This window comes from Streptomyces sp. NBC_00459, assembly GCF_036013955.1.
Lineage (GTDB): Bacteria > Actinomycetota > Actinomycetes > Streptomycetales > Streptomycetaceae > Streptomyces.
Window position 1 is genome coordinate 6,238,794 of record NZ_CP107903.1, and the last position, 56,937, is coordinate 6,295,730.

The following is a 56,937-nucleotide window of genomic DNA, read 5'->3' on the forward strand; positions in this document are numbered from 1 at the left end:
GGGAACGCGGGTCTCCCTCTTCGGGGTCGGGGTAGGGGTCGGTTTCGGCGCCGGAGTGGCCGTGTCGCCGGGTCTGTCGTCGGCGGGCGGGTGCGAGACCTGGATGTGCACGGGCGACCGGGGGTCGCCGTCCGGGTCCGTGGTCTGCACCGTGCAGCCGCCCAGGGCGAGAGCCGTGAGAACGGCGAACATCACCTTTCGCATGCCCGTAGTACGCAAGCCGGACCCCCCGAAGCTCATCACCTGACCCCCAAGCAAGTTACGCCGAGGCACACACCATGACGCGTGAATCGGCGTCGGGACTACCCGTCGAACCGCTGTGCAGTCCCGCCGCGCCTTCCGATGCCCTCTGAGCTGGGCGATTCATCCGAATTGGTGATCGGAAGGGGAAAGTGCACGCCCCCGGTTACGCTCGTGAAGTGTGAGCCCTGAAAAGGAGGATGCCGTGGCCGTACTGCAGCACGAGCTGACGTTGGGCGAAGCCGCCGACCAGCTCTCCCGTGCACTGCCTGGGCACCGCGTGGAGATTCTCCAGGGGAGACTCACTGTGACACCACCGCCGGACGGCTCTCACGCGCTGTCTTTGACTTGGCTTGTCGAAGCATTTGGAGGGGCTGGAGCCCGGAAGGCCGGGCTCAGGTATGTCCAGGGCATCGGCCTGTGGCTTCCTACTGCGGCCGACGACTACTCGATCCCCGACTTCTCCGTCGTCGACGAGGACTTCCGGGACGCCCTCGTCCAGAAGAACTGCTACGCCCCGAATGTCTTCCGCCTGGTTGTGGAAGTGACGTCCTCGAACTGGTCCGACGACCTCGGCCCCAAGGTCGAGTGCTACGCCGAAGCCGGGATTCCCGTCTACATCGTGGTCAACCGCAAACACGACGAGGTGCTGCTCTACCAGGACCCGGTGAACGGGAAGTACGACGTGCCCCAGCGTTTCAAACGCGGCCAGGACTTCCTCGTCCCCGAATCTGTCGGCGTCACCCTCGGCCTTTGCGTGGACACCCTCCTTGACGGCGACTGACCGAAATCTCAACCCGGAGCGTCGTACCCCCGTGCGACACTCCCCCCATGTTCGGCATAACCGACCTCCCCACGTATCTGACCGGCCTGGTCCTGATCGTCCTGCTCCCCGGCCCCAACTCGCTCTACGTCCTTTCCGTCGCCGCCCGCCGAGGCGTCCGCGTCGGATACACGGCCGCTGCGGGCGTCTGGTGCGGGGACGCCGTGCTGATGACCCTCTCCGCGGCCGGCGTCGCTTCTCTGCTCCAGACGAACGCCCTGCTGTTCGGGATCGTGAAGTTCGCGGGCGCCGGCTATCTGCTGTGGCTCGCGATCGGCATGCTGCGAGCCGCCCGGGGCATGTGGCGCACCCGGCGGGAAGAGGCCGAGGTCCAGGACGCGCCCACCGGCGCCGACGAGCAGCCCTATCGCCGTGCCCTCGTCATCAGCCTCTTCAACCCGAAGGCGATCCTCTTCTTCGTCGCCTTCTTCGTTCAGTTCGTCGACCCCGGATACGCCTACCCGGCCGTCTCCTTCGTCGTCCTCGGCGCCTTCGCCCAGCTCGCCAGCTTCCTCTATCTCACCGCGCTGATATTTGGCGGGACCAGGCTGGCCGCCGTCTTCCGGCGCCGTCGGCGTCTGTCTGCGGGGGCAACCTCGGCGGCGGGCGCGCTGTTCGTCGGCTTCGCCGTGAAACTGTCGCTGGCCGGCAGCGTCTAGTTGAGGGCGCCCACGCCCACCGCGTACTCCCGCAGCCCCTCCGCCGTCGCCCCCGCCCAGCCGACGTAGCCGTCCGGGCGGACGAGGAACACGCCGGTGCCGTATGCCTCGTACGAGAGGAGGCGGACCGTGGGGACGGGGAGCGGCGGCAGGGAGGTGGCCGTGCCCACCGTCAGGAGGGTCCAGTGCGGGCCGCGGAACGTGTCGAAGAGGCGTACGCCGTCCACCGTGCCGTCCGGGGCGCGGTCGCCGGCGTGGACCGGGCCCGGGGCCGGGCGGGTCTCCACCGTCAGTGACGAGTCGCGGTAGCCGACGGAGAGCTGCCGGGTCGCCTCACCGCGCCCGATCTCGCCCCGGTGGACGCCCGTCGAGATGCCGAGCATCCGCGCGGCGATCGGTCGCCGCTCCTCCTCGTACGTGGCCAGTAGGTGTTCCGGCGCATCACCCCTCAGGACTACGCCCAGCTTCCAACCCAGGTTGTACGCGTCCTGGACACTGGTGTTCAGTCCCTGGCCCCCGGCGGGGGAGTGGACGTGCGCGGCGTCCCCGGCGAGGAACACCCGGCCGGAGCGGAAGCTGTCCGCCAGGGCGGCGCGCGGGCGGAAGTCCGAGACCCAGCGGACCTCGGTCACGTCCTCGGGGGCAAGGTGCGTGCGGGCCGCGGCGACCTTGCGGATGCCCTCCAGGGACAGGTCCAGGTGGTCCCCGTCCAGGAACTGGGCCACCAGCTGGAAGTCCTCCGTCCCGGCCAGGGGGCAGATCGCGAGGAAGCCCGTGCCGTCCGCCCGGGGCGGGAAGACATGCCAGTTGTCTCGGTCCAGGCCGGTGATCCGCACGTCCGCCACGAGGATCGGGTTCGGGTCGACCGTCTCGCCCGTCATCCCGATCCCCAGCGCCCGGCGGACCGTCGAGCGGCCACCGTCGGCCGCGACGACGTACCGCGCCCGGACCGGCGCACCGGCGGCGAAGCCGACCGTCACACCCTCCGTGTCCTGCTCGAACCCCACGACCTCGCGGCCGAACTCCACCCGACCGCCCAGCTCCGTCAGCCGGGCGGACAGGATCTCCTGAGTCCTCCACTGCGGCACCATCCACGGCTCGGCGCCGTACGGCGAGACCCCGCCCTCCTCCGTCTCCTCCGCCGGGTCGAACATCCGGTGCTCGCCCGCCCGCCTGCCGTCCTGCCAGATCATCCCGACCGGGTACGGGCCACCGGCTGCCCGGATCGCGTCCACCACCCCCAGATCGTCGAAGACCTCCATCGTGCGCGGCTGGACGCCCTTGCCCCGCGACCCGGGGAACAGCGACTCGGACCGCTCCACGACCACCGCGTCCACCCCACGCCGTGCGAGGTCCACGGCGAGCGCCAGTCCGGTGGGACCCGCGCCCACCACCAGTACGTCAGTCCGTACGTCAGCCAGTACGTCAGTCATCACGACCATCTCCTTAACGTCGTTAAGTTGCCCTGCCCTCCGAGAGTGGGCTTAACGGTGTTAAGTTGTCAAGTGTGAGTACGGAAACACCGGGACGACCCGAACGCCGAGCCCCCCTCGACCGCAAACGCGTCGCGGACACCGCCCTCAGACTCCTGGGCGAGGTCGGCCTCGACGGGCTCACCCTGCGTGCCATCGCCAAGGAGCTGGACGTCAAGGCGCCCGCCCTGTACTGGCACTTCAAGGACAAACAGGCCCTGCTCGACGAGATGGCCACCGAGATGTACCGGCGCATGGTCGCCGGCCCGCCCCCCGGTCCCGACGTCCCCTGGGACGAGCGCCTGCTCGCCACCAGCCGCGGGCTGCGCGACGCCCTGCTCGGCTATCGCGACGGCGCCAAGGTGTTCAGCGGCTCCCGTTTCACCGGTGTCGAGCACGCCGTCCAGATGGAGGCGAACCTCCGCTGCTTCGTCGAGGCGGGCTTCACCCCGGCCCAGGCGGTGCGCGCGAACATGACGGCGTACGTCTATACGATTGGCTTCGTCACGGAGGAACAGGGCGTGCAACCACTGCCCGGCGAGCGCCGGGAAGGGTACGACGTCGAGGAGCGGGCCCGGCGGATGGCAGACTTTCCCCTGTCGGCCGCGGCCGGCGCCGAGGTCTTCCAGGACTACGACCGACAGTTCGAGGAAGGGCTGGAGCTGGTGCTCGCAGGGATCAGGGCGACGTACGCGATGACGTACGGCAAGTCGTCCTGATGCGCTGGGAGTTCGGCCGGGCCCTCATCCTCCGGGTGCTGTCCGGTCAGGACCGAGTTGACTTCCGGTGCCGAATAACTCTTACTGTCGCGGAATCTGCAGCTGAGAGAGCCCAGGTGTGCGCGTGACCAATCGTCCCCCGATACTGTCCGTTATCGTCCCTTGTTACAACATCGAGACCTATGTCTCGGACACAGTGACGAGTCTCGTCAACAACGACCAGGACGACTTCGAGTTCATCTTCGTCGAGGACCGCTCGACGAAGGACAAGACCTACGAGGCGTTGCTGGAGCTGACGAAGCGGCTGAAGCACGGCAGGGTGATCCAGCACGAGCAGAACGGCGGCCTGGCCACCGCCCGCAACACCGGCATCGACGCGGCCGAAGGCACCTACCTCACCTTCCTCGACGGTGACGACTGGCTGGCCCCGGGCTATCTGAAGGACCTCGTGGACGCCGTCCAGCGCCACGACGTCGACTTCGTGCGCACCGACCACGTCCAGGTCAACGGCATCGAGCGGGCCGTCCACCGGGCACCCGAGGGCCGCCGGAACGTCCCGCTGGACCCGCGCACCTCGATCCTCCCGGTCGACGACACCACGATGGTCGACTACCCCTACGCCTGGGCCGGCGTCTACCACCGCCGCCTCCTCGACAAGGGCCTGCTGCGCTTCCACGACGGTCTCAAGACCGCCGAGGACCGCCCCTGGATCTGGGACCTGCACCGCAGGGCCGAGTCCTACGCGGTCGCCAGCCTGCGCGGAGTCTTCTACCGCCGGGGCGTCACGACCTCCCTCACCCAGATCGGCGACGTCCGCCAGCTGGACTTCTTCCGCTCCTTCGACCTCGTACTCGCCGAACTGGCTAACGACCCCGAGGTCGGGCTGCTGCGCAAGAAGGCGCTGCGCAACTACTGCGTCGTCATCGCCCACCAGCTGCTCCAGCGCAGCCGGTTCGACCGGCCCACCGCCGCCAAGCTGCGGCAGATGAGCGCCGACGCACTGAACAAGATGTCCGAGGACGAGCTCCAGGCCGCCCTCATCGGGATGGGCGAGCAACGCGTCCATCTGCTGCGGCGCGTGCGCGGCGGCATGAAGGGAATCGCGGCATGATCCAGATCTTCTTCTCGGCGACGCAGTACGCCGCGGCGACCGTCACGGCCGCGATCCGCGCCGGCCTCTTCGGCCCGCGCGAGGACCACCGCCGCATCCTGGTCGTCAGCAACACGGCCGCCATCCCGGAGGTCGGCACCCCGCTCGACAGGATGGCCGGCTTCGAGAAGCTGCGGCCCGAGTTCGACGAGGTGCGCTCCTGGAACGAGTTCATCTCCCCGCACCACCCGGCCGGCTGGTCCCCCCGCGCGCAGGACGCCATCATGTGGGAGAAGGCCGTACGCCTGGCCTGGAACCTCGGTGACGAGCCCGTCGAGATCGCCTGCGAGTCGATCCAGGCGAACCCCTCACGCGCGGTCGCCGAGATCTTCGCCGACAGCCCGATCCACGTGTACGCGGACGGCCTGATGAGCTACGGCCCCACCCGCAACCGCGTCCCGCACGGCATGAGCAGCCGCATCGCCCGCGTGCTGCACCTCGACCTCATACCGGGCCTTCGGCCCCTGCTCCTCGCCGAGTACGGCGTGGAGCCGGTGCCGATCCCCAACGAGCCGATCGTCGACGTGCTCAACGAGATCGGGGAGCAGGGGGCCGACATCCTGGCCGCCCGCATCCCGGCCGAGAACCCCCCGACGGCCGTGCTCCTCGGCCAGTACCTGTCCGCCATCAACCTCATCACCCAGGAGGAAGAGGAGGAGCTGCACGTCCGGATGCTCCGGGCCGCGGCCAAGGCCGGTCACACGGCCGTCCTGTTCAAGCCGCACCCGAGCGCCCCGGCCGCGTACTCCACCTCCCTGCAGAGCGCCGCCACGGAACTCGGCGTGCACCTGAGCGTGCTGAACGAACCGGTGCTCGCCGAGACGGTGTTCGCGTACCTGAAGCCGCAGCTCGTCGTCGGCTGCTTCTCCACCGCGCTGATGACCGCCGCCACCTTCTACGGCATCCCGGTCGCCCGCGTCGGCACGGAGACGCTCCTCGACCGCATCACGCCGTACGAGAACAGCAACCGCATCCCGCTCACCATCATCGACGCGGCCCTGCCCGACGCCGAACGCGACCTCGCGTCCAGCATCGGCACGCCGTCCGACGATCCCGGGCTCGTCGAGCGGCTGTCGCCGCTGGTGAAGGCGGTCGGGTACTGCATGCAGTCCCGTAAGCACCCGCAGCTGCGCGACGAGGTCGCCGCCTGGCTGGCGGTCCATCTGTCGGAGAACGCCCACTACTTCAAGCGCCGCCGCCTGACCAGCCTCCGCCTCCCCGGCGGCAGCACGGTCCGCGCGGAGACGCTGCGGCGCAACCCGACGGTCCGCAAGGTCGTGAAGAGGATCAGGGCCGCGCAGTCCTGACGGGCATGAACAACGAGGAGGCCCGGGGTCGGTGTCCGACCCCGGGCCTCCTCGTGTGCGCTGTCCGCTACGCCTGCTTCAGCTTCTCGCCCAGCTTCTTCGACTGGAGCGTCATCGTCCGCTTGAGCCGGGAGCCGAACGGCCTCTCGATGAACCTGTGCATCAGCCAGGCCAGTGACAGCAGGCCCGCCACCGACGCGAGGATCGTCAGGTACGGGTCGAGGCCCCAGCCGCGGTGCAGGACCCGGATGAAGAACCAGCCCAGGTGCTCGTGGATCAGGTAGAAGGGGTACGTCAACGCCCCCGCGATCGTCAGCCAGTTCCAGTTCGCCCAGCGTGTCCAGCCCAGTGCCACCACCGCCACGGAGGCGAAGGCGAGCAGCACGATCAGCTGGATCACGTACGGGTTGCGGGAGAAGTCGCCCTGCGCGCCCGGGTGCCACAGCGCCGTCACCGAGTAGCGCTGGCCCAGCAGGTACGACATGCCGACGATGCCCCACAGGAGCAGGTCGCTGCCGTAACGGTGGATCAGGTAGAGGGCCAGGCCGCCGATGAAGAAGGGGGCGTGGTCACGGAAGGTGAGTTCCGAGATCAGCGGGTTGTCCGCGACGCGGGCGAAGGCGCCGGCCAGCGTCCACAGGATGCAGAAGGTCACCACACGGCGGTAGGTGACGCCCTTCCAGACCACGAACAGGGCGAACAGCACGTAGAACTTGAGCTCCACCCACAGGGTCCAGCACACGCCCAGGACACGCGAGCTGCCCAGCGGCTGCTGCATCATCGTGAAGTTGAGCAGGAACTCGTCGGCGCGCACATGGTGAACGACCACCGGCATCAGGAACGAGGCGGCGGTGACCATGACGAGCGCGACCCAGTACGCCGGGTAGAGGCGCGCGATGCGCGAGCGGAAGAAGTCGCCCAGCGTCTTGCCCCAGCTGCTCATACAGATCACGAAGCCGCTGATGACGAAGAAGAACTGGACCCCGAGGCTGCCGTAGGTGGCGAACTGGGACAGGGTCGGGAACATCACACCGGGCGACTGGTTCCAGGACTCGGCGACCGTGCCGTTCTTACCGGCGAAGTGGTACATGCAGACCATCAGCGCGGCCACCAGCCGCAGCCCGTCCAGCGCCCTCAGCCGGCTGACCGGGCGGGCCTTCTTGCCCTCGGCGGAGGGCGGAACGGCCGGTTCGGCACTCCCGGACCGCGGGCCCGGCGGCGGGCCCGGTAGCGGGGGGGCCATGGTCTGATCGGCCGCGGTCATCGGGTGGCCTTTCGCAGCTGGGACAAGAGAAACAAGAGAAACTGACTCATCGACGGCAACCAGGAGAGTCAGGGGCAAGCCAAAGAGGTAGCACAGAACTCTCACGGATGAACAACCGGTCAGCTCATTGACGTATGCATGCACGCGTACGGGCAGGGACGCCCGCGCGTACACACACCTACGCGTCGCCACCCGTCCGTATACGAAACGGGGGCGACGCGTTCGGCAGATTAAATCTTCGCAGTGTCCGTTGTCACAGATTCACCGGTTCGCGGATTCGTGACTCGCCGGTTCACCGCTTGACGGTCCTGCTGAGCGCCCGTGCCCTGCGCGCGATCCGGCGTACGGTCGCGTTGCGCGGGATGAACGACAGCTGGGACGGCAGGGCGCCGGGCAGCGCCAGCGAGGTCAGACGGCGGCGCTTGAAGTAGCGCCAGGTCTGCTCGGTGAGGTGCTTGGAGAGGTAGGTCTCCGCCTCCGGGCGCAGCCGCGGATAGATCCGGGGCTGCATGCAGAAGCCGATCGCCTTGACGAGGCCGGCCAGGTTCTTGCCGACCTGCTTCTCCGACGGCATCGACCACTTCTTGACGGCCTTGGTGTCCGCGAGGTCCGGCAGCAGCAGGTCCACGATGGTCAGGGGCACGCGGTTGCTGTTCTGGTACGGCGTGATCTTCTCCAGCACGGTGTCCGTGCCGACCCGGGCGACCGGGATGCCGTACAGACCGGCGGCCGTGAACAGGCCGGTCGAGAAGCAGCCGACGACCAGCGCGGGGCGCAGCCGCTGGAAGAGGACCTCGGCGAGCACGGGCCGGTCCAGGACGGTGAGTTCCGCGCCGAGCTTCTTCGCCTCCGTCTCCAGGGACCGAGACCAGGCCGTGGGCGCGGTCGGGTGCGGCTTGAAGACGAGCGAGAGGTGTCCGGCCTTCACCGCACCGCGCACCATGCGCAGATGCAGTTCCTCCTCCTCGTGCGGGGTGAGGATGCCCAGCGCGGAGAGGTACTGGCCCAGCAGCAGCGCGGGCTGGCCCTTCGGGAGGCTCTCCCGGTTCACCGTCTCGTCCCCGGCCTCGGCGAGTTCGCCGAGCACCTTCAGGAACGCCTCGGACGGCACCAGTTCGGCGGGTACGCCGAACTCGGTGAGCAGCAGCGGGGTGAGGCCCGGGACGAGGTCGAGGTGCAGCAGGCGCCCGACGCGGGTGCCGACCAGCGCGTCGATCTTGTCGCGCGTGGGGCCATAACTTATGAGGCCGTCCGCGTAGACGTCGACGGGAGCGCCCGTGAACAACTGGCACAGCGCGAGGGCCGGGTTGACCTGCACGGACTCGACAGTCAGCTCGATGTTGTCGTCACCGAGGTTCCACAGCAGCCGCAGATGCCGCTCCCACAGCGGGACATCGTCGGCGCGCGGGCCCCAGCCGCTGGGGTGGAAGGGGGCGATCGTGTCGTTCCAGGACAGGACCTCGTCGAACCGCCCGCTCACCCGGTCGAAGCCGGACATCGCGTCGAGCCCGGGGGTGATCTCGGGGTTGGCCGCGTTGTTGGTGATCAGCAGCAGCCTGCGGTCGGCCGGCCCGAAGAGCCCGGCGTCGAGGGCGGCGGCCAGTGTGGCGGCGCCGTACAGCGTCGACGCACAGAAGATCTGCGTGGTGCGGGTCTTTTTGCTGCCGGACATCAGACGGACACCGTCCCGGCGGACGCGGAGACGGGCCTGCGCCGCACCTTCCGCAGTCGGTTGGCCCGCTGGGCGTCCATCGAGTCGATGGCCTCCGCGAGGACGTCCTGTGGCATCCGCTTCAGCGCGGCGGCGCTCAGCGAGCGCAGTTTTCGGGCCACGGCGGGTTCGAACCTCTCGATCGCTCCGAGATGATGAGCCATGATCGCGCAGTAGGTGCGCACTGCTTTCGGCAGCAGCCTATCCGCCTCGGGGTCCCGGGCCGTCTCCTCGATGACCTGGTCGAAGGCCCGGATGAAGTCGAGTTGGCGAACATCACCGATTTGGGTGAGCGAGGAGGCGACCCCACGACGGTAGAAGACGCCGAGCAGCCCCACCGCGGCGAACGACTCCGCCTCCCGGTGCAGCTTCCAGATCCACGGCCGGTCCTCCGCCGTACGCAGCCCGTCGGTGAAGTGCAGGATGCCGCGGTCGACGAGTCGGCGGTGGTAGATGCCCGCCCAGGCGTAGGCGTAGTCGACGGAGGTGGTGCGGTCGGTGGGCAGGATCGCGTCCCGCGGCGACATCACGACCCCGCGCCGGCCGTGCGGGACCCGATGGATCGCGCGCGCCCGACCGGTGCACTGGACATGGTCCGTACGAACGAAATCGCAGCCCAACTCCTCAATAGATTGGAGGAGTTGGGGGAAATAGTCGGGCGCGAGCCAGTCGTCGCCGTCGAGGAACGTGAGGTATTCGCCACGCGCTTTGTCGATACCGGTGTTGCGGGCGGTGGCCAGGCCTCCGTTCTTCTCGTGGCTGACCAGCACGGCGCCCGGCAGCTCGCGCTCTGCGCGCGCGAGGATGTCCGGAGTCTCGTCGCGAGAACAGTCGTCGACGAGGATGAACTCGAAGTCCTCGCGCGCGTTGGCGCGCAGGCTCTTCAGAGTGTCGGGCGCGTATTGCTGCACGTTGTAGAACGGCACGATGACGGAGAGCTTGACCACGAGTCCGAGGTTAGAGCCTCTCCGGCGGTCTCACTTTACCCGGGGTTTGATGTCGGGTGAACTACATGTGTCTGCCCGGTGAATCAAGGGGGTTTCTGCACGTTTGGCGTCTTGATTCAAGTCGACGCGACCCTTTGTTAACCCTTTGTTGCCTTGGGATTGGGTGGAAGCACCCCATGTCGGCTTAAGGTCTTGGGCGTGCCAGCCAGTACCACGAGCCCCATGAGGGTCGCCGTCCTCGCCGATTCCGACACTCGGTGGAAATGGGGTGCGCTCACAGCCAGCCGTATTTCTCCTGATAATTCCGACATTCATCTTGACGGCTACCTCCTCAGAGGCAGGTCCACCCCCACCGCCCGACAGCTCCAGGAGGTCGGCGTCAAGGCGGACTCGCTCCGCGAGGTGACCGCCCTGGAGTTCCTGCGGGCCATGGGCCAGGAGGAGCCGTACGACATCCTTGTGCTCGCCCTCGTCGGCGGCGGCGTCCAGGCGATGCTGCACGGTCTGGCGCAGGTGTGGGACGACACGGCCCTGCGCCCCGTCGTCGTCACCGGCTATGTCGGGGTCGTCTACGAAAAGCTCGCCGACGGGCTGCTGCTGCGGCACGGCGCCGACCTCGTTCTCGCGAACTCCCGCCAGGACGCCGACCGCTTCAAGGCCGTGTACGACGGAGTCGGTGCCGATTCGTCCTCTGTGACCGAAGTCGCACTTCCGTTCCTGGGTGGTGCGACTTACACAGGTGAGCATGGTCACCCGTACACCGTGGTGTTCGCCGCTCAGCCCTCCGTCCCGGAGAGCCGCAAGGACCGTACGTATCTCCTCGACCGGCTCGTGCAGCACGCCAGGCTGCACCCCGAGCGCGAGGTGCTGCTCAAGCTGCGCTCCAAGCCCGGCGAGCACACCACGCACATCGAGGAACTGCCCTACCAGAAACTGGCCCAGCGCGCCGACCTTCCGCCCAACTTCAAGCTCGTGTACGGGCACATGGGCGAGGTCCTGGACCGCACGGACCTGCTGGTCACCATCAGCTCCACGGCCGCGCTGGAGTCCCTGCACCGCAGCATCCCGACCGTCGTGCTGAGCGACCTGGGAGTGCGCGAGGCGCTCGGCAACCACCACTTCATCGGCTCCGGCTGCCTCGCCTCCTGGGAGCAGCTCGACGCCGGTCACCAGCCTGTTCCCGACGCCGGGTGGGTGGCCCGTCAAGGTGTCGCCGCAGATGGCTCGTACGAGACGGCCTTCGACGCCGCACGCGACAGGATCGACCGTCTTCTGGGATCCTCGAAGCTTCCGCCGCTGGCCCCGTACTACACACCGATGACGGCTCCCGGATATTTGCCGGGTATTCTCGCTCGGCACCACCTCGGCCCCGACGGCGTTCCGCTCCCCGGGGCGCCGGCCGCCGACAAGGAGCCGGGAGCGGTGCGGCAGATCGTGCGTCGCGCGGCCCGCGGCGCCTACCGGCACGGCGTGCAGCGCGTCGCGCCCGTGATCCGGCGGATGGGGGAGCTGTGACCCACCGGATACCCCGTCAAGCACGCGAAGAGCGTCAAGGAGTACAGGCAATGTCCAACCCGGAGTCCAACCCGGAAGCGGGCCGAGCGACCGCGCGGCCCCGCGTGCTCGCGGTGATTCCCGCGCGCGGCGGCTCCAAGGGCGTGCCCGCGAAGAACCTGCTGCCTGTCGGCGGGGTCCCGCTGGTCGCCCGTGCGGTACGCGAGTGCCTCGCCGCCAAGCTGGTCACGGACGTCGTCGTCTCCACCGACGACCAGGCGATCGCCGCCGCCGCCCGCCAGGCCGGCGCCGAGGTCGTACTGCGCCCGGCCGCCATCGCCGGTGACACCGCGACCTCCGAGGCTGCCGTCCTGCACGCCCTGGACGCCCACGAGACGCTGCACGACACCAAGGTCGACGTGGTCCTGCTCGTGCAGTGCACCAGCCCGTTCATCATCCGCGAGGACGTCGACGGCGTCGTCAACGCGGTCGTGCACAACGGCGCCGACAGCGCGCTGACCGTCGCCCCCTTCCACGGCTTCATCTGGCGCGACGCCGCCGACGACCCGCAGCCGGTACCCGGCGAGCACACGGCCGTCGAGGGCGGCACCGGCTCCGTGGCCACCGAAACGGTGACCGTCGGCGGCGGCTATGGCGTAAATCACGACAAGTCCTTCCGGCCCCGCCGCCAAGACCGCCCCCAGGACCTCCTGGAGACCGGCGCCGTCTACGCCATGGACGCGACCGGCTTCCGCCGGTCGAAGCACCGTTTCTTCGGTCACACCGAACCCGTGCGCACCGACCCGGCCCGCGTGCTGGAGATCGACGACCCGCACGACCTCGCCCGCGCCCGGGCCCTCGCGACGCTCTTCGACGCGGAACGCCCCGGCGCCCTCCCGACCGCCGACGACATCGACGCGGTCGTACTCGACTTCGACGGCACCCAGACAGACGACAGGGTGCTGATCGACTCCGAGGGACAGGAATTCGTCTCCGTGCACCGCGGTGACGGCCTCGGCATCGCCGCTCTGCGCAAGAGCGGCCTCAACATGCTGATCCTTTCCTCGGAGCAGAACCCGGTCGTCGCCGCCCGCGCACGGAAGCTACAGCTGCCCGTGCTGCACGGCATCGACCGGAAAGACCTCGCGCTGAAGCAGTGGTGCGAGGAGCAGGGCATCGCGCCGGAGCGCGTGCTCTACGTCGGAAACGACGTCAACGACCTCCCGTGCTTCGCCCTCGTGGGCTGGCCCGTGGCGGTCGCAAGCGCCCACGACGTTGTGCGCGGCGCCGCACGCGCGGTCACCACCGTTCCCGGCGGCGACGGCGCGATCCGAGAGATCGCCAGCTGGATCCTCGGCCCCTCTCTCGACCCCCTCAACAAGAAGTAAGGAACCCCCAGAATGACCTCCACCCGCTTGCGCTCGTTCGGCTCGAAGACCGCCGGCCCCGGCCAGCCCGTCTACATCTGCGGCGAGATCGGCATCAACCACAACGGTGACCTTGAGAACGCCTTCAAGCTGATCGACGTGGCCGCCGAAGCCGGCTGCGACGCGGTCAAGTTCCAGAAGCGCACCCCGGAGATCTGCACCCCGCGCGACCAGTGGGACATCGAGCGCGACACCCCCTGGGGCCGCATGACCTACATCGACTACCGCCACCGTGTGGAGTTCGGTGAGGACGACTACCGCCAGATCGACGAGCACTGCAAGAAGCGCGGCATCGACTGGTTCGCCTCCCCGTGGGACACCGAGGCCGTCGCGTTCCTGGAGAAGTTCGACGTCCCGGCCCACAAGGTCGCCTCCGCGTCCCTGACGGACGACGAGCTGCTCGTCGCCCTGCGCAAGACCGGCCGTACGGTCATCCTGTCGACGGGTATGTCCACCCCGAAGCAGATCCGTCACGCGGTCGAGGTGCTGGGCAGCGACAACATCCTGCTCTGCCACGCGACGTCGACCTACCCGGCGAAGGCCGAGGAGCTCAACCTCCGCGTGATCAACACGCTGGAGAAGGAGTACCCGAACGTCCCGATCGGCTACTCCGGCCACGAGACGGGCCTGCAGACCACGCTGGCCGCGGTCGCCCTCGGTGCCACCTTCGTCGAGCGTCACATCACCCTCGACCGCGCGATGTGGGGCTCCGACCAGGCTGCCTCCGTCGAGCCGCAGGGCCTGGTCCGCCTCGTCCGTGACATCCGCACCATCTCCGAGTCCCTCGGCGACGGCGTCAAGAAGGTCTACGAGTCCGAGATCGGCCCGATGAAGAAGCTCCGTCGCGTCACCGGTGTCATCGCCGACGCCGAGGTCGCGGCTGCGGCGGGCGAGCCCGTCACCGCCTGATCCGCACCACTCAGCGGCTTCACCGGCGCCAGCCGGTGACCACTGTCGTCCACGCGGATCCCCCAGTCCGTACTCACGGAAGCGACGGTCGTACGTCGATGAGCCCACGCGCCGGTACCACCGGCCCCCAAACTCTCGCCTTCGTCGAGAGCCCGGTCCAGCTGCTCAACGTGCTGGAATGGGCGCATGTGCATGCGCACGCGCTCAGCCCGGAGGGGGCCGGCGGTCCGGCGTCGGCCGTTTCCGCCCGCAAAAGGGGCAAACTCTCCGGAAGGGTCCCCGGGCAGGCGTCGCGCCGCTGGCGCAGAGGCCAGAGTCGACCGGAGATCCACCGGGAACCCACCGGTGGCGGACTGACCCTGGTGGTTCTCTCCCCGGTCGACCCGATGACCCGGGGCCAGCTGCGCCGCATGGCCGAGCTCGCCCGCGAGGAGGGCCACGAGGTCCGCTGGGAGGACGCGCGGGCCGGAACCTCGGCCCCTTTCCGCACGATCGGCGGTCTCGCCCCCCTGCTGCGCAGGACGGAGCGGATCGTGATGGGGGACCCGTTCTCCCGCTACGTACAGGTACTTCTCAACATCACCAAGGCCCGCGACCTCGTCGTGGTCGACGACGGCACGGCGACCATGGAGTTCGTCTCCCAACTCGCGCGCGGTGAGCGCCTGGTGCGCTGGCACCGCAAGTCGCAGCGCCCCGGAGCGCGGGACCTGCTGTTCATCCCGGTGTCGTCGAAGGCCCGCCGCCGGCTGACCCCGGGCGGCAGACGCCGGGTCGAGATCTTCTCCTCGATGCCGATCGAGGACACCCCCAAGGGCGTCGAGGTCACGTCCAACGACTTCGCCTGGACCCGCTCCCGCTTCGGCCCCCCGCTCATCTCCGAGGGCGCCGACATGGTCGGCACGTCCCTTGTCGAGACGGGCGTGGTCGACGCCGACCGCTACCGCGACGCGGTCCGCACCCTGGCCAAGACCCACGGCGTGACGCGGTACTTCGCCCACCGCCGCGAGAGCGCCGAGAAACTCCACGACCTGGCGGCCTGCACCGGCCTTGAGGTGGTCCGCCCGGACCTCCCCCTGGAGCTGATCGCCCGCCGCGGCCCCATCGGCCGTACGATCCTCAGCTTCCCCTCGACGGTCGTCCACACCCTCCCGCTGGCCCTGGCCGGCACGGACGTCAAGGTCGCCGTCTGCGACATCGATCCGGCATGGCTCACGGCGAACGCGTCACCGCGGGCACAGGGTTTCCTCTCGGGCGTCACCGGGTCGGCCCGGGACGTGCAGCGCGTGTCGACGGAGTCGGGCCACCCGGCGAAGGAAGCGAAGGCGACGGGCTGACGCCCGATGCCCCGTCTCTGCTGAACACATCACGTCCTGGTGGCACGCCTCACCCCGTGACGCTTCTCACGGGGCCCGCACCACACAGAACTCGTTGCCCTCCGGATCCAGCAGGACCGCATGGTCGTCGTAGCGGGCGAAGACGGTGGCACCCAGCGTCCCGAGCCGGTCGAGCTCGGTGGTGAGATCGGGCGCCGACAGATCCAGGTGGAGCCGGTTCTTGACGCGCTTGGGCTCCGGGACGAGCTGGACCCACAGGCGGGGGCCGCCGTCCACCGGTTCCAGGAGAACCGTCGGGTCGTCCTCCGGACCGTCGATCCCCAGCCCGCGAAGACGCGCGAGTTCGGCCTCGTCGTACGGAGCGACGGAGTACCCGTCGAGTGCGGCGGCCCAGAAGCGGGCCAGTGAGGCGGGGTGGGCCGAGTCGACGACGATGTCGCGGAGGCGAGCCATACGCCCATGATGCGGGCGCGGGCGGAAGCCGTCCCCCGGGCTACGCCACCGGCTTGCGCGCCAGCAGATACGCGCGCTGCCGGGTCTCGTCCCCGTCCGGTTCGCGGACCGTACGCGAGTGCAGGGTCAGGCCCGCCTTCGCCAGGAGTTCGGCCACCCTGTCCGGTGTACGGAACCAGTAGTCCAGCGACATCTCGTGGCCGAAGCGTTCCGTGAGGTGCATGTGGTCGTCGTCGGGAGCCGCCTGGAAGCCGAGCAGGACATGACCGCCGGGGGCCAGGACGCGGTGGAACTCCGCGAACACCGTGGGCAGGGCGGCGTCCGGGACGTGGATGATCGAGTAGAGGGCGAGGACTCCGCCCAGGGTCTCGTCCGGGAGGTCCAGGGAGGTCATCGAGCCGACGTGGAACCGGAGTCCGGGGTGGGCCCGGCGGGCCAGCGCCACCATGCGCGGGGACAGGTCCACGCCGAACACCGGGACGCCGAGGGCGTGCAGTCTCGCGGTGACCCAGCCGGGGCCCGAGCCGATGTCCGCGACGGGCGCGGGGCCCTGCGCCCGCACCAGCTCGGCGAAGGCGGCGACGACGGCGCGGTCCAGGGGAAGGTCCGCCAAGTGGTCCGCGTATCGCTCTGTGTAGTCGGCGGCCATGGCGTCGTAGGACGCGCGGGTGGAGTGGAGGAAGTCCGGTGAGTCCGGTACGGCGGCCTGTATGGAGTCCGTGGCGGACACCTGGTTCGGAGCGGTCACGTGGGTGCACGTTACCCGGGAGCGGTGCGGCCGACGGGCCGTTCACGCGGGCGGCGTAGACCGTGGGCCGATGTTCATGTGCCGTGACCCCGGCCGTTTCGGTGGGTGGACAGTCCCGTCGGCGCGGTGGACGGCGTGGCAACCTGGACGCGGGTGGACGCAAGTGGCTGCCGGGAAAGGGCCGCTATTTTACCCATTCCAGTTCGTGAGTATGCCTCCGGCGGTCAGATTTTCTTCCTCTAACAGGTTGAAATTTTGTTGATCCTGGTCAGTTGACCGCCCGGGCGTCCTACCCTTCATGGGGTGAACCAATTGATGTCCCGAGAGTCCGAGGCCGATCTCCCCGGGGGAGCCGCGCTCGCCGGCACGCTGCCGGAGGCGTTGCGCGCCGAACTCGTCGCGTTCCGACGCGACCTGCACATGCACCCGGAGCTCGGCAACCAGGAGTTCCGCACCACCGCCGCGATCAAGGCACGCCTTGAGAAGGCCGGCCTCAAGCCGCGCGTGCTCGCCACCGGAACCGGGCTCATCTGTGACATCGGCGACATCGGCGTCGACCCCGAGGGCCGGGCCGACGGCACCGCCGTGCCCGTACTCGCCCTGCGCGCCGACATCGACGCCCTCCCCATCCCGGACACGAAGAGTGACTGCGCGTACCGCTCCACCGTGCCCGGCCGCGCCCACGCCTGCGGCCACGACGTGCACACCACCGTCGTCCTCGGCGCCGGGCTCGTCCTCGCCGAACTGCACCGGCAGGGCGCCCTGCCGCGGCCGGTGCGGCTGCTCTTCCAGCCCGCCGAAGAGGTGCTGCCCGGCGGTGCCGCCGACGCGATCGAGTGCGGCGCGCTCGACGGGGTGGGCCGGATCATCGCCGTGCACTGCGACCCGAAGGTCGACGCCGGGCGGATCGGGCTGCGCCACGGCCCCATCACCTCCGCCTGCGACCGCCTGGAGGTCTCGCTCGACGGCGCCGGAGGCCACACCGCGCGCCCCCACCTCACCACCGACCTCGTCACCGCCGTCGCCCGGGTCGCCACCGACGTGCCCGCGCTCGTCGCCCGGCGCGTCGACGCCCGCAGCGGGCTCTCCGTGACCTGGGGGCGGATCGAGTCGGGCCACGCCTGCAACGTGATCCCGCAGCACGCCGAGCTCTCCGGCACCGTCCGCTGCCTCGACCTCGACACCTGGCACCAGGCCCCCGACCTCGTCCACGCGGCGATCGACGAGATCGCCAACCTCTACCGGGCCAAGTCGGAGATCACCTACGTGCGCGGGGTGCCGCCCGTCGTCAACGACGCGGACGTCACGGAGCTGCTGCGCGACGCCATGACCGTCCGGCGTGGCCTCCACTCCGTGGAGGACACCGCGCAGAGCCTCGGCGGCGAGGACTTCTCCTGGTATCTGGAGCACGTGCCCGGCGCGATGGCCCGGCTCGGTGTGCGCAGGCCGGGGGAGCGGGGGGTACGCGACCTGCACCAGGGTGACTTCGACGCCGACGAGTACGCGATCACGGTCGGTGTGGAACTGTTCACCGCCGCCGCGCTGATCGACGCGCAGGAGCGACAGAAGTAGGAAGGCCGGGGAACGGTGCCTGCTGGGCGTCTTGTCTCCCGGAGGGGCTCACGCCATCCAGAAGAAGACGGCCGTCATCCGCTTCTCCTCCAGTGTCGTCCCGCAGTAACCGGTCGCGCTGTGCACGAGGTTGGCGTTGTAGAGGAGCAGGCGGTTGTACCTGTGCGGGACCCGGACGTCCTCCTCGAAGGCGTCCGGGGCGACGAACCGGGTGCCCAGCGCGTCGACCAGGTTGTTGTGCGGGGCCTGGACCGTGTTGCCGCCGAGCCGCCCGCCGGGCAGGGACTGGCGGAAGAAGCTGGTGCCGCAGTCCTTGGGGACGCCCGGGTTGAGGTAGAGCACTGCCGCGTACCGGCACAGCGACCGTGAGTCCGTGTGCGGGCGGGGCGTGCTCTCGCCCTCGCCCACCACCTGGACGCAGTTGTGGTTGAGGGTGCCGCCGCTGGGAGTCCTCTGCACCCAGAGTTCCTTCGCACCGGTCGCCCGCCTCACCAGCTGCTCGATCCGCCCCAGCTCGGCCGGTTCGAGACCCGGCATGGCCCGCAGCCCGGGCCAGCTCTCCGAGGTGTAGGGGTGGCCCTTCGTCCAGTCGTCCTTGGCGAGACACCGCTCGCGCACGGCGTCCACGCCGGGCAGGACATCGTCCAGGACCCAGTAGTCGCGGCCCTTGGTGGGCTTGCGGTAGGGCAGCACCGGGAGGGTGGGGCGGGCGGGGCGGGTGGCGGCGGCCCAGGGGGGAGGCGGTGGCTGTGGGGGCATGGGTCAGAAGGTAGGACGGGCCCAGTTTTGCCTTTGTCTGCACGCGGTCAATTTTCGCCCGGCTTCGGTCAATCTTCGGTCAGTGCACGTCTCTCCCGGCGCCCCTTGGCGTGCCCGGCTGGCATCGCTTCCCGCGTGTGCGCCGCTCGGGTTCGGCGCCGGGCGCCTTCCTGGGTCGGTCGGGTGATACTGGCAGGGCGAACTTCTCCCGTCGCCGTTGCGGGTGCCGTAGTCGCAGTCCTCGTAGCCCTCGCAGTCGCTGTGTCCGCCCGTGGCGGCCCGTCCGGTGGGTCCACCAGCGAGGGTGGCAAGAACCTGGGGCCGGCCCTGGCCTGCGACATCGCCGGGAAGGGCGACCGGTCCTCTCGAGCGGGCGGCGGCTCCTTCGGGAGCCGCTGCGTCGATTGGCGCAACACGGTTGTAAGCCAATCGTGCGCCATCGGAAACTGTCGGCGCGGAAGCCGTAAGAGCGCGAGTTCAGAAGGCGTTTGCCTCGAATCGATAACGGCTTCCCCATGGGTTATTTTCTGACATCTACGCGCGTTACGATGCCGCGAAGCCGACGCCACCAGGGCGTCCGGGCCCGAGCACTGGCATCGTGCTCACATGAAGCGCCGACACGGCGCTCAGGTCAGGTGAAGGAGCCTCCCGTGCGCCGGGTAGCCAAGCTTTCCGCTGCGTGTATCGCGACCGCAGCTCTCGCAATGACTGCCACTGCCTGTGGCAGCACCTCCTCCGAGAACGACAGCGCCTCCTCCTCGTCGTCGTCGGACGGCGCCAAGGGCGGCGTCAAGATCGGCCTCGCCTACGACGTCGGCGGCCGTGGTGACCGCTCCTTCAACGACTCCGCCGCGCGCGGCGCCGACAAGGCCGAGAAGGAGTTCAGCGGCTCCCTCAAGGAGCTGACCGCCAAGAGCTCCGACACCGAGGCCGACCGTGAGCAGCGCCTGACCGACCTGGCGGACGCCGGCTACAACCCGATCGTCGCCGTCGGCTTCTCCTACGCGACCTCGGTCGACAAGGTCGCCGCCAAGTACCCGAAGGTCAGCTTCGGCCTCATCGACGCGGTCGCGACCGCCAAGAACGTCGACAGCATCACCTTCACCGAGGAGCAGGGCTCCTACCTGGCCGGTGTCGCCGCGGCGCTGAAGACCAAGAAGGACCACGTCGGCTTCATCGGTGGCGTGGACACCCCGCTGATCAAGAAGTTCGAGGCGGGCTACGTCCAGGGCGTCAAGGACACCAACCCCAAGGTCAAGGTCGAGGTCCAGTACCTGACCCGCGGCTCCGACTTCTCCGGTTTCGCCAGCCCCGACAAGGGCAAGGAGGCCGCGTCCGGCCAGCTCGACAAGGGCGCCGACGTGATCTACAGCGCGGCCGGCTCCTCCGGCAACGGCGCGATCGAGGCCGTCTCCGGCGTCAAGGGTGCCTGGGCCATCGGCGTGGACTCGGACCAGTACAACATCCAGGGTCTGAGCAAGTACAAGGAGTCGATCCTCACCTCGATGGTCAAGAACGTCGACGTCGGCGTCTACGACTTCGTCAAGTCCGTCCACGACGGCACGCCGCTGACCGGCAACCAGGTCTACTCGCTCGCCAAGGGCGGTGTCGGCCTGGCCACCAGCGGTGGCTTCATCGACGACATCCAGACGCAGCTGGACGCCGCGAAGAAGAAGATCGTCGACGGCACCATCACGGTCAAGACCACCGTCTGACCTGACGGTTCCTGCGGGAACCCCGGCTCGGCGAGACGGTGCACCTCGACCCTCTCGCCGAGCCATAACAATGTGTCAACTCTACGCGTGTAGCATCGAGTTGCCGCGCTAGCGTCGCCGACGCCTGGCCTCCCCTATGCAGCCCCTTTCCCCCGAGGAGAGTGCGCCATCAACGCGTCCAGCCCTCCCGCTGCCGTCGAACTGCGCGGCATCACCAAGCGATTCCCCGGCGTCGTCGCCAACAAGGACATCGACATCACCGTCCGCACCGGCACCGTGCACGCCCTGTGCGGTGAGAACGGCGCCGGCAAGTCCACCCTGATGAAGATCCTCTACGGCATGCAGCAGCCGGACGAGGGCACCATCACGGTGAACGGCGAGACGGTCACCTTCCACAACCCCGCCGACGCCATCGCCCGCGGCATCGGCATGGTGCACCAGCACTTCATGCTCGCCGACAACCTCACCGTGCTGGAGAACGTCGTCCTCGGCGCGGAGAAGCTGTTCGGCATCGGCGCCAAGGCCCGTACGAAGATCAGGGAGATCTCCGACGCGTACGGCCTGAACGTCCGCCCGGACGTCCTCCTGGAGGAGCTCGGCGTCGCCGACCGGCAGCGCGTGGAGATCGTCAAGGTCCTCTACCGCGGCGCCAAGACCCTCATCCTCGACGAGCCCACCGCCGTCCTCGTGCCGCAGGAGGTCGACGCCCTCTTCGACAACCTGCGCGAGCTGAAGGCCGAGGGCCTCACCGTCATCTTCATCTCCCACAAGCTGGGCGAAGTCCTGTCGGTCGCCGACGAGATCACCGTCATCCGCCGCGGCACCACCGTCGGCACGGTCGAGCCCGCCGGTACGACTCCCAAGCAGCTCGCCGAGCTGATGGTCGGCAGCGAACTGCCCACTCCGGAGACCGAGGAGTCCACGGTCACGGACGTCCCGCTCCTGAAGCTGGACGGCCTGAGCCTGGCCCAGACCGACCTCGACGGTGTCGAGCGCGTCATCCTCGACGACATCTCCTTCACCATCCACAAGGGCGAGGTCCTCGGCATCGCCGGCGTGGAGGGCAACGGCCAGTCCGAGCTCGTCGAGGCGATCATGGGCATCCGCGACCCCGACGGCGGCACCATCGTCCTCGACGACACCGACATCTCCCACGTGCCCACCCGCCGCCGCCGCGAGGCCGGGGTCGGCTACATCCCCGAGGACCGCCACCGCCACGGCCTGCTCCTCGAGGCCCCGCTGTGGGAGAACCGCATCCTCGGCCACGTCACCGAGAAGCCCAACTCCCGCGGCCAGCTGCTCGACATCAAGGCGGCCCGCACCGACACCGAGCGCATCATCGAGGCGTACGACGTCCGCACCCCCGGCATCGACGTCACCGCCGGCTCCCTCTCCGGCGGCAACCAGCAGAAGCTGATCGTCGGCCGCGAGATGAGCCACGCGCCCAAGCTGCTCATCGCCGCCCACCCCACCCGCGGTGTGGACGTCGGCGCGCAGGCCGCGATCTGGGATCACATCCGCGAGGCCCGCCGAGAGGGCCTGGCCGTGCTGTTGATCTCCGCGGACCTGGACGAGCTCATCGGGCTCTCCGACACCCTGCGGGTGATGTACCGCGGCCGTCTGGTCGCCGACGCCGACCCCGCCACGATCACCCCCGAGGAACTGGGCTCCGCCATGACGGGCGCGGCCACCGGCCACCTGGAGCACACAGAGGCCTCCGGCCCGGAGAGCACAGAGGACGACGCCCGATGAAGAAGCTGACGCAACGCATCGACAGGGAGCGGCTGCTCCTCGGTATCGCGGCGCCGGTGCTGGCGGTCGTCGCCGCGCTCGTCGTCACCACCCTGGTGATCCTCGCCACCGGCAAGAACCCGGGCGCCGCCTTCAGCGACATGGTGACCTACGGTTCCGCCAGCGACAGCCAGATCTACATCCTGAACAAGGCGACGACGTACTACCTGGCGGGCGTCTCGGTGGCCATCGGCTTCCGGATGAACCTGTTCAACATCGGCGTCGACGGCCAGTACCGGATCGCCGCGTTCTTCGCCGCCGTCCTCGGCGGCGCGCTGACCACGCCGGGCTGGATCTCCATCCCGCTCATCATGCTGTGCGCGATGGTGACCGGTGCCCTGTGGGCGGCCATCGCGGGCATCCTGAAGGTGACCCGCGGGGTCAGCGAGGTCATCTCGACGATCATGCTCAACTCGATCGCCACCGCGATCATCGGCTACCTGCTCCAGCCCGGAAAGCTCGCCGAGCTCCAGGCAGGCGGCACGGTCGTCTCCACGACGCCGCTGCCGGAGTCGTCGTACTTCTTCCAGATCGACACCGGCGCCGCGGGCGAGCTGTGGGGCTTCATCGTCATCGCCGTGGTCGTCGGCATCGCCTACTGGTTCGTGCTCGGCCGGACCCGCTTCGGTTTCGACCTGCGCACCGTCGGCCAGTCCGAGTCCGCCGCCGCCGCGAGCGGTGTCTCGGTGAAGAGGATGATCGCCACCAGCATGGTGATCTCGGGCGCGGTGGCCGGTCTGATCGGCATGCCGACCCTGCTCAACGACAGCCACCAGTTCAGCAACGACTTCCCCGTGGGCATCGGCTTCACCGGCATCGCCATCGCGCTGCTCGGCCGCAACAACCCGGTCGGCATCGCCCTCGCCGCACTGCTGTGGGGCTTCCTGGAACGCACCACCAACCACCTGGAGTTCGAGGGCTACGACAAGGAGATCCTCGGCGTCATCCAGGGCGTCATCGTCCTGTGCGTCGTCATCGCCTACGAGCTCGTACGACGCTACGGACTCAAGCGCCAGCAGCAGCGGGTCGGCGCCGAGCTCGCCGCCCAGGCCGCAGCCCCGACCCAGAAGCAGGAGGTGGCGTGATGACTGCCACGATGACCGACACGCCGCCCCCCGCGGCACCCAAGGCGGGCAATGCCGCGCCCCGGTCGGGCCGTTCGCTCGGCCAGATCCTGATGATCGTCGCCGGAGCGCTGCTGCTCGTCGCCGCGGTCCGGGTCATCTCCGGATCCGACCAGCTCACCTCCGAGGGCCAGGTCTCCGCCGCGCTCAGCCTCGCCGTGCCGATCGGCCTCGCCGGCCTCGCCGGTCTGTGGTCCGAGCGGGCCGGTGTGGTCAACATCGGCCTCGAAGGCATGATGATCCTCGGCACCTTCGGCGCCGGCTGGATCGGCTGGCAGTCCAGCCCCTGGCTCGGCGTGGTGTGCGGCGTCGGCTTCGGTGTCCTGGGCGGCCTGCTGCACGCGGTCGCGACCGTCACTTTCGGCGTCGACCACATCGTCTCCGGTGTCGCGATCAACCTGCTCGCGCTCGGCTTCACCCAGTACCTCGCCAAGATCTTCTTCGTGGACGGCAAGGCGGCCGACGCGGGCGGCAACCCCAAGCAGTCGCCGCCCGTGGACTCGCTTCCCAGCTTCGACGTCCCCGGCCTCTCCAGCGGGCTGCACTCCGTCGAGAACCACCACTGGTTCCTGATCTCCGACATCGCCGGCATCCTCGGCGGTCTGGTCACCGACCTGTCCGTGGTGACGGTCCTGGCGATCGCGCTGTTCGTCGCCAGCTGGTGGCTGCTGTGGCGCACCCCGTTCGGCCTGCGTCTGCGCTCCTGCGGTGAGAACCCGGTCGCCGCGGAGTCTCTCGGCGTCAACGTCTACAAGTACAAGTACGCGGCCGTGGCCGTCTCCGGCGGCCTCGCCGGCCTCGGTGGCGCCTTCCTCGCGCTGGTCACCTCGCACACCTACCTGGAGGGCCAGACCGGTGGGCGCGGCTACATCGGTCTCGCCGCCATGATCTTCGGCAACTGGCGGCCCGGCGGTCTCGCCATGGGCGCGGGCCTGTTCGGCTACTCGGACGCGCTTCAGCTGCGCAGCGGCGGCGAGACCGTCCACGCGCTGCTCCTGCTGCTGTTCGTGCTCCTCCTGGCGATGGCCGGCTGGAAGCTCTACAAGAAGGCTCTCGTCCAGGGTGTCATCAGTGCCGTCGTGGCCGTGGCGGTCCTGGTCTGGTACCTGACCACCGACGAGGTTCCGAGCGACTTCGTGGGTGCCACGCCGTACGTCGTCACGCTGCTGGTGCTGTCGCTGTCCGCGCAGCGTCTGCGGATGCCCAAAGCGGACGGCATGCGCTACCGGAAGGGCCAGGGCAAGTGACGGCGGCCGAGTCCGCGAACGCCGAACCGGTCGACTGGGAGAAGCTGCGGGCGGTGGCCCGGGACGCGATGTCCCGGGCGTACGCCCCCTACTCCGGTTACCCGGTCGGCGTCGCGGCCCTGGTCGACGACGGCCGCACGGTCTCGGGCTGCAACGTGGAGAACGCGTCGTACGGGATCGGTCTGTGCGCCGAGTGCGGCCTGGTCTCCGAGCTCCAGCTCACGGGCGGCGGCCGGCTGACGCACTTCACGTGCGTGGACGGCAAGGGCGAGGTCCTCGTCCCCTGTGGCCGCTGCCGGCAGCTGCTGTACGAGTTCGGCGGCGCGACCCTGCTGCTGGAGACCCCGGCGGGCATCCTGCCCCTCTCGGAGATGCTCCCCCAGGCCTTCGGCCCGGACCATCTCACCAAGTAACTCCCGTACGGCCCCCCTGAGTTGGCGATCGCTCGGTCTCAGGGGGGCCGCACAGTTTCGCAGAACCACCGGAAGGAAGCCAAGCCATGACGATGCTGTCGATGGATGTCATCTCCGTCATCCGCACCAAGCGGGACCGCGGCGAACTCAGCGACGAGCAGATCGACTGGGTCATCGACGCCTACACGCGCGGTGTGGTCGCCGACGAGCAGATGTCCGCGCTCGCCATGGCGATCCTGCTGAACGGCATGAACCGCCGCGAGATCGCCCGCTGGACGGCGGCGATGATCGCGTCCGGCGAGCGCATGAACTTCGCCTCGCTGTCCCGCCCGACGGCCGACAAGCACTCCACGGGTGGCGTCGGCGACAAGATCACCCTCCCGCTGGCCCCCCTGGTCGCGGCCTGCGGCGCAGCCGTACCGCAGCTCTCGGGTCGCGGCCTCGGCCACACCGGCGGCACGCTGGACAAGCTGGAGTCGATCCCGGGCTGGCGCGCGCTGCTGTCGAACGAGGAGATGCTGCACGTCCTGGACACGACCGGCGCGGTGATCTGCGCGGCGGGCGACGGTCTGGCCCCGGCCGACAAGAAGCTGTACGCGCTGCGGGACGTCACCGGCACGGTCGAGGCGATCCCGCTGATCGCCTCGTCGATCATGTCGAAGAAGATCGCGGAGGGCACCGGCTCCCTGGTGCTGGACGTCAAGGTGGGCACGGGCGCCTTCATGAAGACCATCGAGGACGCGCGGGAACTGGCGTCCACGATGGTGGGCCTGGGCACTGACCACGGGGTCAGGACGGTGGCCCTCCTCACCGACATGTCGACGCCCCTCGGCCTGACCGCGGGCAACGCGCTGGAGGTACGGGAGTCGGTCGAGGTCCTGGCGGGCGGCGGCCCCGCGGACGTGGTCGAACTGACGCTCGCCCTGGCCCGCGAGATGCTCGACGCGGCCGGCGTGAAGGATGCGGACCCGGCGAAGGCGCTGGCCGACGGTTCGGCGATGGACGTGTGGCGCCGGATGATCGCGGCCCAGGGCGGCGACCCGGACGCCCCGCTGCCGACGTCGAAGGAACAGCACGTCATCAAGGCGCCGTCCTCGGGCGTCCTGTCCCGGCTGGACGCGTACGGCGTCGGCGTCGCCGCCTGGCGGCTCGGCGCGGGGCGTGCGCGCAAGGAGGACCCGGTGCAGGCGGGCGCGGGCGTCGAGCTGCACGCCAAGCCGGGCGACACGGTCACGGAGGGCCAGCCCCTGCTGACCCTCCACACGGACACCCCGGAGCGCTTCGAGTACGCGCTCCAGGCGGTCGAGGGCTCGTACGACATCGGCGCGGCGGGCACGGACTTCGCGGCGGCGCCGGTGGTGCTGGAGCGGATCGCCTGAGCCGGTAGCGGGGCGGAGCGAGCGTACCGGCGCCCGGGTGGGGGAGTGGATCCCCTGCCCGGGCGCATCCGCTCAGCCCAGCAGGGCCGCGACGACCACCAGCACGGGCACGGCGAGGATGGTCGACAGCAGGATCGACTCGCGGGCCAGGGTCTCCGCCACGCGATAGCGGCCCGCGTACGTGAAGAGGTTCTGGGCGGCGGGCAGCGCCGAGGTCACCACCACGTCGAGCAGGGGCGCGCCGTGCAGACCGAAGACCCCCGCACCCAGCGCCCAGGCGGCCACCGGCTGGCCCACCGACTTCAGGGCGACCGACAGCAGTACGGGAGTCCGCTCGGAGCCGCGCAACGGCCAGGTGCTGGCGGACAGCGAGATACCGAAGGCCAGCAGCACCGCGGGCACGGACATGTTGCCGATCAGGGTCAGCGGGTCCAGGACGGGCGCGGGAACGCCGAGCCCCGTCGCCGACACCAGCACCCCGGACAGCGAACCGACGGCGACGGGATTGCGCAACGGCGTGATCAACTGCCGCCACAGCGGGTGCTTCTCACCGGTGGTCGTCAGATCGAGGACGGTCAGCGCGATCGGTGTGACCACGATCGTCTGGAACAGCAGCACCGGCGCGACGAGCGAGGCGTCGCCCAGCACGTACACGGCGATCGGGATACCGAGGTTGCCGGAGTTGACGTAACTGGAGCAGAGGGCGCCGATCGTCGTACGTCCGGCACCCCAGCGGCGTACGACGCCCACCGCGATGAAGACACTCGCCGCCGCGATCGTGCTCAGCGCGGTGATCAGGAGCCGGCTGGAGAAGATCACCGACAGGTCGGCGCGGGCGAGCGTGGTGAACAACAGGGCCGGGGTGGCGACGTGGAAGGCGAGCTTGGTCAGGACCTCGCGTCCGTTGTCCCCGAGGTAGCCGCGCAGCCCGATGAGATAGCCGACGCCGATGACCACGGCGATCACCGCGAACCCGGTCAGCACGCCCTGCACGAGGCCTCCTTCGTGAGTCCGGAGGAGGGGCGGCCGTGGGGTATCACGGGCGGGGTCGGTTCGTGGGGCATACACGCAACCCTCCGGGGGAGGAGGGGCACGCGTCAAAGCGATCTCAACGGGTGGGCTTCGTCGGGTGGGCGACAGGTGGGCGATGAGTTACGGGCGCCCGTGCGGTCTACCGTTCGTGGACGCCATGACACCCGCTGTACTCGTGCTGGCCGGCCCCGTCACCCGTGAAGGGGTGGCGGGGCTGTGCGAGGACGTCCGTGCGCTGTTGGGGACCGACGGTGGTGATGGTCGTGATCCGGTCGTGGTGTGCGATGTGGCGGGGCTGGGGCCGCCGGGGCTGGGCACGCTGGAGCTGCTGGCCCGGCTCCAGCTGGCTGCCCGCCGGGCCGGAGGCCGGATATGCCTCCGGGACCCGGCGCCGGCCCTACTCGCCTTCCTCGACCTGGTCGGTCTCGGCTTCGACGTCGAGGTCGAGAGGGAGCGAGAGGGGGAGACCGAACAGCGGGAACCAGCGCTTGGTGTCGAGGAAGCAGTGGAACCCGGTGATCCGGCCGTCTGAGATCTCCAGCACCTGGACCGCCCAGGGGGAGTAGCCGCCCGTCTCCTCGTCCGGCTTGTACTGGGCGAAGCCGGGCAGTCCGTTGACGGCGACCGGCACGAGGTGCGAGCCCGCACAGGCGGCGCCGAGTGTCGTCATGAAGCCCGTGATGTCCTCCGGCCCGGTCAGCCACAGGTCGAACGGCGGCATCGTCATGACGGCGTCCTCGTGCAGCAGCGCGGTGAGCGCCGCCATGTCGTATCCCTCGAACGCGGCGACATAGCGGTCGAGCAGTTTCCGCTGCTCCTCGCTGAGCGGGTCGGACACGGCGGCATGGGCACCAACCCCGGCTACGGCGCTGTCGCGCTCGGCGAGGGTCGCCCGGGCCCGCTGGAGGGCACTGTTGACGGACGCGACCGAGGTGTCGAGAAGTTCGGCGACCTCGCTCGCCTTCCAGGCCAGCACCTCGCGGAGGATCAGCACGGCCCGTTGTTTCGCGGGCAGTTGCTGCAGGGCGGCCATGAAGGCCAGCCGCACGGACTCCTTGGCCACAGCGGCCTCCGCCGGGTCCTCGACGGTGGGCAGCACACGGGCGTCCGGCATCGGTTCCAGCCAGGTGTTGTCGGGGCGGGGGGAGAGGGCGGCCCGGGCGAGAGGGGTGGAGTCCGTGAGGTCCATGGGGCGGGCGCGCTTGTTGCCGGCGGTCAGCATGTCCAGGCAGACGTTCGTGGCGATGCGGTACAGCCACGAACGGAGACTCGACCGGCCCTCGAACTTCTCGTAGTTCCGCCAGGCGCGGACCATGGTGTCCTGTACGGCGTCCTCGGCCTCGAAGGAGGAGCCGAGCATGCGGTAGCAGTACCCGGTCAGCTCGACGCGGTGCCGTTCCAGTTGTACGTCGAGATCTGTCGCAGTAGCCGTACTGTCGCCCATCGCCAACCCACCCCATGGCTGCCTTCGTCGCCTCATCGCGACCCAACACGAAGAAGCTAGCGCAGCCCACTGACAACGGCCCGGGGAGTGGGAAAAGGTGCAGGTGAGAAGGGTTTCGCCCCCGCCGCCCCTACCCGTCCCATCCTGTTCCTGGGGGCTGCGCCCCCAGACCCCCCATCGCGCTGAGCGCGCTCGTCCTCAAACGCCGGACGGGCTGACAATCCAGCCCCTCCGGCGTTTGAGGAGCGGGGTCTGGGGCGGAGCCCCAGAAGGATGGGACGGGTAGGGGCGGCGGGGGCGAAGAAGGAAGCCTCGGTCACGCCGTCGCGGGCACCCGCACACTCCGCGCAGCCCGGGACCCCATCACCGTGACTGTCACCACGCCGAGCACCGCCAGAAGCCCCAACGCCACCGTCCCCGACCAGCCGCCCGCGTGGAACGCCACCGCTCCCAACGTACTGCCGGCGCTGGAGCCGATGTAGTACGCCGACTGGTACAGCGCCGACGCCTGAGCCCGCCCCACCTTCGCCGTGTGGCTCACCGCCGACGACGCCACCGCGTGCCCCGCGAAGAACCCCGCCGTGATCAGCACCAGGCCCAGCAGAACCAGCGCCAGGTCGTCCGACAGGGACAGCAGCAGGCCTGCCGTCGTCGTACCGCCGGCCAGGTACAGCGCGCCCCGCCGCCCCAGCCTGCCCACCAGCCTCCCCGCCGTCGACGCCGACACCGTACCCACCAGGTACACCAGGAAGACCGAGCCGACGATGCCCTGCGGCAGGCTGAAGGGCGCCTCCGTCAGGCGGTACCCGATGACCGTGTAGACCCCGCCGAACACCGTCATGAACAGCGCGCCGATCGCGTACAGGCGCCGCAGCAACGGGTTCGACAGATGCGTACGAACCGTGCGCGCCAGCACCCGGGGCCGCAGCGAGCCCTTGCGGAAGTGACGCGGCGCGGGGAGCAGCAGCCGGAAGGCCACCGCGCAGCTCACCGCCACGACGCCGATCACGGCGACCGCGACCCGCCAGCCCCACTCCTGCGCGACCCAGCCCGTGATGACCCGGCCGCTCATCCCGCCCACGCTGTTGCCGGCCACGAACAGGCCGATCGCCGTGATCAGCGCCTTGGGTCGGACCTCCTCGGCCAGATACGCCGTCGCCGACGCGGGCAGCCCGGCCAGCGCGGCACCCTGCACCGCCCGCAGCGCGACCAGCGCGCCCAGCGACGGGGCGAAGGGCACCAGCAGTCCGACCGTCGCCGCCACGGCCAGCGACCCGGTCATCACCGTTCGCCGACCGAACCGTTCCGACAGCGCGCTCATCGGGAGAACGAACAGGGCCAGCGCACCGGTCGCCGCCGACACCGTCCAGCTCGCGTCGCTCGCAGCCGCCCCGAACTCGACGGAGATCAACGGCAGCAGTGCCTGCGTGGAGTAGAGAAGGGCGAAGGTCGCGACACCCGCCAGGAAGAGCGCGAAGCTCATCCGCCGGTAGCCGGGCCCACCCGGGGCCATACGGGAGTCGACGACGGGGAGCGAGGGGAGCGACGGAGGGGCGGCGGCCACGATCGTGGCCGCCCCGGTACTGGCAGCAGGCATGCCTCGAAGTTACGTACGCCCCCGTTCATCCGTCCAATGCACGGAAACCCCATAATCGTTCCCATGGTGCATCAGCAGAGGTCAGCAGCCCGCCTGTCACCGTCCAGTGACACGGAAGACATTGTCACCGCCCTCGCCCCACGCCTGTCCTACTTCGCCGGAGTCGCCCGTACGGAGCACGTCACCCGCGCCGCCCAGGAGATGCAGGTCCCGCAGTCGACGCTCTCCCGGGCGATGGTCCGCCTCGAACAGGACCTCGGCGTGGATCTCTTCGCCCGCCGGGGACGGACCGTCTCCCTCACCCCCGCCGGCCGTACGTTCCTCGCCTCCGTCGAGCGGGCCCTCGCCGAGATCGAACGGGCCGCCGAAGAGGTACGCGCCGACGCCGACCCCGCCACCGGCAAGGTCGCCTTCGGCTTCCTGCACACCATGGGTGCCGAGACCGTCCCCGGCCTGCTGCACGCCTTCCGCGCCGACCATCCCCGCGTCCGCTTCACCCTCGTACAGAACTACGGCGAGGCCATGATCGAACGCCTGCGCTCCGGCGAACTGGATCTCTGCCTCACATCGCCCGTCCCGGACGCCCCCGATCTGGTCGCCCGCCGCCTGGACGAACAGAAACTCCGCCTGGTCGTCCCCGCCGACCACCGTCTCGCCACCCGCAGACGAGTCCGCTTGGCCGAAGCGGCCGAGGAAATCTTCGTGACCCTGGAACCCGGCTACGGCCTCCGCCGCATCACCGACGACCTCTGCCAGCAGGCCGGCTTCCGGCCCCGGATCGCCTTCGAGGGAGAGGAGGCGGAGACCTTGAGGGGCCTGGTGGCGGCAGGACTGGGGGTGGCTCTCCTCCCGCCTCCGGCAGTCCCACGCCCGGGAGTCGCAGAACTGACGGTCACGTCGCCGAGGGCAGCCAGGGAAATCGGGGTCGCCTGGCTCGACGGCCACCCGGACACCCCGCCGGTGGCCGCCTTCAAGCGGTTCCTCCTGGCAAGAAAGGGCAACCTGCTGCCCTGAGCACGGGCAACTTGTCATTCGGCCGAGGGCGATGCCGTGCTTTCAGGGGCGCGGGGAACTGCGCGACCAGCCACAGGCAACCCGCACTCCGAACTCGACCAGAACCCTCGAGACCTACCGCCGCAAAGACCGCCCGAACCCCGCAGCCAACGGCATCCTCAACCCCAGCGGCGGCGGAGCCATGAGCGCATCCTGCACAGGCCGGGAGAACCCCCGCCCGAACAGCACCCCCATCGCGAAGTCCTCGGCCAGCGCGTGCACTTCCTGCCGGTACTGATGCAACCCGTGCCCGTCCGAGTGCACTTCGAACCGGCAGATGTCCCGGTTCGCCTTCTTCGCCCGCGCCGCGAACCGGAACGACAGTTCGGGATCGGTGCGTGCGTCGTTCGTGCCGTGCACGATCAGCACCCGCCGTCCGGTCAGCTGCCGTACCGGTTCAGGCGGCGCCGCCACATCCTCCTCGGGCAGCCAGGGCGCCAGCGCCAGTACGGAGTTGACGGCCTCGTGGTCCGCCGCGTGCAGCGCCGCCCGGCCGCCCATGTCGACTCCGGCGAGGCACACGGAGACGTCGCCGTACCGTCGTACGACCTCGTCGACGGCCCATCGCGCGTCGTGCGCGAGCTGCGCCTCGCTGCCGTTCCAGCCGCGGTAGCGGTAGTGGACGACGTGCACGGCCAGTCCGTCCGTACGGCCCGCGCGGGCGAGCCGGCGGCCCAACGTCCTTACGGAGGCGGCCGCGAGCATCGGCGACGGCCTGCGGGTCGATACCTCGTCACCGCCGGGAAGCAGCAGGACCACGCCGCTGACCGACGTCGGCTCCGGGCCCAACGCCTTTCCGAGCCGGGCCTGTCGTACCGGCGTCACTTGGTGTGCCATGACAGAACAGTGTCAGAAGCACGGGTGTACGCCACCCGTCCTCGCGGTCACCGTTACGTATCGGCGGAAACGTACAGGCGAGGGCGGGGAGAAATGAGAGAAGAAAGAGAGAAGCGGGACAGGTGATCTACGCGCGTAGGAGTTAGAGTGCGGAAATGACGAGCCAGAGTGATCGGACGACGAGTCAGAAGACGGCCCAGAGCGCGTCCGGCGTGAGCACCCCGAGCCCCCGTCCCACCCCGGACCAGATCGCCCGTGCCCCCAAGGTCCTGCTGCACGACCATCTCGACGGCGGCCTGCGCCCCGGCACGATCGTCGACCTGGCGCGCGACACGGGCTACACCCAGCTGCCCCAGACCGACCCCGACAAGCTCGGCACCTGGTTCCGCGACGCCGCCGACTCCGGTTCCCTGGAGCGGTACTTGGAGACCTTCGCCCACACCTGCGCCGTCATGCAGACCCGCGACGCCCTCTTCCGGGTCGCCGCCGAGTGCGCCGAGGACCTCGCCGAGGACGGTGTCGTCTACGCCGAGGTGAGGTACGCGCCCGAGCAGCACCTCGAAGCGGGGCTCACCCTCGAACAGGTCGTTGAGGCCGTCAACGAGGGCTTCCGGGAAGGTGAGCGGCGGGCCCGGGAGAACGGTCACCGCATCCGGGTCGGCGCCCTGCTCACCGCGATGCGGCATGCCGCCCGCTCCCTGGAGATCGCCGAGCTGGCGAACCGGTACCGCGATCTGGGCGTCGTCGGGTTCGACATCGCCGGTGCCGAGGCCGGGTTCCCGCCCACCCGGCACCTCGACGCGTTCGAGTTCCTCAAGCGCGAGAACAACCACTTCACCATCCACGCCGGCGAGGCCTTCGGGCTCCCCTCCATCTGGCAGGCCCTCCAGTGGTGCGGCGCCGACCGGCTCGGCCACGGCGTGCGCATCATCGACGACATCCAGGTCCAGGAGGACGGCTCGGTGAAACTCGGCCGCCTGGCCTCCTATGTGCGGGACAAGCGCATCCCCCTCGAACTGTGCCCCAGCTCCAACCTCCAGACCGGAGCCGCCGCCTCCTACGCCGAGCACCCCATCGGGCTGCTGCGCAAGCTGCACTTCCGCGCGACCGTGAACACCGACAACCGGCTGATGTCGGGTACCGGAATGAGCCGGGAATTCGAGCATCTTGTCGAAGCATTCGACTACACGCTCGACGACCTGCAATGGTTCTCGGTCAATGCTATGAAGTCAGCATTCATTCCTTTCGATGAACGACTGGCGATGATCAATGACGTCATCAAGCCCGGATATGCCGAGCTGAAATCCGAATGGCTGTTCCGGCAGACCGCCTCCACCAGCGGTTCTGTCGAGACGCAGGACTGATCCGGGGGTCCGGGAAGCGGTCGGGTCGGTGCGACTCGACCGCTTTTCGATGTTTGCGGCGGGCGGCTTCTCGTGATTACGGTCGTGGACCGCTCACATCCCCGTCTCGCATTCAAGGACGCATTCAATATGAAGCAGTCTGCTGCCAAGACCCTCGGTGTCGCCGCTCTCGGTGCCGCCTTCGCCGCGGCGGGTGCGGGTGCCGCCAACGCCGCCCCGGCCCTGCCCGCCCTCCCGGACTCCGCCGCGCTGGGCTCCGTGACCCAGACGCTGCCCGTGGAGAGCGCGTCGAAGGCGCTGCCGGGTGCCGCCGAGGCCGTGGCCCAGGGGCAGAGCGCGGTCGGCGCCGGCGTTGCCGCCGCGCAGCCTGCCGTCTCGAAGCTGGTGTCCGAGGGCCCGACCGCGCCGGTCGCCGGTCTGCTCGGCGGTCTCCCGCTCCAGGGTCTGCCCACGCACGGCCTCCCGGTGAACGGCATTCCGCTCGGCTGACCCACCCCGTGAACGCGCCGATGGGGCGCACCCCTTTGCCGGGGGTGCGCCCCATCGGCGTACCAGCGGGTCGTCCGGGTGCCGTCTACCAGGCGGCGTGGGCCTTGTTCTCGTACTTCTCGGAGGGCAGCAGGATCCACATGGCTATGTAGAGCAGGAACTGCGGGCCGGGCAGCAGACACGAGAGCACGAAGATCACGCGCATCGTCGTCGCGGAGGTGCCGAAGCGCCGTGCCAGCGCGGCGCACACTCCGCCGATCATGCGGCCGTTGGTGGGGCGGGCAAGGGCGGTCATGGCGTCTCCTCGGTGAGTCCGGTGAGAGGACCGGCCTTTTCCGGTCGCCTCATCTGCACTCGACGTTACGGACGCACAACGGACGAAGCGTCGCTCTACGGGGCGATCCCGACCCTGGGAATCGTCGGGGTCCTACCCTGAGTCGCGTCCTCCGTGCGGACGGCCGCCAGGCGTCTGCGGTCACTCCTGCGGCGGAGCCAGGACCGTACGGCGGGTACCACGGCGACATGCGCGAGGCCCACGCCCACCGTGTTCAGGAGCAGCGAGTCGACGTCCACGACCTGACCGGGCACGCCGGTCTGCAACAGCTCGATGCCCAGCGAGATCAGGGCACCGGCCATGACCGTACGGACGAGCGAGGCGAGCGGGGAGACATCGAGCCGCCCGCCCGCCATCGGCAGCAGCACACCCAGCGGAGCCAGCAGCGCGAGCCCTTCCGCGATACGCCGGGCCGCCTCCTGCCAGCCGAGGGTCAGATCGGCCCGTATGCCCGCGAAGGGCTGCAGGTTGGCGGGCAGTTGCCACGGGACGTCGAGCGGACGCAGCGTGATCCAGGCGACGAGCGCGAGATGGGCGACGAGGAGGACACCTCCCGCCGTACGGATGCGAATGGCGGCACTTTCGCCGACCGAGCCAAGACGCTGCACGTCCCCCAAGACGCGGCCATCGGCACGATCGGTTCCGGGTTGCCCCCGTTCAGGCGAGTGAGTCGTGTGCCACACGGGGGCCTGTGCGGTGCCCTCCGGGGAACGGACGGCTCTTCGGCCGCGGGTCGGTGGGGGCTTGTCGCGCAGTTCCTCGTGCCCCTGAGGGGCGCTCAGCGCTCAGCCGCCGTCCACGCCCGACGACGGCGGCACCTGCGCCCCCGGCCGGGAACGGACCTCCGGTGTGCACGTGTACCGGCGCAGGGGGTCGGTGTCCGGGCCGCCCAGGACGACGGAGCCGTCCCCCTCGGCGGCGGCCGAGTCGGAGAACGTGCAGACGATCTGGGCGAGGGCGTACGACGCGAGATCGGCCGGGGAGGTGCTCAGGCGCAGGGCGTCCTTGGGGTCCCCCGGGCCGGGGCCGTCCACGCTCATCCCGCCGCGTACGTCCGTCGTGTAGCCGGCCCCGGTCTCGTTGGCCGACGGGGTCCTGGCCAGCTCGTCCAGCAGCCCCTGGGCCACCAGCACGCGCCGCTCCGCCTCCGCCGTCCCGTCCGGGACACGCACCGCCCGGTCGACGGTCACCAACTGGGAGGCGCACAGGAGGAACACCCGGACCGGGACGCCCGCGGTCGTCTCCGCGGCGACGTCCGGTGCGGAGGAGTCGGCGACGTCGGAGAGGGAGCACGGGACGCGGGAGGGCGCCGGACCGAAGTCCGTCGGGACCTCGGTGGCCCGGATCCCGCATCCGGTGAGCAGCACGGCGAGCACCCCGAGCAGCGGAACGGCCGGCCAGCGGCGTGCGCCCCGCGCACCTCGTACGCCCTGTACACCCCGTACGCGCGTCACGCGCCCTCCCCGTTGCCGTTCGCGCCGTCCGGCTCGGCCGGTGTCTCCGTCAGTGCCGACGGGTCCCTGGGCAGCCGCAGGGTGAACACCGCGCCGCCCTTCGGGGAGTTGGCGGCGGTGATCTCGCCGCCGTGGATGTGCGCGTTCTCCAGGGCGATGGACAGGCCGAGCCCGCTGCCCTCGGAGCGGGGGCGGGAGGCGCTCGCCTTGTAGAAGCGGTCGAACACGTGCGGCAGGACGTCCTCGGGAATGCCCGGACCGTGGTCCTGCACCTCGATCAGCAGGTCGCCGTCGGCATCGTTGTCCGCATCGTTGTCGGACGCGCGCACCGACACCCGTACCGGCGAGCCGCCGTGCTTGAGGGCGTTGCCGATGAGGTTGGCCATGATGACGTCCAGGCGGCGCGGGTCGAGCAGCGACATGATGCCGCGCTCGGCGTCCAGTTCGACCGCGTCCAGCCAGGCGCGGGCGTCGATGCAGGCCGTGATCTGGTCGGCGATGTCCACGTTGTCGAGGACCAGCCGGGCGGTGCCCGCGTCGAAGCGGGTGACCTCCATCAGGTTCTCCACCAGGGAGTTGAGCCGCCGGGTCTCGCTCACCACCAGCCGTACCGCCGGTTCGATCATCGGGTCGACGCTGCCGGTCTCCGCGTCGAGCTCCTCTTCGAGGATCTCCGTGACGGCGGTGATCGCGGTGAGCGGTGTACGCAGCTCGTGCGACATGTCCGCCACGAACCTCCGCGACGCCTCGTCGCGGGCGCTCATGTCGGCGACCCGGGTCTCCAGCGCCTCCGCCGTGTGGTTGAACGTCCGGGCGAGGTCGGCCAGTTCGTCCGTGCCGGACACCCGCAACCGCGTGTCCAGTTTCCCCTCGCCGAGCCGCCGGGCCGCGATGCCGAGACGCTGCACCGGCTTCAGTACGGTCGTCGCGGCCGCCTGCGCGAGCAGCGCCGAGCCGATCAGCGCGAGGCCGGTGGCGATGCCCAGTGACCAGGCCAGCGAGTTGAGGTCCTTCTCCTCGGGCTCCAGCGACTTCAGCATGTAGCCGGCCGGACCGCCACCGATCACCTTCGTGCCGGCGACCAGGTACGGCTTGTCGCCGTCTATGACCCGCTGCCAGTAGAGGTGGTACGGGTACTTGTTGTTCGAGGTGATCGACTGCTCCTTGCCGACCGCCGTACGCAGCGACTGGGGCACGTCCGCCAGGGAGAAGGGGTCCAGCGCCCCGGAGTTGCCGACGACCGTCCGTCCGCTCTCGTCCTCGGCGACCAGCAGCACACTGAACCGCTGGCTGCTGGCGGCCATCTGGCCCGCCGTGTGCTGGAGTTCGTCCTGCGTGGGATGGGGCGGCAGCACGCCGGCGCGGTTCTGCATCTCCTGCTGGAAGTCGCGCAGCACCGCGTCCTGCGTACGGGTGAGCACCGCCTCGCGGTTGAGCCAGTACGCGATCCCGGACGCCGACACGGCGGCCGTCAGCGCCACCAGGCCGAAGACCACGACCAGCCGCAGCCGCAGGCTCGTGAAGCGCAGCCCGGAAAGTATCGCCTTGCGTGCCGCGGCCCAGCCACGGAGCTTGTCCTGCGGTTTCGTCACTGAGGCGAGTCCAGCCGGTAGCCGACCCCGCGGACGGTACGGATCAACGTCGGCGACGACGGCACGTCCTCGACCTTGGCGCGCAGCCGCTGCACACATGCGTCCACCAGCCGCGAGTCGCCCAGGTAGTCGTGTTCCCAGACCAGCCGCAGCAACTGCTGCCGGGACAGCGCCTGGCCGGGCCGCCGGCTCAGCTCCAGGAGCAGCCGCAGCTCGGTCGGCGTCAGCTGCAGATCCTCGCCGTTCTTCGTCACCGTCATCGCCGACCGGTCGATGACCAGGGAACCGAAGGTCGCCGAGTCGTTGGACTCCCGCTCCCCGCGCCGCAGTACGGCCCGGATACGGGCGTCGAGCACCCGCCCCTGCACCGGTTTGACGACATAGTCGTCGGCGCCGGACTCCAGCCCGACCACCACGTCGATGTCGTCGCTGCGCGCGGTGAGCAGAATGATCGGCAGCTGGTCCGTGCGCCGGATGCGTCGGCACACCTCGAATCCGTCGATGCCGGGCAGCATCACATCCAGGACGATCAGATCCGGCCGTTGCTCACGCAGCAGCTTCAGACCGTCCTCACCGGTGGCAGCGGTGGCGACCCGGTGGCCCTGGCGGGTCAAAGACAGCTCCAGGGCCGTACGGATGGCGTCGTCGTCCTCGATCAGCAACAGGGAAGGCACGGATGCATTCTGGCCCATGGCCGGGCCGGGCTGCGACTGTCAGGTGCTTGTCGGGCGATTTCGGGGTGTCGGTGGGCCTCTACCGCGTCACTCTGTGACCTTCCTGTGTTGTTCGCCGTGCTGTTCCTGAGAAGTGGCCCTGTTGCACGCCTGTGACAGTCGGCGGACACCGTCATGAAGTGGCTTGGGCAGAGTTCTCGGCACAGGCAAGGAAGCACCACGAACCAAGCCGAAGACGGTAAGTCCACGACGGGGGGCGCGAGATGAGCACGCTGCACAGCACAAGCGCGAACGCAGTGATCACGCGTCTGCACGACGTCACCCGGACCACCGAGAAGTCCGGTGCCGTGAACGGGCGGGGGTGCGTTCGCGGCACCGGGCGTCAGCACACCACGTACATGTCGGTGGTTGACGCACACACGGGGGGAAGCGGCAGCACCGCCACGAAAGAGGCGGGGCTAACGGGGGCCGCGTACAGGGAGTCCACGGGGGAGCGTCGTTCGCTGTCGGAGGCGGAGTTCACCGCCTACGTCCAGGAGCGCCGCGCCTCCCTGTACGCAACCGCCTACCACCTCACCGGCGACCGCTTCGAGGCCGAGGACCTGCTCCAGAGCGCGCTGTTCTCGACGTACCGCGCCTGGGAGCGGATCAGCGACAAGGCCGCGGTCGGGGGCTACCTCCGCCGCACCATGACGAATCTGCACATCAGCGCGTGGCGTCGCCGCAAGCTGAACGAGTACCCGACCGAGGAACTGCCGGAGACGGCCGGCGACACGGACGCGATGCGCGGCACGGAACTGCGCGCGGTCCTGTGGCAGGCGCTCGCCCGGCTCCCCGAACTCCAGCGCACCATGCTGGTCCTTCGTTACTACGAGGGCCGCACGGACCCGGAGATCGCGGAGATCCTCGACATCAGTGTCGGCACGGTGAAGTCCAGCATCTGGCGGTCGCTCCGCCGGATGCGTGAGGACGAGGTCCTCAGCTTCGGCCGTGACGAGGAGGAATCCTTCGGGGAGCTTGTCGCCTGAGGGTGTGGGGGAAGCACCGCTCAACGGGGGAGCGGTAGACGGGGGAAGTGGTAAACGGGGGGAACCACCGGGGCTGGGGGGCCGCGGGGGTGGCACCACACGGGGGAAGCACAAAAGAAGCGGGACTGGAGGGCCGGGGGGTCCATCCAGTCCCGCTTTTCGTGCGTGCGTGCGTGCGTGCGTTTCGTGTACGTGTGTTGCGTGTACGGAGGTCAGGCCGCCGTGCTCGGCTGTGTACGGCGGTCGGCCGCCGCGTCCGCCAGTCTGCCCATGGCCTCGTCCCGGTCGCACGCGTGGGCGCCCAGGGCCGTCTGGCGGGCCACGATGGAGCGCTCGGCGCGCATCAGCCGCCAGCCGCGGCGCAGCAGGAACGGCACCGACTTGCGGCCCTCGCGCAGATCCCGCAGGAAGCGCCGGCGGAACGTCCGGGCCGGCCCCCGGCTCAGACAGAGCGCGTCCGCGAGGACGCCCTCCTCCCGGCAGCGCGCGACGATCTCGGCGGCGAAGATGCCCTCCGCGATGAACAGCGGGGTCCGGCCGATCTCGACGCTCTCCTCGCCCGTACGGGCGCTCAGCGAGATGTCGTACACCGGGACGTTCGTGCGACCTGTGCGGCACAGCTCGGTGATCGCGGTGACCGCCGTCTCCGCGTCCCACGACTGGGGGTGGTCCCAGTCGATGTCGGTGCTTCCCAGGACCTGAGGCAGCGTCGGGTCGGTGCCCTCCTTGTAGAAGTCGTCGAGCCGCAGGACCGGGAGACCGGAACGGGCCGCGAGGAGGGACTTGCCGGAGCCTGAAGGGCCGCAGAGCAGCACGACTCGCGTGGGTATGGACGGGTGGGAGGTCACGAGACACCAGTGTGAGGCATCGGGCGCCCACCTGCCGACCCCGCGGGTCGGCTTTGAAAGGTGCGTCACACCTCAACTACCCTACGTGTCGATCCGATTACCCGGCGCACCAGAAGGCGGCCACCAGTCATGGCACGACGTACGTCCACCCAGAACCAGACCGCCCAGCGCGCCCTGATCGCCCTTGCGGCCACCGGCGCTGCCCTGGGGGCGGGTGCCGCGACGGCCTCCGCCGCCGAGGGCGGACCCGCGGTGGACGCCATTCGCATGAACCCCACCACCTCGCTGGGCCGGATCGACCCGCAGTCGGGCCTGGCGGCGCTCACCGGCTCGGTCGGCTATGTCACGGGCGCGGTCCAGGGCCTCAAGCCCAACCCCCTCGCCGGTACGGGCGTCGACCCGCTCGACAACGGCGTGGGCACCCAGCTCGCCGACTTCCAGCCGGTTGCTTCGCAGATGGTGACCGGGCCTGTTGCGCAGGCGCAGTCGATCGGGCGCATTCCGGTGCTGGGGGAGGCCTTGGGGGTCGTGGGCGGTTGATGTGCGGTTGATGTGCGGGGGAGGGGCGGGGAACTGCTGACCGTTGCCGGGCGCGAGTGCGTTGTGGCTGGTCGCGCAGTTCCCCGCGCCCCTACCAGGCGGCCTGCGGCCGGCCTAGTAGGAGGATCCCGACGCGCCCAGTGAACCCGTCGGGTGCCAGACCGTCTTCGTCTCCAGGAAGGCGGTCATGCGTTCGGTGCCCGGGGTCGCGAACCACTGCGCGTTGTCCACAGTCTGTGGACGGAGAACGCGCTTGAGGTTGTCGGCCGCCGCGATCTCCAGCTCCTTCGCGAGGACCTCGTCCGCGCCCGCCAGGTCGATCGCGTTGACGTCCTGGTGCGCGGCCAGCGACGGCGTGATCTCCGCCGTACGGCCGGAGAGGATGTTGACGACTCCGCCCGGTACGTCCGAGGTGGCCAGGACCTCGCCGAGGGAGAGCGCGGGAAGCGGTGACTTCTCGCTGGCGATCACGATCGCCGTGTTGCCGGTGGCGATCACCGGGGCGAGCACCGACACCAGGCCCAGGAACGACGACTCCTGGGGGGCGAGGACGACGACCACACCGGTCGGCTCGGGGGAGGAGAGGTTGAAGTAGGGGCCTGCGACAGGGTTTCCGCCTCCCACCACCTGGGCGATCTTGTCGGTCCAGCCCGCGTACCAGACCCAGCGGTCGATCGCCGCGTCCACCTGGGCGGTGGCCTTCGGCTTCGACAGGCCCTCGGCGTCCGCGACCTCCCGGACGAACTGCTCCCTGCGGCCCTCCAGCATCTCGGCGACGCGGTAGAGGATCTGACCCCGGTTGTACGCCGTGGCCCCGGCCCAGCCGCCGAACGCCTTGCGCGCGGCGACGACCGCGTCACGGGCGTCCTTGCGGGAGGACAGGGGCGCGTTCGCCAGCCAGTTGCCCTTCGCGTCGCTCACCTCGTACACCCGGCCGCTCTCGGAACGCGGGAACTTCCCGCCCACGTACAGCTTGTAGGTCTTGAAGACGGACAGTCGTGTGTCCACTCGGGGGTCAGACATCGAGGTACGCCTCCAGGCCGTGGCGACCGCCCTCGCGGCCGAAGCCCGACTCCTTGTAGCCGCCGAAGGGCGAGGTGGGGTCGAACTTGTTGAACGTGTTGGACCAGACGACGCCGGCGCGAAGCTTGTTCGCCACGGCGAGGATCCGCGAACCCTTCTCGGTCCAGATGCCCGCCGACAGGCCGTACTGGGTGTTGTTGGCCTTGGCGACGGCCTCGTCCGGGGTGCGGAAACTGAGGACCGAGAGGACCGGGCCGAAGATCTCGTCGCGGGCGATGGTGTGCGCCTGGGTGACGTTCGTGAAGAGCGTCGGGGCGAACCAGTAGCCGGAGGACGGGAGTTCGCAGGCCGGGGACCAGCGCTCGGCGCCCTCCGCCTCGCCCGCCTCGACGAGCGAGGTGATCCGGGCGAGCTGCTCGGCGGAGTTGATCGCGCCGATGTCCGTGTTCTTGTCCAGCGGGTCGCCGAGGCGGAGCGTGGACAGGCGGCGCTTGAGCGAGTCGAGCAACTCTTCCTGGATCGACTCCTGTACGAGGAGCCGGGAGCCCGCACAGCAGACCTGGCCCTGGTTGAAGAAGATCCCTGTGACGATCCCTTCCACCGCCTGGTCGATGGGGGCGTCGTCGAAGACGATGTTGGCGCCCTTGCCGCCCAGTTCGAGGGTGACCTTCTTGCGGGTGCCCGCGACCGTGCGCGCGATCTCCTTGCCGACGGCCGTCGATCCGGTGAAGGCGACCTTGTTGACGTCCGGGTGCGCGACGAGCGCGGCGCCCGTGTCGCCGTACCCGGGAAGGATGTTGACGACGCCCTTGGGCAGGCCCGCCTGGCGGCAGATGTCCGCGAAGAACAGCGCCGAGAGGGGAGTGGTCTCCGCGGGCTTCAGGACGACCGTGTTGCCGGTCGCCAGGGCCGGGGCGATCTTCCAGGCGAGCATCAGGAGCGGGAAGTTCCAGGGGATGACCTGGCCCGCGACGCCCAGCGGCCTGGGGTTTGCGCCGAAGCCGGCGTGGTCGAGCTTGTCGGCCCAGCCCGCGTAGTAGAAGAAGTGGGCCGCGACCAGGGGGAGATCCGCGTCGCGCGTCTCCTTGATGGGCTTGCCGTTGTCCAGGGTCTCCAGGACGGCGAGCTCGCGGGAGCGCTCCTGGATGATGCGGGCGATGCGGAACAGGTACTTGGCGCGCTCCGCGCCCGGGAGTGCCGACCACTTCTCGAAGGCCTTGCGGGCGGCCTTCACGGCACGCTCGACGTCCGCCTCGCCCGCCTGCGCGACCTCGGAGAGGACCTCCTCGGTGGAGGGGGAGATGGTCTTGAAGACCCTGCCTTCGGCGGCGTCCACGAACTCGCCGTCGATGAACAGGCCGTAGGAGGGGGCGATGTCGACGACGGCGCGGGACTCGGGCGCCGGTGCGTACTCGAATGCGGATGACCGCTTCTCGATGGTCATGGTGATCAGTCCACCGTCACGTAGTCGGGGCCGGAGTAGCGGCCGGTGGCCAGCTTCTGGCGCTGCATCAGCAGGTCGTTCAGCAGCGAGGAGGCGCCGAAGCGGAACCAGTGGTTGTCGAGCCAGTCCTCGCCCACGGTCTCGTTGACCACGACCAGGAACTTCACCGCGTCCTTGGTCGTGCGGATGCCGCCGGCCGGCTTCACGCCCACCTGGACGCCGGTCTGCGCGCGGAAGTCGCGTACGGCCTCCAGCATGAGGAGGGTGTTCGCGGGCGTCGCGTTCACGGCCACCTTGCCGGTGGACGTCTTGATGAAGTCGGCTCCGGCGATCATGCCGAGCCAGGAGGCGCGCCGGATGTTGTCGTACGTCGACAGCTCGCCGGTCTCGAAGATGACCTTGAGCCGGGCGGACGCCCCGCAGGCCTCCTTCACGGCGACGATCTCCTCGTACACCTTCAGGTAGTTGCCCGCGAGGAAGGCGCCCCGGTCGATGACCATGTCGATCTCGTCGGCACCGGCGGCGACGGCGTCCCGTACGTCGGCCAGCTTGACGCCGATCGCGGCGCGGCCCGCGGGGAAGGCGGTGGCGACGGAGGCGACCTTGACGGTGGACCCGGCGACGGCCTCCTTCGCGACGGCCACCATGTCGGGGTAGACGCAGACCGCGGCCGTGGCGGGGGCCGTGCGGTCGGTCGGGTCGGGGCGGACGGCCTTGGCGCCGAGCGACCGGACCTTGCCGGCGGTGTCCGCGCCCTCCAGCGTCGTCAGGTCGACCATCGAGATGGCCAGGTCGATGGCGTACGCCTTCGCGGTCGTCTTGATGGAACGTGTGCCGAGGGAGGCGGCGCGCGCCTCCAGGCCGACCGCGTCGACGCCGGGCAGCCCGTGAAGGTAGCGGCGCAGCGTGCTGTCGGACGCGGTCACGTCCTTGAGCGGGAGTGCGGTTGATGCAGTGGTGGGCATGGTCACAAGCCGAGCATATCTACGCGCGTAGCGGCTGTACAGCCCGAGGAATCAGCGGAAAGGAGGCGAGTGGGGCAGGGGTGAAGCGGCCGGGCCGGGACCGTTCGGGTGCCGGGAACTCCGGTGGGGGCGGGACCGTGCGCGGGCGGTGTTCGAGGCGTCGGGCAGAATCGGGGGCATGACGACCCCGGACCACCCGTCGCCCGCGCAGGGCCCTGCGCAACCCGTGTCTCCCGACCGGGCCTACCGGTCACCCTCCTCCCTCGTGGCCGGCGTGATGCTGCTCGGGCTCGCGGGCTGGCTCGGCGGTGACGCGCTGTTCGTCGGCCACGGGCGGACCCCGTGGCTGGCGCTCGCCACGCTGCTCTTCGCCGTACCGCTGGTGATCGCCTTCACGCTGCGGCCCGTCGTGCTCGCCAACGACCACCGGCTGCGCGTGCGCAACCCGTTCCGGGTCGTCGTGCTGCCCTGGGGGTCCGTCGCCGGGTTCCGGTCGGGCTTCTCGAACGAGGTCGTCGCCGAGTCCGGCGCCAAGTACCAGCTCTGGGCCGTCCCCGTCTCGCTGCGCGCCCGCAAGCGGGCCAACCGGGCCAAGATGCGTGAGGCCCGCGAGGCCGGTGGCCGCGGCGGACGGATGCCCCTGATCCCGCCCGGCCCCACCCGCGCCCAGAACGACCAGATCATGGACGACCTGGGCCAGCTGTGGGAGGCCCGCGAGAAGGCGGCCACCTCACAGGGCGAGGTGACCGTGAAATGGGCGTACGAGATCATGGCGCCCGCTGCCGCGGGTGCGGTCCTGCTGGCGATTCTGCTCGCGGTCGGCTGACCCGCGTGGCCTTCCCCGACGAGTCGTTGCGGCTGCCCTCCGCCTCCATACCCGACGGCTGCCAGGACTGGACCACCGCTCGCGCGGCAGGCTGGTCGGCCGCGCTGCCGCCGCGCTGGACCTTCCTGCGGGTGCGCCGCTCGGTCGCGGCCGGCATCGCCACCCTCGTGCTGTGCGTGGGCGCCCTGGTGGCGATGGCCGGTGGCCTGTGGCCGTTCGTCGCGGCGGGGTTCGCGGTGTACGTGCTGTGGGTGCTCGCGCGGCCCGAGCTCGTGTGGGTCGGCGCGCCCCTGCTGCTGCTCGCCCTCGCCGCGGAGGCCTCCTCGAAGTCGTGGGCGCTGACCGGCTTCGGAGTGCTGGTCGTGCTGGGCTCCTGGGCCGTCGTGGCCGTACGGCTGCGGGCGCGCGGTGAGCAGCTGGAACGGGCCGTGGAGGCCGCCGGGGGCGTCGCCGTGTTCGTGCCGGGCGCCGATGCCCCCGTACGGCGTGGGCGGCTGCTGTTCGCGCTGGGGTTCGTCGTACTCGCGCTCGGCGCGCTGACCGGGGGCACCGCCGGCCTCTGGGGCTCGGCCCAGGACCAGGAGGGCGCCTGGGTCGTCACCGTCTTCCTGGCGGGTCTGGGAGCGACCGCACTTGCCTCGGCCCGGCTCGGCCGGCAGCGGGCGGGCGCGCTGCGCGGAGCTCCGGTGCCGGTGCTGCGCGTCCTCGTACGGGACGACGCGCAGGGCGGTACGGAGGTGTACGCCGCCGACGATCTCGCCGCCGAGCGGCCCCTGTTCACCGTCGACCTCACCTCCTTCGACGAGGACGACGACGATGACGACGACGAGGGGGACGGGGACGACCCGGCCGGTGGGGACGGAGACGACGAGCTTCGGCGGGTGCTTCTCGGGCTCGACGACGACACGCTCGGGCCGGTCCGGGAAGCCGTTCTCTACGGTGCTCCCTTCGACGGCGCCGAAGTGCTCGTCGTCAGCGCCGACGAGGATCCCGAGCAGCCGCCGCTGACGGAGTGGTCGGCGGGACCGGTCCGGCCGCTGTCGCCGGACGCGAGTCGCAGGCGGGTCGCACGGCACCGCGAACACGCCGCGGACAGTATCCAACTGGAGCTTCAGGGCCGGGAGTTGGTCGAGCAGCGGGCGGTCACCGGCAAGGTGCGGTGGTGGCGGGCGGGGTGGCTGGATTGGCTGGCCACCGCGTTTGTCGTGCTGTGGTTCCTGTGGCTGCCCCTGGGCTGGCTCTACGAGCCCGACCTCGCGACGTGGAAGCTGGTGGCCCTCCCCCTGTTCGGGCTGTTCTGCGCGGCCGCCGTCCCCATGAAGCTCGCCTGGCGCGTCACCGCCGACCGGTCCGGTATCTGGATCAACGGGCTGCGCGGGCCCCGACACGTGCCCTGGGACGACCTCCGTCTCGTACGCCGCCGCTCGCTGGAGCTGAAGATCGAGTGGCAGGACGGCATCTGGTCGGTCTCCGCGCCCCGCTGGGGCCGGCTCCAGCGACGCTTGGGGCTGACCCATCCGTACGACGCCCTGGCCGCCGAACTGACCGCCATGCGCCTCGACGCCGACCTGCGGCCGACCGGCGAGAGCGGCGCGGCGGAACGGGGACGGCCGCTCTGGCCACTGGCCGCGGTACTGGCCGGGGCGTGGATGGTGACGTTGGTGGCGGCACGCTGAGGCGTGGCACCGGGCGTGCCGGGCCCGGAGCCTCCGGCATGGTCCGCCGGGCAGACCTCAGGGCGCACTCGGCCAGACCAGGAGCATGTATGCGCCGCAGTACGCCGACAGCGCCACCGCCGCCGTGATCACGCACGCGCGGAAGCGGCGGGAGGCACGGGCCAGATGGACGGCGAGGGGCAGCAGCAGCGGGAAGGCCGGGACGAGGAAGCGGGCGCGGGGGTAGTAGACGCCGCCGCTGCCCAGGACGATCGCCAGCAGGACGCCGGTGAAGACGAGGAGCGGTAGGGGCTGGCGGTCCCACACCGACATGACGAAGAGGCAGGCAGCCCCCAGCAGGACCGCGGTCACCATCACCAGGAACAGCTCGGGCGTCGAGTCGTACAGAAGCAGCTCACGCATTCTGCGCAGGGTCAGCGCGCCCCCGTCCATGTCCTGGCGCCACAGGCGCTGTACGGCGAGGTAGCCGTCCCAGCGGCCCAGTCGCAGGCCCACCCAGCCGACGTACCCGAGCCAGCCGAGCGGGGCGAGGAGGGCCGCCGTGAGGACGCGGGGAGCGGGGGAGCGGCGGCGGAGAAGGGTGAGGAGTGCCGTCAGCGACACGGCTGCGGCCACGGCGACCCCGGTGGGGCGGGTCAGCCCGGCGAGGACCGCGAGCGAGGCCGCCCACAGCCAGCGGCCGGTCAGCACCGCGTACAGCGACCAGGCCGCCAGCGCCGTGAACAGGGACTCCGTGTACCCCATCCACTGGACCGCGCCCACCGGGAACGCGGCCCACAGCGTGGCCAGGACGATGCCCGTCCGACGGTCGTACAGGCGCTCCCCGACGGCGAACACCCCCCACGCGGCGACGAGCGACGCGACGACGGCTAGGGCGAGACCCGTACTGGCCCGGGTGCCCGGGGTGAGGAAGGCGAGCGCCTTGACGAGGGCCGGGTAGAGCGGGAAGAAGGCCAGACTGCCCGAGTCGTGGGCGTTGCCCGGGGTGTGCGGGTAGCCGTGGTCGGCGATGCCCAGGTACCAGTCGGCGTCCCACTGGGTGGCCAGGATCGGCCAGACGCCGTGGTGCCGGCGGTGCGCCCAGAGGGCGAGGAGGAACAGGCCGGTGACGCGGACCGCCGTGTAGGTGATGAGGGCGGGGGCCGCGTGGCGGAAGGCCCGGAGGAGGCGGCGGGCCTGGAGGGCCGGGAAGGGGCGCCGGGTCGGTGGGGCGGTGATCGTGGGGGTTGTGGGGGTTGTGGGGGGCGGGACGGGCTTCGGCCGGGTGACCGTCGAGGACACGGGGCGGCTCCAGGTACGGGCGACGGGCGACGGGCGGTACCCGGTCACCGTTCCCCGGAGCCGGGGGCCGCGGTGGAGCGCGCGTCAGCGAGCGTGCGCAAATCACTCGATGGGGTGCCTCCGGTCGGGGGCACCCCATCGAGGGTGAGGGACTTGGTGAGGGATTCCTGTACGGCCGGCCGGCTGCGGCTCAGATGCCCGCCGCCGCGGAGAGGTCGCGCTTGATCGTCTCCAGCAGCTCCGTCGCCTTCGCGCGGGCGGCCGGGAGATCCGCGTGCGTGGGCACCGGGAGGACGACCTCCAGGTAGCACTTCAGCTTGGGCTCCGTACCGCTCGGGCGGACGATGACGCGCGCGCCGTCGAGCGTGTAGCGCAGGCCGTCCGTGGGCGGGAGCGTCTCCGTGCCCCGGGTCAGGTCCTCGGCCTTCGTGATCGGCAGGCCCGCGAGGCTGGTCGGGGGCTGCTCGCGCAGCCGGCGCATCGCGTCGGCGATGACCGACAGGTCCTCCACGCGGACCGACAACTGGTCCGTGCCGTGCAGACCGTGCTCGACCGCGATGTCGTCGAGCAGGTCGAGGAGCGTACGGCCCTCGGCCTTCAGCTCGGAGGCGAGTTCCGTGATGGCGAGCGCGGCGGTGATGCCGTCCTTGTCGCGTACGCCCTCGGGGTCCACGCAGTAGCCGAGGGCCTCCTCGTAGCCGTAGCGCAGGCCGTCGACACGGGCGATCCACTTGAAGCCGGTGAGGGTCTCCTCGTACGGCAGACCGGCCTTCTCGGCGATCCGGCCGAGGAGGGACGAGGAGACGATCGACTCGGCGAACGTGCCCCGCGCTCCGTGCCGGACCAGGTGGGTGGCGAGGAGGGCGCCGACCTCGTCGCCGCGCAGCATGCGCCAGTCGGCGCCGGGAACGGGTACGGCCGCCGCGCAGCGGTCCGCGTCCGGGTCGTTCGCGATGATCAGGTCCGGACTGGTCTCGCGGGCCTTCGCGAAGGCGAGGTCCATCGCACCGGGCTCTTCCGGGTTGGGGAAGGCGACGGTCGGGAAGTCCGGGTCGGGATCGGCCTGTTCGGCGACCAGCTCGGGGGCGGGGAAACCGGCCCGGGCGAAGGCCGCGAGGAGGGTGTTCCGGCCGACACCGTGCATCGCGGTGTAGACCGTGCGGGCGGTACGGGGGGAGCCGGGGGTGAGAACGGCGTCCGTACGGGCCAGGTAGGCGTTCAGGACGGTGTCGTCGAGGGTTTCCCAGCCGGATTCCGGGCGCGGTACGTCGTTCAGGGTGCGTACGGCGGCGATCTCGGCGGCGATCTCCGCGTCCGCCGGCGGGACGATCTGGGAACCGTCGCCCAGGTACACCTTGTAGCCGTTGTCGCGGGGCGGGTTGTGGCTGGCGGTGACCTCCACGCCCGCGACGGCGCCGAGATGCCTTATGGCGAACGCCAGTACGGGGGTGGGGAGGGGGTGGGGGAGGACGGCCGCCCTGAGACCGGCGCCGGTCATCACGGCGGCGGTGTCCCGCGCGAAGTCCGCCGACTTGTGGCGGGCGTCGTAGCCGATGACGACGAGGCCGTCCGTCTGACCCTTGGCCTTGAGATACGCGGCGAGGCCGGCGGCGGCACGGATGACGACCGAACGGTTCATGCGCATGGGGCCGGCGCCCAGTTCGCCTCGGAGACCCGCGGTGCCGAACTGGAGGGTGCCGCTGAAGCGGGTGGTGAGTTCGGGGAGGTCCTGGGCGTCGATGAGCTTGGCGAGTTCCTCACGGGTTTCGGCGTCGGGGTCCTCGGCCAGCCACGCCTTGGCGCGTGCGATGAGTTCGTCGTCGTGCACGTCGGATGCCTCTCGTTGTGGTGGGGCGGGGTGGTGCGGTGCGTGGTCGGGTGCGGGTCCGTTGTTCTCGCCCCCGCCGCCCCTACCCGTCCCGTCCTGAACCTGGGGGCTGCGCCCCCAGACCCCCCTTCGCGCTGAAGGCGCTCGTCCTCAAACGCCGGACGGGCTGGAGTATGCCGGGGACGGGTAGGGGCCGGCAGGTGTTACAGGCGGTCCAGGACCTGGGCCAGCAGGGAGCCCATGCGCGTCGCGCTGTCGCGGCCCGCCTGGAGGACCTCCTCGTGGTTCAGGGGCTCGCCCGTCATCCCCGCCGCGAGGTTCGTCACCAGCGAGATGCCCAGGATCTCGGCGCCGGCCTCGCGCGCCGCGATGGCCTCCAGCACCGTCGACATCCCGACCAGGTCCGCGCCGATGACCCGCGCCATCCGGATCTCGGCCGGCGTCTCGTAGTGCGGGCCCGTGAACTGGGCGTACACGCCCTCCTCGAGGCTGGGGTCGATCTCCTTGCACAGGGCGCGCAGCCGCGGCGAGTACAGGTCCGTCAGGTCGACGAAGTTCGCGCCGACGATCGGGGACGTCGCCGTGAGGTTGATGTGGTCGCTGATCAGGACCGGCTGGCCGGGGCGCATGTCGGAGCGCAGACCGCCGCAGCCGTTGGTCAGGACGATGGTCTTGCAGCCGGCGGCCACGGCGGTACGGACACCGTGCGCCACGGACGCGACGCCGCGCCCCTCGTAGTAGTGCGTGCGGCCCAGGAAGACCAGCGCGCGCTTGTCACCGATCCGGTACGAGCGGATCTTGCCGCCGTGGCCCTCGACCGCCGACGGCGGGAAGCCGGGCAGCTCGGTGACCTGGAACTCGGCCTCGGGGTCGCCCAGGGCGTCCACGGCCGGTGCCCAGCCGGAGCCCATCACGAGGGCGACGTCGTGGGTCTCGGCGCCCGTGAGCTCCCGCAGGCGCGCGGCAGCGGCGTCGGCGGCGGAGTAGGGGTCGCCCTGGATGTCGTCCGGAAGAAGAGATGCGTTCACGCGCATGAGCGTATCCGGTTCGAGCCTACGCGCGTAGATGACGGAGGTTACGGGATGGGGATCGTTGTCTTGTCGTTTCCATACAAGGGGCGGAGGCGGCCCGGGGAGGGCTCAACAGGGACGTTTTCTCAGTTCCATCACATAGTCGTGCGGTGCACCGGCCGACTCCGCCGCGTCGGCGATCTCGCCCAGGTTCCGGGCCGACGGCAGGCCGCCCTCGTACCCGTTGAGGACGTACACCCACGCCGGTTCCTCGCCCTCCAGCGTGTCGACGCGCAGCCGCATCCGGCGGTAGATGTCGAGGCCCACGCCCTCCCAGCGGTCCAGCGAGTCCTCGTCGAGCGGGGCGATCTCGTACAGGGCGACGAAGACCTGGGAGCGCGGTGCCTCGACGATCGTCGGGAGGGCGCCCTCCCAGCCCATGTGCTCGCCGCCGAAGGTCAGCCGCCAGCCGGTCAGCCAGCCGGTGGCGCGCAGCGGCGAGTGCGGTGCGCGGCGCGTCATGAGCCGCGCGTCGAGATTGCCGGCGTAGGCGGCGTAGAGCGACATGGATCGAGAGTACGGCAGCGGACACGGCCGTCACTCCGGCAGCACACGCCCCTTCCGTACCCGTACAGATGTCCCGTCCTCGCCCGCGCCGGACCCGTCGGCGGTCTCCCCGGTGCCTGTCCCCGAACCCTCGTGGCGGCCCCGGGGCGTCGGCACCTCGGCGCGTACGGGACAATGGGGTATGTGACTCGGATCGTGATCATTGGTGGCGGACCCGGCGGCTACGAAGCGGCGCTGGTGGCAGCGCAGCTCGGCGCGGAGGTGACCGTCGTCGACTGCGACGGTCTGGGCGGGGCGTCGGTGCTCACCGACTGCGTCCCGTCGAAGACCCTGATCGCCACGGCCGAGGTGATGACCACCTTCGACTCCTCGTACGAGGAGCTGGGGATCATCGTCGCCGACGACACCCCACCCGACAAGCAGGCCGCCCGCGTCGTCGGTGTCGACCTCGGCAAGGTCAACCGACGGGTGAAGCGCCTCGCCCTCGCCCAGTCGCACGACATCACCGCCTCCGTCACCCGGGCCGGCGCGCGCGTCCTGCGCGGGCGCGGGCGGCTCGACGGCATGCAGGCCATCGACGGCTCCCGGAAGGTCGTCGTACGGGCCGTGGACGGCAGCGAGGAGACGCTCGTCGCCGACGCCGTCCTGATCGCCACCGGCGGACACCCCCGCGAGCTGGCCGACGCGCAGCCCGACGGTGAGCGCATCCTCAACTGGACCCAGGTCTACGACCTCACCGAGCTGCCCGAGGAGCTCATCGTCGTCGGGTCCGGTGTCACCGGAGCCGAGTTCGCCGGCGCCTATCAGGCCCTCGGGTCGAAGGTGACCCTCGTGTCGTCGCGCGACCGTGTGCTGCCGGGCGAGGACCCCGACGCCGCCGCCGTCCTCGAAGAGGTCTTCCGGCGCCGCGGTATGAACGTCATGGCCCGCTCCCGCGCCGAGTCCGCCAAGCGGGTCGGCGACCGGGTCGAGGTCACCCTCTCCGACGGGCGGGTCATCAGCGGCTCGCACTGTCTGATGGCCGTCGGCGCGATTCCCAACAGCGCCGGGATGGGCCTGGAGGAGGCCGGGGTCAAGCTGCGCGACTCCGGGCACATCTGGACCGACAAGGTGTCGCGGACGACCGCCCCGGGCGTGTACGCCGCCGGTGACGTGACCGGCGTCTTCGCCCTCGCGTCCGTCGCCGCCATGCAGGGCCGTATCGCCATGTACCACTTCCTCGGCGACGCGGTGGCCCCGCTCAACCTCAAGACCGTCTCCTCCAACGTCTTCACCGACCCCGAGATCGCCACCGTCGGCTACACCCAGGCCGATGTCGACGGCGGGAAGATCGACGCCGTGGTCGTCAAACTGCCGTTGCTGCGCAATCCGCGCGCGAAGATGCAGGGCATTCGGGACGGTTTCGTCAAGCTCATGTGCAGGCCGGGCACCGGGATTGTCGTGGGCGGGTGTGTCGTGTCGCCGCGCGCCTCCGAACTCATCCACCCGATCTCGATCGCTGTCGACAACAATCTGACGGTCGAGCAGATCGCGAACGCGTTCACTGTTTACCCCTCTCTCTCGGGATCGATCGCGGAGGTCGCCCGGCAGCTTCACACGCGCAAGGCGGCGGGCGAGGGCTGACAGCCGGGGTGCGACAAGGGGGGCAACTTCCCGCTGGTCACGGGGATTTGTTGCCCATACCCGCGGCATAAGCAGGGGAGATAGGCGCGTATACCACTTCGCGTACGCCCATGCGAACAACTTCTGCTATTCGGCGCAAACTGCTGAAAGCAGACGGTCGTTGGGGTTACTGTCAGTTTCGTGTTCGCTGCAGAACGTCGTCAATTGATCCTCGAAATGGTGCGTGCCAATGGAGCCGTGTCGCTCCGTGAGCTCGCCCGCGTCGTCCAGACCTCCGAAGTGACCGTACGGCGGGACGTGCGCGCACTGGAGGCAGAAGGACTCCTCGACCGCCGGCATGGCGGTGCGGTATTGCCGGGCGGGTTCACGCGGGAGTCCGGCTTTCCGCAGAAATCTCATCTCGCGACCGCCGAGAAGACGGCCATCGCCGACCTCGCCGCGAGCTTCGTCGAAGAGGGCGAGGCCATCGTGGTCGGGGCGGGGACCACCACGCAGGAGCTGGCACGCCGGCTCGCGCGGGTCCCCGGGCTGACCGTCGTCACCAACTCCCTGTTGGTGGCCCAGGCGCTGGCCCACGCGAACAGAGTGGAGGTCGTGATGACCGGAGGCACTCTGCGCGGTTCCAACTACGCCCTGGTCGGCAGTGGCGCCGAGCAGTCCCTGCACGGGCTTCGGGTGTCCAAGGCCTTCCTCTCCGGAAGCGGGCTCACCGCCGAACGCGGGCTGTCCACCTCCAACATGCTGTCGGCGTCCGTCGACCGCGCGCTGGTGCAGGCCGCCGCCGAGGTCGTCGTGCTCGCCGATCACACCAAGCTCGGTTCGGACACCATGTTCCAGACCGTGCCCACGGATGTGATCACCCGCCTCGTCACCGACGAACCGCCCGTCCACGACGACCGCGCCGGTACGGAACTCCAGGCCCTGGCCGACCAGGGGGTGCAGATCGCCGTGGCCGGATCGTCCGGCTCGGGCAGCAACTCCCCGGGAAACGGGCCGCAGGGCGGTGAGCAGGTCCCCACACGCCAACAGCGCCGGGACGTGCCGCTTCCCAACCCGCGCCGGGGCCAGCTGCCCGGCGGCGCGCCTGGCCATCCGCTGCGCGGCACGATGCTGGGCGAGCAGCCCGGCGGACCCGGCGAGCGCGAGCGGGAACGGGCCCGGGTGGCGGACCTCCGCCGCCGCTGACCGTCGTACGGCACCGGGTCGTCCGAGCCGGTTACCCGGGTACGGCCTTCAGACCCCGCAGTGTCAGGGTCAGGAGGCGGTCGGCCAGGTCCGGGTCGTCCGGGGTCTCCTCGGCCGCCAGCGCGATGGCGTTGGTGAGCTGGAGCAGGTCGCCGATGGAGACGTCGGTACGCACGGCGCCGGCCTGCTGGGCGCGGGCGAGCAGGGCCGCGCCCGCCTCCCGCATCGGGTTGCTGCACCTGGCCAGCGCCGAGTCGACGTCGTGCGACACCGACATGAGCGCCCGTGCCAGGCCGCGGTACTCGCCGGCGTGCGTGACGATCTCGCGCAGCCAGGTCACCAGCGCGGTGCACGGCTCCGGGTCGGTCAGCAGGTCGCGGGAGCGGGCCAGCAGGTCGCTGACCGCGTCCTCGAAGACCGCGCTCAGCAGGGCGTGCCGGTTGGGGAAGTGGCGGTAGAGCGTGCCGATGCCGAGGCCGGCGCGGCGGGCGACGTCTTCGAGGGAGGTGTCCGTGCCGTGTGCTGCGAAGGCGGAGCGAGCCTCTGCGAGGAGGCGTTCGTAGTTGCGGCGGGCGTCCGCGCGGAGGCCTGCCGGCGGCTGGGCCATGGTTCGCCTGCCCTTCGTTTGCTTGTTCCGTGGGTTCAGCATGCCATCGGTTGTGTTTTGGCCGCGGGCCCGGTGGGGGCTGGCCGCGCCCCGCGGCGGAGCCGCAGATCGGATACAGCCCCGCGCCCCTGGCAAGCTGCCCGCACCCCTTGTCAGAAAGTGAGGCGCCCGGTGGACTGATCGCTCAGTCCGCCGGGCGCCTTGCCATGTCGTACGGCTGGTCAGTCCTTGATCTCGCAGATGGGTGCGCCCGAGGTGAGGGACGCGCCGACCTCTGCCGCCAGGCCCTTGACGGTGCCGGCCTTGTGGGCGTTGAGGGGCTGTTCCATCTTCATGGCTTCGAGGACGACGATCAGGTCGCCTTCCTTGACTTCCTGGCCTTCCTCCACGGCGACCTTGACGATGGTGCCCTGCATGGGGGAGGCGAGGGTGTCGCCGGAGGCGGCGGGGCCGGACTTCTTGGCGGCGCGGCGTTTGGGTTTGGCGCCGGCGGCGAGGCCGGTGCGGGCCAGGGACATGCCCAGGGAGATGGGCAGGGAGACTTCCAGGCGTTTGCCGCCGACTTCGACGACCACGGTCTCGCGGCCCGCTTCGTCGTCGGTGTCGATGTCGGCGGGGGCGGCGAAGGCGGGGATGTCGTTGGTGAACTCGGTCTCGATCCACCGGGTGTGGACCGTGAAGGGGTCGGTGGAGCCGGTGAGTTCGGGGGCGAAGGCGGGGTCGGTGACCACCTTGCGGTGGAAGGGGATGGCGGTGGCCATGCCCTCGACCTGGAACTCGGCCAGGGCGCGGGCGGCGCGCTGGAGGGCCTGTTCGCGGGTGGCGCCGGTGACGATCAGTTTGGCGAGGAGGGAGTCCCAGGCCGGGCCGATGACGCTGCCGGACTCGACGCCCGCGTCGAGGCGGACCCCGGGGCCGGTGGGCGGGGCGAAGGTGGTGACGGTGCCGGGGGCGGGCAGGAAACCGCGGCCGGGGTCCTCGCCGTTGATACGGAACTCGAAGGAGTGACCGCGCAGTTCGGGATCGCCGTAGCCGAGGGGTTCGCCGTCGGCGATACGGAACATCTCCCGCACCAGGTCGATGCCGGCGACCTCCTCGGTGACCGGGTGCTCGACCTGCAGACGCGTGTTGACCTCCAGGAACGAGATCGTGCCGTCCGTGCCGACCAGGAACTCCACCGTCCCGGCGCCGACGTAGCCGGCCTCCTTGAGGATCGCCTTGGACGACGAGTACAGCTCCGCGACCTGCGCCTGGGACAGGAACGGCGCCGGGGCCTCCTCGACCAGTTTCTGGTGGCGGCGCTGCAGCGAGCAGTCACGGGTGGAGACGACGACCACGTTGCCGTGGGAGTCGGCCAGGCACTGCGTCTCCACATGCCTCGGCTTGTCGAGGTAGCGCTCCACGAAGCACTCACCGCGCCCGAACGCGGCCACCGCCTCACGCACCGCCGAGTCGTACAGCTCGGGCACCTCCTCGAGAGTGCGGGCGACCTTCAGACCACGGCCGCCCCCACCGAAAGCGGCCTTGATCGCGATCGGCAGACCGTGCTCCTGGGCGAACGCCACCACCTCCTCCGAACCCGACACCGGATCCGGCGTACCCGCCACCAGCGGGGCGCCGGCGCGCTGCGCGATGTGCCGGGCCGCGACCTTGTCCCCCAGATCACGGATCGCCTGCGGGGGCGGCCCGATCCAGGTCAGGCCCGCATCGATGACGGCCTGCGCGAAGTCGGCGTTCTCCGAGAGGAAGCCGTATCCGGGATGGACCGCGTCCGCCCCGGAATCCTTGGCGGCCTGGAGCACCTTGGCGAAGTCGAGATAACTGCTCGCCGGGGTGTCACCGCCCAAAGCGAACGCCTCATCCGCGGCACGCACATGAAGCGCGTCCCGGTCCGGGTCGGCGTACACGGCCACGCTCGCGATCCCGGCATCCTGACAGGCCCGGGCAACGCGGACAGCG

At 70.2% G+C, this 56,937-nt stretch carries 52 protein-coding genes and 1 pseudogene (2 of these 53 running past the window's edge); 26 read left to right on the forward strand and 27 right to left on the reverse strand.

All coding sequences use genetic code 11. From position 1 onward, the window contains the following. Positions 1–204: the 5' portion of a L,D-transpeptidase family protein gene (locus OHN74_RS27595; protein WP_327697277.1), read on the reverse strand. Its footprint begins 642 nt before the window's first position; 204 of the gene's 846 nt are visible here — the first part of the coding sequence; it begins with the start codon at positions 202–204; its stop codon lies beyond the left edge, outside the window. A gap of 241 nt (positions 205–445) precedes the next feature. Here OHN74_RS27595 and OHN74_RS27600 point away from each other — a divergent pair, with 241 nt between their 5' ends. Next, a complete protein-coding gene (locus tag OHN74_RS27600) occupies positions 446–1,024 on the forward strand; it encodes a Uma2 family endonuclease (RefSeq protein ID WP_327697278.1) in 579 nt (192 codons plus the stop codon). Between the two features lie 47 nt (positions 1,025–1,071). Continuing rightward, positions 1,072–1,722 (forward strand): leucine efflux protein LeuE, encoded by a 651-nt coding sequence (gene leuE / locus OHN74_RS27605; protein ID WP_327697279.1) that lies wholly within the window; start codon positions 1,072–1,074, stop codon positions 1,720–1,722. Here leuE and OHN74_RS27610 read toward each other — a convergent pair. Continuing rightward, on the reverse strand, positions 1,719–3,155 hold the full coding sequence (locus tag OHN74_RS27610; RefSeq protein WP_327697280.1) for an FAD-dependent oxidoreductase: 1,437 nt from the start codon (positions 3,153–3,155) through the stop codon (positions 1,719–1,721). The genes leuE and OHN74_RS27610 overlap by 4 nt on opposite strands. Before the next feature lie 74 nt (positions 3,156–3,229). Here OHN74_RS27610 and OHN74_RS27615 point away from each other — a divergent pair, with 74 nt between their 5' ends. The 3 genes from OHN74_RS27615 to OHN74_RS27625 all read left to right on the forward strand — a co-directional run bounded on the left by OHN74_RS27615 (position 3,230) and on the right by OHN74_RS27625 (position 6,370). Continuing rightward, a complete protein-coding gene (locus OHN74_RS27615) occupies positions 3,230–3,913 on the forward strand; it encodes a TetR/AcrR family transcriptional regulator C-terminal domain-containing protein (RefSeq protein WP_443060457.1) in 684 nt (227 codons plus the stop codon). Between the two features lie 124 nt (positions 3,914–4,037). Continuing rightward, on the forward strand, positions 4,038–5,024 hold the full coding sequence (locus OHN74_RS27620) for a glycosyltransferase family 2 protein (RefSeq protein WP_327697282.1): 987 nt from the start codon (positions 4,038–4,040) through the stop codon (positions 5,022–5,024). After that, the gene (locus tag OHN74_RS27625) at positions 5,021–6,370 is read left to right on the forward strand and encodes a polysialyltransferase family glycosyltransferase (protein ID WP_327697283.1); all 1,350 of its coding nucleotides are present in this window, start codon (positions 5,021–5,023) and stop codon (positions 6,368–6,370) included. The genes OHN74_RS27620 and OHN74_RS27625 overlap by 4 nt, the downstream gene beginning before the upstream one ends. A gap of 67 nt (positions 6,371–6,437) precedes the next feature. Here OHN74_RS27625 and OHN74_RS27630 read toward each other — a convergent pair whose 3' ends face one another. The 3 genes from OHN74_RS27630 to OHN74_RS27640 all read right to left on the reverse strand — a co-directional run bounded on the left by OHN74_RS27630 (position 6,438) and on the right by OHN74_RS27640 (position 10,292). After that, complete coding sequence (locus tag OHN74_RS27630; protein WP_443060458.1) at positions 6,438–7,634, reverse strand: acyltransferase family protein; 1,197 nt, start codon at positions 7,632–7,634, stop codon at positions 6,438–6,440. Positions 7,635–7,926: 292 nt separating this feature from the next. Next, positions 7,927–9,306 carry a polysialyltransferase family glycosyltransferase gene (locus OHN74_RS27635; RefSeq protein ID WP_327697285.1) on the reverse strand — a complete coding sequence of 460 codons (1,380 nt, stop codon included), beginning with the start codon at positions 9,304–9,306 and terminating at the stop codon, positions 7,927–7,929. Next, complete coding sequence (locus OHN74_RS27640) at positions 9,306–10,292, reverse strand: glycosyltransferase family 2 protein (protein ID WP_327697286.1); 987 nt, start codon at positions 10,290–10,292, stop codon at positions 9,306–9,308. The genes OHN74_RS27635 and OHN74_RS27640 overlap by 1 nt, the downstream gene beginning before the upstream one ends. A 198-nt stretch (positions 10,293–10,490) precedes the next feature. On the opposite strand from OHN74_RS27640, the gene OHN74_RS27645 reads away from it, so the two are divergent. The 4 genes from OHN74_RS27645 to OHN74_RS27660 all read left to right on the forward strand — a co-directional run bounded on the left by OHN74_RS27645 (position 10,491) and on the right by OHN74_RS27660 (position 15,456). Then, positions 10,491–11,807 carry a DUF6716 putative glycosyltransferase gene (locus tag OHN74_RS27645; protein ID WP_327697287.1) on the forward strand — a complete coding sequence of 439 codons (1,317 nt, stop codon included), beginning with the start codon at positions 10,491–10,493 and terminating at the stop codon, positions 11,805–11,807. A gap of 50 nt (positions 11,808–11,857) precedes the next feature. After that, a complete protein-coding gene (locus OHN74_RS27650; RefSeq protein WP_327697288.1) occupies positions 11,858–13,174 on the forward strand; it encodes an N-acylneuraminate cytidylyltransferase in 1,317 nt (438 codons plus the stop codon). 12 nt (positions 13,175–13,186) lie between these two features. Next, positions 13,187–14,122, forward strand: a complete 936-nt coding sequence (locus OHN74_RS27655) for an N-acetylneuraminate synthase family protein (RefSeq protein WP_327697289.1) — start codon at positions 13,187–13,189, stop codon at positions 14,120–14,122. 98 nt (positions 14,123–14,220) lie between these two features. Continuing rightward, the gene (locus OHN74_RS27660) at positions 14,221–15,456 is read left to right on the forward strand and encodes a hypothetical protein (RefSeq protein WP_327697290.1); all 1,236 of its coding nucleotides are present in this window, start codon (positions 14,221–14,223) and stop codon (positions 15,454–15,456) included. A 66-nt stretch (positions 15,457–15,522) separates the two neighbouring features. On the opposite strand, the gene OHN74_RS27665 is transcribed toward OHN74_RS27660, so the two are convergent. Continuing rightward, complete coding sequence (locus OHN74_RS27665) at positions 15,523–15,909, reverse strand: VOC family protein (RefSeq protein ID WP_327697291.1); 387 nt, start codon at positions 15,907–15,909, stop codon at positions 15,523–15,525. Positions 15,910–15,949: 40 nt separating this feature from the next. After that, positions 15,950–16,657, reverse strand: coding sequence for a class I SAM-dependent DNA methyltransferase (locus OHN74_RS27670; protein ID WP_327697292.1), 708 nt, complete (start codon positions 16,655–16,657; stop codon positions 15,950–15,952). Positions 16,658–16,972: 315 nt separating this feature from the next. Here OHN74_RS27670 and OHN74_RS27675 point away from each other — a divergent pair, with 315 nt between their 5' ends. Beyond that, positions 16,973–18,229, forward strand: a complete 1,257-nt coding sequence (locus OHN74_RS27675; RefSeq protein WP_327697293.1) for an amidohydrolase — start codon at positions 16,973–16,975, stop codon at positions 18,227–18,229. 48 nt (positions 18,230–18,277) lie between these two features. Here the strand turns inward: OHN74_RS27675 and OHN74_RS27680 are convergent, their stop codons facing one another. Continuing rightward, positions 18,278–18,988 carry a DUF6445 family protein gene (locus OHN74_RS27680; RefSeq protein ID WP_327697294.1) on the reverse strand — a complete coding sequence of 237 codons (711 nt, stop codon included), beginning with the start codon at positions 18,986–18,988 and terminating at the stop codon, positions 18,278–18,280. Positions 18,989–19,638: 650 nt separating this feature from the next. Between OHN74_RS27680 and OHN74_RS27685 the strand changes: the two genes are divergently transcribed. From OHN74_RS27685 to OHN74_RS27710, 6 genes are all read left to right on the forward strand, one after another. After that, a complete protein-coding gene (locus tag OHN74_RS27685) occupies positions 19,639–20,703 on the forward strand; it encodes a BMP family lipoprotein (protein ID WP_327697295.1) in 1,065 nt (354 codons plus the stop codon). A 201-nt stretch (positions 20,704–20,904) separates the two neighbouring features. Then, entirely contained in the window at positions 20,905–22,455 is a 1,551-nt protein-coding gene (locus OHN74_RS27690; protein WP_327700301.1) for an ABC transporter ATP-binding protein, read from the forward strand. After that, positions 22,452–23,579 carry an ABC transporter permease gene (locus tag OHN74_RS27695; RefSeq protein ID WP_327697296.1) on the forward strand — a complete coding sequence of 376 codons (1,128 nt, stop codon included), beginning with the start codon at positions 22,452–22,454 and terminating at the stop codon, positions 23,577–23,579. The genes OHN74_RS27690 and OHN74_RS27695 overlap by 4 nt, the downstream gene beginning before the upstream one ends. Then, positions 23,579–24,865: an ABC transporter permease gene (locus OHN74_RS27700; protein WP_327697297.1), complete on the forward strand. Its 1,287-nt coding sequence runs from the start codon at positions 23,579–23,581 to the stop codon at positions 24,863–24,865. The genes OHN74_RS27695 and OHN74_RS27700 overlap by 1 nt, the downstream gene beginning before the upstream one ends. Then, positions 24,862–25,278, forward strand: a complete 417-nt coding sequence (locus OHN74_RS27705) for a cytidine deaminase (protein WP_327697298.1) — start codon at positions 24,862–24,864, stop codon at positions 25,276–25,278. Before OHN74_RS27700 ends, OHN74_RS27705 begins: the two co-directional genes overlap by 4 nt. Before the next feature lie 95 nt (positions 25,279–25,373). Continuing rightward, positions 25,374–26,657, forward strand: a complete 1,284-nt coding sequence (locus OHN74_RS27710; RefSeq protein WP_327700302.1) for a thymidine phosphorylase — start codon at positions 25,374–25,376, stop codon at positions 26,655–26,657. Positions 26,658–26,729: 72 nt separating this feature from the next. On the opposite strand, the gene OHN74_RS27715 is transcribed toward OHN74_RS27710, so the two are convergent. Next, positions 26,730–27,650 carry an AEC family transporter gene (locus OHN74_RS27715; protein WP_327697299.1) on the reverse strand — a complete coding sequence of 307 codons (921 nt, stop codon included), beginning with the start codon at positions 27,648–27,650 and terminating at the stop codon, positions 26,730–26,732. A 196-nt stretch (positions 27,651–27,846) separates the two neighbouring features. On the opposite strand from OHN74_RS27715, the pseudogene OHN74_RS27720 reads away from it, so the two are divergent. Beyond that, positions 27,847–28,056, forward strand: a pseudogene (locus OHN74_RS27720) (STAS domain-containing protein); the annotation flags it as partial. Between the two features lie 30 nt (positions 28,057–28,086). On the opposite strand, the gene OHN74_RS27725 reads toward OHN74_RS27720, so the two are convergent. Together OHN74_RS27725 and OHN74_RS27730 are read right to left on the reverse strand one after the other, a co-directional pair. Next, positions 28,087–29,133 (reverse strand): sigma-70 family RNA polymerase sigma factor, encoded by a 1,047-nt coding sequence (locus OHN74_RS27725; RefSeq protein WP_327697300.1) that lies wholly within the window; start codon positions 29,131–29,133, stop codon positions 28,087–28,089. 316 nt (positions 29,134–29,449) lie between these two features. Continuing rightward, entirely contained in the window at positions 29,450–30,730 is a 1,281-nt protein-coding gene (locus OHN74_RS27730; protein ID WP_327697301.1) for an MFS transporter, read from the reverse strand. A 63-nt stretch (positions 30,731–30,793) separates the two neighbouring features. Here OHN74_RS27730 and OHN74_RS27735 point away from each other — a divergent pair, with 63 nt between their 5' ends. Next, the gene (locus OHN74_RS27735) at positions 30,794–31,744 is read left to right on the forward strand and encodes a LysR family transcriptional regulator (protein WP_327697302.1); all 951 of its coding nucleotides are present in this window, start codon (positions 30,794–30,796) and stop codon (positions 31,742–31,744) included. A 114-nt stretch (positions 31,745–31,858) separates the two neighbouring features. On the opposite strand, the gene OHN74_RS27740 is transcribed toward OHN74_RS27735, so the two are convergent. After that, the gene (locus OHN74_RS27740) at positions 31,859–32,620 is read right to left on the reverse strand and encodes an alpha/beta hydrolase (protein WP_327697303.1); all 762 of its coding nucleotides are present in this window, start codon (positions 32,618–32,620) and stop codon (positions 31,859–31,861) included. A gap of 155 nt (positions 32,621–32,775) precedes the next feature. Here OHN74_RS27740 and OHN74_RS27745 point away from each other — a divergent pair, with 155 nt between their 5' ends. After that, complete coding sequence (locus tag OHN74_RS27745; protein WP_327697304.1) at positions 32,776–33,984, forward strand: adenosine deaminase; 1,209 nt, start codon at positions 32,776–32,778, stop codon at positions 33,982–33,984. Between the two features lie 129 nt (positions 33,985–34,113). Continuing rightward, the gene (locus OHN74_RS27750; protein ID WP_327697305.1) at positions 34,114–34,473 is read left to right on the forward strand and encodes an ATP-binding protein; all 360 of its coding nucleotides are present in this window, start codon (positions 34,114–34,116) and stop codon (positions 34,471–34,473) included. 85 nt (positions 34,474–34,558) lie between these two features. Here OHN74_RS27750 and OHN74_RS27755 read toward each other — a convergent pair whose 3' ends face one another. The 5 genes from OHN74_RS27755 to afsQ1 all read right to left on the reverse strand — a co-directional run bounded on the left by OHN74_RS27755 (position 34,559) and on the right by afsQ1 (position 38,527). Beyond that, complete coding sequence (locus tag OHN74_RS27755; RefSeq protein WP_164322241.1) at positions 34,559–34,768, reverse strand: PspC domain-containing protein; 210 nt, start codon at positions 34,766–34,768, stop codon at positions 34,559–34,561. A gap of 95 nt (positions 34,769–34,863) precedes the next feature. Beyond that, entirely contained in the window at positions 34,864–35,415 is a 552-nt protein-coding gene (locus tag OHN74_RS27760) for a VanZ family protein (protein WP_327700303.1), read from the reverse strand. A gap of 177 nt (positions 35,416–35,592) precedes the next feature. Then, positions 35,593–36,261 carry a hypothetical protein gene (locus OHN74_RS27765; protein WP_443060459.1) on the reverse strand — a complete coding sequence of 223 codons (669 nt, stop codon included), beginning with the start codon at positions 36,259–36,261 and terminating at the stop codon, positions 35,593–35,595. Beyond that, a complete protein-coding gene (locus tag OHN74_RS27770) occupies positions 36,258–37,952 on the reverse strand; it encodes an ATP-binding protein (RefSeq protein ID WP_443060460.1) in 1,695 nt (564 codons plus the stop codon). The genes OHN74_RS27765 and OHN74_RS27770 overlap by 4 nt, the downstream gene beginning before the upstream one ends. Beyond that, a complete protein-coding gene (gene afsQ1, locus OHN74_RS27775; protein ID WP_318323702.1) occupies positions 37,850–38,527 on the reverse strand; it encodes a two-component system response regulator AfsQ1 in 678 nt (225 codons plus the stop codon). The genes OHN74_RS27770 and afsQ1 overlap by 103 nt, the downstream gene beginning before the upstream one ends. A gap of 263 nt (positions 38,528–38,790) precedes the next feature. Here afsQ1 and OHN74_RS27780 point away from each other — a divergent pair, with 263 nt between their 5' ends. Beyond that, positions 38,791–39,555, forward strand: coding sequence for a SigE family RNA polymerase sigma factor (locus tag OHN74_RS27780; RefSeq protein WP_327697307.1), 765 nt, complete (start codon positions 38,791–38,793; stop codon positions 39,553–39,555). Positions 39,556–39,767: 212 nt separating this feature from the next. Here the strand turns inward: OHN74_RS27780 and OHN74_RS27785 are convergent, their stop codons facing one another. Further along, complete coding sequence (locus OHN74_RS27785) at positions 39,768–40,472, reverse strand: uridine kinase family protein (RefSeq protein ID WP_327697308.1); 705 nt, start codon at positions 40,470–40,472, stop codon at positions 39,768–39,770. A gap of 60 nt (positions 40,473–40,532) precedes the next feature. On the opposite strand from OHN74_RS27785, the gene OHN74_RS27790 reads away from it, so the two are divergent. After that, a complete protein-coding gene (locus OHN74_RS27790) occupies positions 40,533–40,943 on the forward strand; it encodes a hypothetical protein (RefSeq protein ID WP_327697309.1) in 411 nt (136 codons plus the stop codon). Positions 40,944–41,057: 114 nt separating this feature from the next. Here OHN74_RS27790 and OHN74_RS27795 read toward each other — a convergent pair whose 3' ends face one another. From OHN74_RS27795 to deoC, 3 genes are read right to left on the reverse strand one after another with little or no spacing between them, the layout of a single operon-like run. Next, the gene (locus tag OHN74_RS27795) at positions 41,058–41,966 is read right to left on the reverse strand and encodes an aldehyde dehydrogenase family protein (RefSeq protein WP_327697310.1); all 909 of its coding nucleotides are present in this window, start codon (positions 41,964–41,966) and stop codon (positions 41,058–41,060) included. After that, a complete protein-coding gene (locus OHN74_RS27800) occupies positions 41,959–43,410 on the reverse strand; it encodes an aldehyde dehydrogenase family protein (RefSeq protein ID WP_327697311.1) in 1,452 nt (483 codons plus the stop codon). The genes OHN74_RS27795 and OHN74_RS27800 overlap by 8 nt, the downstream gene beginning before the upstream one ends. A gap of 5 nt (positions 43,411–43,415) precedes the next feature. Further along, on the reverse strand, positions 43,416–44,375 hold the full coding sequence (deoC, locus tag OHN74_RS27805; RefSeq protein WP_164408067.1) for a deoxyribose-phosphate aldolase: 960 nt from the start codon (positions 44,373–44,375) through the stop codon (positions 43,416–43,418). 178 nt (positions 44,376–44,553) lie between these two features. On the opposite strand from deoC, the gene OHN74_RS27810 reads away from it, so the two are divergent. Then, positions 44,554–45,201 carry a PH domain-containing protein gene (locus OHN74_RS27810; RefSeq protein ID WP_327697312.1) on the forward strand — a complete coding sequence of 216 codons (648 nt, stop codon included), beginning with the start codon at positions 44,554–44,556 and terminating at the stop codon, positions 45,199–45,201. Positions 45,202–45,206: 5 nt separating this feature from the next. Next, positions 45,207–46,877, forward strand: coding sequence for a hypothetical protein (locus OHN74_RS27815; RefSeq protein ID WP_327697313.1), 1,671 nt, complete (start codon positions 45,207–45,209; stop codon positions 46,875–46,877). A gap of 57 nt (positions 46,878–46,934) precedes the next feature. Here the strand turns inward: OHN74_RS27815 and OHN74_RS27820 are convergent, their stop codons facing one another. From OHN74_RS27820 to OHN74_RS27835, 4 genes are all read right to left on the reverse strand, one after another. Then, positions 46,935–48,158 carry a hypothetical protein gene (locus OHN74_RS27820; RefSeq protein WP_443060461.1) on the reverse strand — a complete coding sequence of 408 codons (1,224 nt, stop codon included), beginning with the start codon at positions 48,156–48,158 and terminating at the stop codon, positions 46,935–46,937. 190 nt (positions 48,159–48,348) lie between these two features. Then, positions 48,349–49,986: a phospho-sugar mutase gene (locus OHN74_RS27825; RefSeq protein WP_327697314.1), complete on the reverse strand. Its 1,638-nt coding sequence runs from the start codon at positions 49,984–49,986 to the stop codon at positions 48,349–48,351. A gap of 203 nt (positions 49,987–50,189) precedes the next feature. Continuing rightward, a complete protein-coding gene (locus tag OHN74_RS27830) occupies positions 50,190–51,014 on the reverse strand; it encodes a purine-nucleoside phosphorylase (RefSeq protein WP_327697315.1) in 825 nt (274 codons plus the stop codon). Positions 51,015–51,125: 111 nt separating this feature from the next. Beyond that, positions 51,126–51,563: a gamma-glutamylcyclotransferase gene (locus tag OHN74_RS27835; RefSeq protein WP_189150331.1), complete on the reverse strand. Its 438-nt coding sequence runs from the start codon at positions 51,561–51,563 to the stop codon at positions 51,126–51,128. Between the two features lie 174 nt (positions 51,564–51,737). Between OHN74_RS27835 and OHN74_RS27840 the strand changes: the two genes are divergently transcribed. Next, positions 51,738–53,186: an NAD(P)H-quinone dehydrogenase gene (locus OHN74_RS27840; RefSeq protein ID WP_327697316.1), complete on the forward strand. Its 1,449-nt coding sequence runs from the start codon at positions 51,738–51,740 to the stop codon at positions 53,184–53,186. 180 nt (positions 53,187–53,366) lie between these two features. Beyond that, positions 53,367–54,371 (forward strand): DeoR/GlpR family DNA-binding transcription regulator, encoded by a 1,005-nt coding sequence (locus OHN74_RS27845; protein ID WP_327697317.1) that lies wholly within the window; start codon positions 53,367–53,369, stop codon positions 54,369–54,371. Positions 54,372–54,402: 31 nt separating this feature from the next. On the opposite strand, the gene OHN74_RS27850 is transcribed toward OHN74_RS27845, so the two are convergent. After that, positions 54,403–54,978, reverse strand: coding sequence for a TetR/AcrR family transcriptional regulator (locus OHN74_RS27850; RefSeq protein WP_327697318.1), 576 nt, complete (start codon positions 54,976–54,978; stop codon positions 54,403–54,405). Positions 54,979–55,199: 221 nt separating this feature from the next. Next, positions 55,200–56,937 carry the 3' portion of an acetyl/propionyl/methylcrotonyl-CoA carboxylase subunit alpha gene (locus OHN74_RS27855; RefSeq protein WP_327697319.1) on the reverse strand. 35 nt of this gene lie beyond the right edge of the window, so 1,738 of the gene's 1,773 nt are visible here — the last part of the coding sequence; the start codon falls outside the window, past its right edge; it ends in the stop codon at positions 55,200–55,202.

Bases quoted from the DNA above. Each gene is read 5' to 3' on its own strand.
- OHN74_RS27725 (WP_327697300.1), bottom strand. From the start codon at position 29,133: ATGGGCGACAGTACGGCTACTGCGACAGATCTCGACGTACAACTGGAA.
- OHN74_RS27840 (WP_327697316.1), top strand. From the start codon at position 51,738: ATGGGGTATGTGACTCGGATCGTGATCATTGGTGGCGGACCCGGCGGC.
- OHN74_RS27660 (WP_327697290.1), top strand. From the start codon at position 14,221: ATGAGCCCACGCGCCGGTACCACCGGCCCCCAAACTCTCGCCTTCGTC.
- OHN74_RS27630 (WP_443060458.1), bottom strand. From the start codon at position 7,634: ATGACCGCGGCCGATCAGACCATGGCCCCCCCGCTACCGGGCCCGCCG.
- OHN74_RS27695 (WP_327697296.1), top strand. From the start codon at position 22,452: ATGAAGAAGCTGACGCAACGCATCGACAGGGAGCGGCTGCTCCTCGGT.
- OHN74_RS27745 (WP_327697304.1), top strand. From the start codon at position 32,776: ATGACGAGCCAGAGTGATCGGACGACGAGTCAGAAGACGGCCCAGAGC.
- OHN74_RS27735 (WP_327697302.1), top strand. From the start codon at position 30,794: ATGGTGCATCAGCAGAGGTCAGCAGCCCGCCTGTCACCGTCCAGTGAC.
- OHN74_RS27835 (WP_189150331.1), bottom strand. From the start codon at position 51,563: ATGTCGCTCTACGCCGCCTACGCCGGCAATCTCGACGCGCGGCTCATG.
- OHN74_RS27790 (WP_327697309.1), top strand. From the start codon at position 40,533: ATGGCACGACGTACGTCCACCCAGAACCAGACCGCCCAGCGCGCCCTG.
- leuE (WP_327697279.1), top strand. From the start codon at position 1,072: ATGTTCGGCATAACCGACCTCCCCACGTATCTGACCGGCCTGGTCCTG.
- OHN74_RS27740 (WP_327697303.1), bottom strand. From the start codon at position 32,620: ATGGCACACCAAGTGACGCCGGTACGACAGGCCCGGCTCGGAAAGGCG.
- OHN74_RS27755 (WP_164322241.1), bottom strand. From the start codon at position 34,768: ATGACCGCCCTTGCCCGCCCCACCAACGGCCGCATGATCGGCGGAGTG.
- OHN74_RS27675 (WP_327697293.1), top strand. From the start codon at position 16,973: ATGTCCCGAGAGTCCGAGGCCGATCTCCCCGGGGGAGCCGCGCTCGCC.
- OHN74_RS27610 (WP_327697280.1), bottom strand. From the start codon at position 3,155: ATGACTGACGTACTGGCTGACGTACGGACTGACGTACTGGTGGTGGGC.
- OHN74_RS27795 (WP_327697310.1), bottom strand. From the start codon at position 41,966: ATGTCTGACCCCCGAGTGGACACACGACTGTCCGTCTTCAAGACCTAC.
- OHN74_RS27730 (WP_327697301.1), bottom strand. From the start codon at position 30,730: ATGCCTGCTGCCAGTACCGGGGCGGCCACGATCGTGGCCGCCGCCCCT.
- OHN74_RS27665 (WP_327697291.1), bottom strand. From the start codon at position 15,909: ATGGCTCGCCTCCGCGACATCGTCGTCGACTCGGCCCACCCCGCCTCA.
- OHN74_RS27700 (WP_327697297.1), top strand. From the start codon at position 23,579: ATGACTGCCACGATGACCGACACGCCGCCCCCCGCGGCACCCAAGGCG.
- deoC (WP_164408067.1), bottom strand. From the start codon at position 44,375: ATGCCCACCACTGCATCAACCGCACTCCCGCTCAAGGACGTGACCGCG.
- OHN74_RS27655 (WP_327697289.1), top strand. From the start codon at position 13,187: ATGACCTCCACCCGCTTGCGCTCGTTCGGCTCGAAGACCGCCGGCCCC.
- OHN74_RS27680 (WP_327697294.1), bottom strand. From the start codon at position 18,988: ATGCCCCCACAGCCACCGCCTCCCCCCTGGGCCGCCGCCACCCGCCCC.
- OHN74_RS27770 (WP_443060460.1), bottom strand. From the start codon at position 37,952: ATGTGTGCAGCGGCTGCGCGCCAAGGTCGAGGACGTGCCGTCGTCGCC.
- OHN74_RS27850 (WP_327697318.1), bottom strand. From the start codon at position 54,978: ATGGCCCAGCCGCCGGCAGGCCTCCGCGCGGACGCCCGCCGCAACTAC.
- OHN74_RS27800 (WP_327697311.1), bottom strand. From the start codon at position 43,410: ATGACCATCGAGAAGCGGTCATCCGCATTCGAGTACGCACCGGCGCCC.
- OHN74_RS27635 (WP_327697285.1), bottom strand. From the start codon at position 9,306: ATGTCCGGCAGCAAAAAGACCCGCACCACGCAGATCTTCTGTGCGTCG.
- OHN74_RS27780 (WP_327697307.1), top strand. From the start codon at position 38,791: ATGAGCACGCTGCACAGCACAAGCGCGAACGCAGTGATCACGCGTCTG.
- OHN74_RS27650 (WP_327697288.1), top strand. From the start codon at position 11,858: ATGTCCAACCCGGAGTCCAACCCGGAAGCGGGCCGAGCGACCGCGCGG.
- OHN74_RS27810 (WP_327697312.1), top strand. From the start codon at position 44,554: ATGACGACCCCGGACCACCCGTCGCCCGCGCAGGGCCCTGCGCAACCC.
- OHN74_RS27750 (WP_327697305.1), top strand. From the start codon at position 34,114: ATGAAGCAGTCTGCTGCCAAGACCCTCGGTGTCGCCGCTCTCGGTGCC.
- OHN74_RS27625 (WP_327697283.1), top strand. From the start codon at position 5,021: ATGATCCAGATCTTCTTCTCGGCGACGCAGTACGCCGCGGCGACCGTC.